Genomic DNA, 57,671 nt, shown 5'->3' with positions numbered 1-57,671 from the left:
TTTAATTTCTTCTATTAGAGATAACGACCCAGTTGTTTATCTTGAGCATATGAAGCTTTACCGTTCTTTCCGTGAAGAAGTACCTGAAGAAGAGTACACCATTGAGCTTGGAAAAGCAGATGTTAAGCGTGAAGGAAAAGACATCACGGTAGTAACTTATGGAGCAATGGTCCATACATGCTTGAAAGCTGCCGAAGAGCTTGCAGAAGAAGGGATTGAACTGGAGGTTGTTGACCTTCGTACAGTCAGTCCGATCGACTTGGATACAATTCTTGCGTCTGTAGAAAAAACAAACCGCGTGATTGTCGTTCAAGAAGCGCAAAAACAAGCTGGTATCGCAGCACAGGTAGTAGCTGACATTACTGAGCGTGCCATTTTGCACCTTGAGGCTCCTGTTATGCGAGTAACGGCTCCTGATACTACGTACCCGTTTGCAGTAGCTGAAGATATCTGGCTGCCGCACTACAAAGATGTAGTGGAAAAAGCAAAAGAAGTAATGAACTTTTAAATGAAGCTCATAGATTCCTGACTGGAAAAGGAGTCAGGGTAATCCTGATTACCTTTTTCAGTCTCTTTTTTTACCAATGCATGCACGCAGCTTGTTTAGGGATAGTAAAGAAAAATAGAGACTTTTCCTGTCCGTAAAAGGTGAAACTACAAGGAATTTTTCTATCATTTTTAGTTAGTTAAAAAGGAGGCACTATCTGTGGCATTTGAATTTAAACTACCGGATATCGGTGAAGGTATTCATGAAGGTGAAATTGTTAAGTGGTTTGTAAAAGAAGGCGATACAATTAAGGAAGACGACGTTCTTTGTGAAGTGCAGAATGACAAAGCCGTTGTAGAGATTCCTTCTCCTGTTGATGGCACTGTTAAAGAAGTGAAAGTGGACGAAGGGGTTACCACAACTGTGGGGACGACAGTATTAATTATTGATGACGGAAGTGAAGATGCTCCTTCCGGGGACGACAGCAGCGAACAAGAAGCTGAAACAGAAACACCAAAGGAAGAAAAGAAAGAAGAAGCGTCTGAAGCGGCTGCTCCAGCAGCTGAAACAGATACGGATGTTGATGAGGATCGTCGTGTCATCGCTATGCCATCTGTGCGAAAATTTGCCAGAGACAAAGGTGTAGATATCCGTAAAGTCAGTGGCAGCGGAAAAAATGGCCGAGTGCTGAAAGAAGACGTTGAGTCCTTCCTTGATGGCGGACAGGAAACAGCCGGCACTGAGGAAAAAGCTGCAGCCAGTGAACAAGAACAGAAAGAGCAAAAGCAAGAGAAGCCTGCTGCCGCATCCGCACAAGCTACAGAGCAGCTTGAAGAGCGCGTGCCACTAAAAGGTATCCGCAAAGCGATCGCAAATGCTATGGTTAATTCCAAGCAGACAGCTCCTCATGTTACGCACATGGATGAAGTAGACGTAACAAATCTCGTTGCAAACCGTAAGAAGTTCAAGCCGGTTGCTGCCGAAAAAGATATTAAGCTTACGTATCTGCCGTATGTAGTGAAAGCTTTAACTTCTGCCGTGCGTGAATTCCCTGCACTAAATGCTTCTATTGATGATGAGAACCAGGAAATCGTTTATAAAAACTACTTTAATATTGGTATCGCAGCTGATACAAAACAAGGGCTTGTCGTTCCAGTAGTAAAAGACGCTGACCGCAAATCCATCTTTATGCTTGCTAAAGAAATCAATGAGCTTGCATTGAAAGCCCGTGACGGCAAACTTTCAGCTGAAGAAATGAAAGGCGGTACTGTTACCATTTCAAACGTTGGTTCTGCTCAGGGACAATGGTTTACTCCAGTTATCAACCACCCAGAAGTAGCAATCCTTGGAATTGGCCGCATTGAAGAAAAAGCAGTAGTTCGTGATGGAGAAGTTGTCATCGCACCTGTACTTGCTTTATCATTAAGTTATGACCACCGTCTCATCGATGGCGTCACAGCGCAAAACGCATTAAACCACGTGAAGCGCTTACTTAATGATCCTGAACTAATCGTAATGGAGGGGTAAAACATGGTTGTAGGTGATTTCGCAGAAGAAGTAGACACGCTGATAATAGGTTCCGGACCAGGAGGCTATGTAGCAGCAATCCGAGCAGCTCAGCTTGGACAAAAGGTAACAGTAGTTGAAAAGGGAAGCACTGGCGGTGTGTGCTTAAACGTTGGATGTATTCCATCAAAAGCACTAATCGAAGCCGGCCACCGTTACCATAATGCAAAAGGCAGCGATGACATGGGTATCACTGCTGAAAATGTAAGCTTAGATTTTTCCAAAGTACAAGAATGGAAAAGCGGGATTGTTAATAAGCTTACAGGCGGAGTGGAAGGCCTTTTAAAAGGAAACAAAGTTAACCTTGTAAAAGGAGAGGCATATTTCTCTGATAGTGACCAAGTAAAAGTTTCTTCAGAGGATGGCTATGGCTCACAGACCTATAAGTTTAAGAATTGTATTATTGCTACGGGTTCCCGCCCAATTGAAATTCCTAATTTTAAATTCAGCGACCGTATTATTAACTCTACAGGCGCTATTAATTTAAATGAAGTTCCTGATAAGCTGGTCGTTATCGGCGGAGGCTATATCGGAATTGAGCTTGCTGGGGCTTATGCAAATCTAGGAAGCGAAGTAACGGTTCTTGAAGGTGAAAAGCGCATCTTAGGCGGGTTTGAAAAGCAAATGGCACAGCTTGTCCAGCGGAATCTTAAGAAAAAAGGCGTTACGTTTGAAACGCAAGCTTTTGCTAAGTCTGCCGAGGAAACAAAAGATGGCGTGAAGGTAACAGCAGAAGTAAAAGGTGAGGAAAAGACGTTTGAGGCAGACTATGTTCTTGTAGCGGTAGGACGCCGTCCAAATTCTGATGAGCTTGGATTAGAGCAAATCGGAGTCGAGCTGGACGAAAAAGGCTTGATTAAAGTAGATAAGCAGTGCCGTACCAGCTCTTCTAACATCTATGCAATCGGTGATGTTATTGCTGGTCCTCCACTTGCTCATAAAGCATCTTACGAAGGGAAAATCGCTGCTGAAGCCATTTCTGGTGAAGCGTCTGAAATCGATTATCTTGGAATTCCGATGGTTGTGTTCGCAGAGCCAGAGCTTGCAAGTGTTGGTTATACAGAAGCGGAGGCAAAGGAAGCTGGTTACGACGCAGTAGCTTCTAAATTCCCATTCCAGGCAAATGGTCGTGCCCTCTCACTTAATGAAACAGATGGTTTCTTAAAGCTTGTTACTCGTAAGGAAGACGGGCTGGTCATTGGAGCTCAAATTGCAGGTCAAAATGCATCTGATATGATTGCTGAAGCTGGTCTTGCCATTGAAGCAGGTATGACTGCTGAAGACTTGGCTATGACCATTCATGCTCACCCTACTCTTGGTGAGATTACTATGGAAACAGCTGAAGTAGCTCTTGGAACACCAATCCACATTAAGTAATAGTACGCGAAGGCTGGGACAAAAACCAGCTAATAAGAAGGGCCCTCACCATCCGGTGAGAGCCTTTTTTTGTTTCTAGTATTTAGTAGTTGCTTGTTAAAAATACACTTGCATGCATCTAAAGGCACAAGTGCGACATCCGTTCAGTTTCAGAAGATAATTGGAGCCTTATTTACTTAGATGAGTCTCCAGCTTATTCTAGAATCTTTCATTAGATGGTAAAATGATTTCCTGAAGGAAGGCTTCAATCTTTTCATAATTTTGAAATCCAGAAAGGCTTCCTTTTACTTCTTCACCTTTTATTATTAACAGAGTAGGAAACTCTTGTATATCAAAAGAGTTAACTAGCTTTTCTTCAGAGGAATTTATAATAATAACTTTCTGGTCATCAAAGTTATTTTGTAAGGTAAGTAAGGCATCGTAGTAGGGAGATTCTTTTTCAAGGTTGTTCTCGTCGGAAAAGAAAAGCGTGATTTTTTCATTTTCATTTAATGAATAGGGGGGAGAGGTCTCGGCTTCAGAAAAAGATACGCATGCGGATAATCCTAACAATATAACAATAATGAAAAAACGGCATAAGACCCTCAATCTCTCCACCCCCATTAGTAACAATGCCTTATTTCTATTATTGTATTACCAGAAGCTGGTTGATTAAAACGCGAAACCATAACTTGTAATCAAAAAGAAATATTAAGGTCTCTCATGTTACATGTTACGAGGTTTTTCTCACGTATAGGATTAGAATGTCAAAAGCCCCCATCACTTTCGGTGATAGGGGGCTTTTCTTATTTATCTTTGTCTTTGTCTCTTTCTCTTTCTCTTTTATAAGCGTTTCGTTCTTTTTTAAATTCTTCTCTTTCTTTTCTCATTTCTACTCTTTCTTTTTTCATTTCCTCAATATCACGGAGCAGGCGTTCTTTTTCTTCCCTGAACTTTTTGCGCTCTTCTTTAAGCCTAGGCGTCCGATCTCCTTCAGCTGCTTGTTGTTGAAGAGCGGCTTTTTCAGCTTTCAAAGCTTTCAGCATCGATATAACCATAAAGATCATAATGATGGTAAAGGGCAGGGCCGCTATAATTAGTGCAGTCTCCAGGCCTGCCAATCCACCTGATAAAAGCAGCACGGCAGCAGCAGAGGATTGAATAATACCCCATACAGCTTTAACAGATATAGGAGGGTTCATGCTGCCGTTTGTTGTCTGCATGCCGAGTACAAATGTAGCAGAGTCTGCAGATGTGATAAAGAACGACATAATGAGCAGCACAGCAAGTACAGACATAGCCGTTCCTAACGGGAATTGCTCCAATACAGAGAACAAGGCGACTTCCATTCCTTGTTCGCCCATAATGTCATAAATAAGTCCGTTTTGGTTAATGTCCAGATCAATAGCCGTTCCTCCAAAAACAGAGAACCATAAGCCGCCAAATAGCGTAGGAACAGCAAGTACACCTACAACAAACTCACGGATGGTCCTGCCTCTGGAGACACGGGCAATAAATGTACCTACAAAAGGCGACCATGCAATCCACCATGCCCAGTAGAAGACTGTCCAATCTTCTACCCAGGCCGAATCACCAGTGAATGTATTTAAGCTAAAGCTCATACTTGGCAAGTTTTGAATATAGCTTCCAAGCGTTTGTGTAAAGACATTCATGATAAACACAGTCGGCCCTACAATGAGGAGGAAGAGCATTAAGCCTATCGCAAGAAAAATATTCGTCTTACTAAGGATTCGGATCCCTTTGTTGATGCCTGTCATGGAAGAAGCCATGTAAAGCACTGTAACACCTAAGATCACCATTAATTGAGTAAACGTGTCATTAACAATAGGTTCGAATAAGTGGGCAAGCCCTGCTGTCATTTGAGCTGCACCAAACCCAAGGGAAGTAGCAACACCAAAGATCGTGGCAAATACCACAATCACATTGATTGTTGTACCGATACCGCCGTTAATGCGATCTCCTAATAAAGGTTTAAACGCTGCGCTCAATACCCCAGGAGCATCATGACGGAACTTAAAGTATGCAAGTGCCAATGCTACCACAGTATAAATTGCCCACGGGTGAAGCCCCCAGTGGAAAAATGAATATCGTAAGGCGGCAGCGGCTGCTTCATTTGATTCCGGCTCTTGATTAGGGGGTCCATAAAAGTGGTAAAGAGGCTCTGCCACTCCCCAGAATACAAGTCCAATCCCCATACCTGCTGTAAATAAAAAAGAAAACCAAGTTAAGTAATTGTACTCTGGTTCCTCATCGGGCTTACCTAGTTTAATTTTGCCGTAAGGACTGACGATAAGAAACAGGGCAAAAAGCAAAAAGCCTGAGGCCGCCAGTAAGTAAAACCAGCCTAACTGTGTAGAAATAAATCCTTGGATTTCCCCAGTGACCATTTCTACGTTATCAGGTGCAATGACTCCCCAGAGTATAAATGCGAGAGCAATCACCAGGGAAATAAGAAACACGGGTGTCAGCTTCTTCATAAAAAAGAAAAACCACCTTTCAAGTCAAATTTAGAGGGATACATCTAGTGTTAAATATGGAAATAATTTCTATTACTCAAGACCTAGAAAGCATCCTTTTTTCCATGGAACATGATAAGTGAAATTAAATTGGAAATCTTTAAAAAACCTTACCGCACATAAGCGCCGGTACACATTATAACATGAACAAAACTGTATGCAACAGTAATAAGGCTCCTACTTTTTGACTATCAGAGCCATACCCTTCCATTGCTGGAAATAAACATTTCCTTTAGTCTTTGTTATATTAATGAATTTCATGTCATAAAAAGAAGGTATCTCTTCCCACAATTTCCACAAATTTTGGTAAACTTAGGACATATCATAAATCGGTTCTGGAGGGGAATTACTTGAAAAAATACATAGGAATATTTGCTTTAGCGTTAACAGTTACGGCATGTACTGAGACTGAAACCGATGTGGAGGAAGTTGACGAAGAATTGCCGGAAGAAAACAATATCGAGGAAACGGATGATGAGACGGCTGATATTGAGGATACGGAAGAAGGCGGGGATGTGGATGAAGATCCGGGAAGTGATGCCCTGGACGAAGAAGAAGAGGAGCAGGGGGATGCAGAGGCTGCTGCTGAGCATGAAGGAAGCTATACAGTAAACAAAAATGACTGGTCTCTTGAACCTGTGAATGATGCAGATGAACAAGTCGTACTACTAACAATAGACGATGCTCCAGATAATCATGGGGTGGAAATGGCTGAGATCCTCTATGAACTTGATGCTCCTGCTATCTTTTTTGTAAATGGCCACTTTCTTCAAAGCGAAGAAGGAGAGGAACAGTTGGAAGCTATCTACGATATGGGCTTTGCCATTGGCAATCATACAATGAATCATCAAAAACTTGACGATGTGAGTGAAGAAGAACAGAAAGAGGAAATCGTGGGTTTAAACGATCTCATTGAAGATATCATTGGAGAAAGGCCAGAGTACTTTCGTGCTCCTCATGGTGTGAATACAGACCATGCCAGCGAAGTAGTGGAAGAAGAGAATATGATTCTTATGAACTGGACCTATGGTTATGATTGGGAAGCTGATTATACAGAACCAGAACCTTTAGCAGAAATAATGGTAGAAACCGAACTGTTAAGAGATGGGGCAAACCTGTTGATGCATGACAGAGAGTGGACAATGGAGGCGTTAGAGGATATTGTTCTTGGCCTTGAAGACAAAGGCTATGGTTTTGTCCATCCTGACCAAATTAAAGAGTAATGAAAACAAGCGTGATAGTTCCAGAGTGATTGTGAAAAAAGGATTGCCTTCTAAAGAATGAAGTAATGAGGCAGTTCCTTTTTTAGCGTAAATGCATATAGCTGGTAGAAAAATATATCAAAGAACGTCGAATAAAAAGAACTTTTTTATAGTATTGACGAAAGTGAAAATTTCCCTCCTCAAGGGTTTTCATTTGTGCTATTCTATCGGTAGAAATTAAGGAGAAGCATAGATATAAGCTAACGTAAGCGGGGGGAGGGGAATGATGAACAAGCCTGAAATATTAGATGAATTAAGGATGGAAATCGGTCTTTCCTTTGATTATGCTGAATCTCTGGATGATTTTTTCAGCCGTATTGTTTACAACTTTGACAGCTTGCCTGAGGATTTCTGCTGTGCAATATATGAGAATCATTGGAATGAGTTTGTGAAGAATTGCAGCGGTAAAGCGTGGCATATGCCAGCTTCTGTTCCTTTTGGCCACAAACCATTAAGCCTTTGTGCTATCAGGGGATCCATTACCGTTTATTATGAGATTGATAAGCATTACTTATTATCACCCTTTTATAAAGGCTGTCAGCTTCTTGGTATCTTTATCGTTGGAGTCCCCCATGGAAAATACAGGATAGAAGAAGAAGACTTACTGTTCATGGAAGAGGTCAGCAGATTTTTGTCATCCAAGGTACCTCGTTTTCAAGGACGAAACGCTTCCTGAGCGCTACAAAAACAGAGCAGGTCTGCTCTGTTTTATTTTATTTATGAAGAAAATAAACAAAAGGTGGTATATAAAGTGACAAACTTGTAGTTACGGTTTCAGTTTCTTCTTATAATAAAGAAAATTTATACATTCAAGGAGGGGTCTATATGAAATTTCCAAAATATTTGTATGAGGAAGAAGAACAAGCTAATGTCACTTATGTGGGGCTGGCCACGTCAGAAGGACGTTATGATTTTGGAGTTATCTACACAAATATGTTTTTTGGAAAGCCTCTCGTCGTTTGTATGCAAACGGGGCGTTCCACATTGCTTGGTGATGAAGATCTTTTGAGCTCAGGCAATATACAGCTCGCTTTTCAACTATCAAGCAGGAAGGCAGCAGTAGAAGTAGCTGCGTATTTAAAGGAAACCCTGCCGTCCACTAGACTTCAGCCCAAGTAATTCAGACAGGGCAGCCAAAGAGGTTATCTTACGGTCGTATGAAGAGTGAAAAGAGCTGAGTGGCTTTTCTAATAACAAGATATCGAGTCTAGTGGGAATTGTATGAGTAATTGGGACGTATGTAAGTGTCCTAAAGATATCAAGAATTTAAAAAAACATACTAACATTAGTAGCGCAGACCAAGGCCATGGTCTGTGCTTCTATTTTTTTATAGTAGAAGTGAAGAAAGGCCGACCAGCCTCTGGGACCACGATAAGAGTCCGTATCAAAAACCGGCCACCTTCACACCCTTATTTGAATCAGTTTAGTATGTTGGGTCCAAGAGATCGTGTATAAGAAAATGGAATCAATAAGGCCCTGTGGAGACTTCTATATTGGTTAAATTGGTTAAAAAGGAGACGATTCATTTGAAGCATGTTATTGCACTTGATATCAGTAAAGGGAAAAGTACATTTGCTATTTATGACAGGTATAAACAATGTGAAGGTGCAGGAGAATTAACTCACACGCGTATCGACTTTGAACGGCTTCATCAAAGTATTGTAGAAATGACTGCTTTGGATAAACAAGCCCCCGACATTGTGTTTGAAGCAACTGGTATTTACTCAAAATCACTGGAAAAATTCCTGGCAACGAAAGGTCATTCATACTGCCGTATGAATCCATTTGAAGCGAATATGCAAATGGCAAAGATGCGTCGTCATAAGACGGATGTCAGCGATGCCCATGAACTTGCAAAAACCAACTTTACTATGCAGCGTGCAGCGACATATCAACAGGATGACTATTATGAACAAAAGCGTGCGATTACACGTTATTATGATGAAATTGATGAAGAGATGATCTTTTTACGCAGTCGAATGCATGCGATTTTACATCTATCGTTTCCGGAATTGGAACAGATGATTACACCACGTTCCGCTTTATTTTTAAATCTCGTACAGCTCTATCCTCATCCGGCACTTTTACTAGCACATTCGAAAACGATCATTAAAAATCGTTGAAACAGAATACCCGAAAGAATTTATCTTTAGAGCGTGCAGAGAAGAAGGCCACCGTATTATTGGAAGTGGCGGAAAACTCATATCCAGCTATTGATCCTTCGGACATTCGTTGTGATCAAGTGAGGGATTATGCTCGACGTATGGCGGATTTGGTGGAAAAAAAGGACAAACTCGTCAAACAAATGACGGCTATGTCAGAGGAACGAAAAGAATATAAGGTCTTGCGTTCATTTCCAGGAATCGGAGATTCCACAGCGTGTCGACTGATTGGCGAACTCGGCGATATTCGCCGTTTTAAAAATGCCAACCAACTGAACGTCTTCGCTGGAATTGATATCATGCATTATCAATCTGGAAATATGCAATATCGTGATCGTATAAATACAAAGAGGGAATAAGAAGTTGCGGAAGATTTTATTTTTTATGATTTGTTCGATGCTTATGGCAAAAGGAAAGCCAAATCACATAGTGGATTATTATCAGAGATTAAAAAAGCAACCTCAGAGTAAGCCTCATAAGGTCGCGGTTGTGGCGTGTATAAATAAGTTCCTGAAAGTGACGTTTCAACTTATTACACACGGCGTACTGTACGATTATGAGTCCGCACTACCAGCTCAAAGATCGTAACATATATTGTTTTAACTATAGCACATTGACCTTTCGAAAAAAAGGAAATCGTAAGGTCTTTTTACCATGCAAATTTGTGGGTGTAGGCGGAAGGGGCCCCCCTTCCTCCTACACCCACAAATGAATATAACAAAATACCCTTGACTAAAGACAAACATCATTTTAAAAAGCATAACAGGATCAATCGGCGGACGACCGTTGTCTTCACTGTAGTAGGGCTTGACTTTGTCATATATAAAGGAAAAATCAATTGTGGCTTCAATTTTCCGGAGTAAGTGGTCTTCAGGAACCAGTTGATCAATCGATACCATTTCCAATTCAACTTGCTTCTCTCGGATTGGACGTAACATGTGTTATCCTCCTTTTTTGAGTAGCGAAAGACGGCGACTCCGGCGGGAAGAGCAGGAGCTGAAGACCCCGCAGGGTGATTTTGCCGAGGAGGCTGAGGCCCTGCCCGCGGCATAGAAGACACCGTTCATGCGAATGAAATGTAGCTTGAACGGATGACACACTTGTACCTTTAGGTAAAAGCGTCCGTCTGTAGCGATTTCTTACTATATATTATACTACAGGTATCTGAATAATCAGATTATTAAAGGCGAAAAACAGGTTGTTGAGACGACTTTCTCAACAACCTGAAGAGGGACTTCCTTTTGGAAGTCCCTCTTTTTTAAACCTATTGTTAAAAATAAATTTATTAATTAGGTACTTTACTATAAATGTGTTATACAATTTATTATTGACATTTTTAATGTGACATAATAATATAATAGTAACAAAACATTAAACGCTTTCAAAAAAAGGAGATGGGTTCAATGGGAATCATCGTTTGCCAAACTTGTAATCGTACAATTGAGCACTTTGATGGAGAAAAGGTGGCCACTCTCTACGCGGTGAGCAGTGACTGTGAGAAATGTGAAACAAAGAAAGCCACAAAAAAATAACACATATATAAAAAGAAGGCTTTTACGTAGCCTTCTTTTTTTATTTATATGATTGGTTTGTGCTCTTTAATAACTTTAATTTTTTGCAGGCTTGGATCCTCGGGTCCTTGGACAGGGAGTCCTGCTTTCATGTTTTTTTCAATGTAGATAAGGTTTTCTTCTGTGATAATTTCGCCGGGCAGAAGAATTGGAATCCCAGGCGGATAAACCATAATAAACTCAGCAATAATTCTTCCTGCGGTTTCATAAAAAGGGATCAATTCTGTATCTGTGTAAAAAGCATCCCTAGGAAGCATGGACAGCGTTGGGATATCAGGGAGAGAAAGAGAAGTTACTTCTGTTTCTTTATGGACTGCTTCCTTTTCAAGGGACATACGCTGTATTGCTTTAACGAGCAAGGATGTCTCTTTCTCGCTGTCACCAAAAGACACAATACATAAAATGTTATACAGATCTGAAAGCTCAACCTCGATATTATAATGAGTGCGAAGCCATAATTCTGCTTCGTATCCGGTTATTCCTAGATCATAAACAGAGATTAACAGCTTTGTTGGATCAAATGAATAGACAGCCTTGCTGTTGTTAGTGGAAAAATCAGTACAGGAAATCCCTTTAATCTTATTTAAAGAGCTGCGAGCTTGATTCGCCAGTCTCATTGTCTTTTCAAGCAAATCTCTCCCTTGTGTGGCTAAATGCTTTCTTGCTGCATCAAGAGAAGCAAGGAGAAGATAAGATGTTGAGGTAGTTGTCAGCATGCTCATAATGGATTGGACTCTTTGAGGAGAGACCAGACCTTCTCTCACGTTAAGGACGGAGCTTTGGGTCATTGAGCCTCCCAGTTTATGGACACTCGTTGCTGCCATATCGGCTCCTGCCTCCATGGCGGATAAAGGGAGGGATTCATGGAAATGGATATGCACACCGTGAGCTTCATCTACGAGAACAGGAACTTCGTAGGAATGGGCAATCTTAACGATAGATGCCAAATCTGCTGCTACCCCAAAATAAGTGGGATTAATGACTAAGAGCCCTTTCGCATCGGGATGATGACTAAGAGCCTTTTCCACTGCCACGGTTGTAATTCCATGAGAAATCCCTAGCTGGTCGTCAAGCTCTGGATGGATAAAAATCGGCACAGCCCCGGAAAAAATGATTGCAGACATAATTGATTTATGAACATTTCGAGGAATGATGATTTTATCGCCTGGAGAACACACGGACAAGATCATAGTCATAATGGCGCCGCTTGTCCCTTGTATAGAAAAAAATGTGTAATCGGCACCAAAGGCTTCTGCAGCAAGCTGCTGTGCATCATCAATGATCCCGTGGGGATGGTGCAGGTCATCAAGCGGCTCAATATTAATTAAATCTAAAGATAAAGCATTTTTCCCTATATAAGAACTGAACTCTTCGTCCATTCCTTTTCCTTTCTTGTGACCCGGGATGTGAAATTGAACGGGTTCTTTTTCGGCATGGTCTTTCAGTGCAGTAAATAAAGGTGTTTTCCATTGCGAACTCATCGTTAACCCCCTGAAGATAGTAAAAACATGACTTAAAACAAGGAGATTATATCAAAAAACGTCAGGTATTGAAAATTAAAAAAGGATATAAGAAGGTATGAATCGAAAAAAGACATATTGTATGCTCTAGATTCAACAAAAACAACGGAACTTGAGGGAGAAGGGAGTAAGATAAAATGGAATGGAAAACGAGAGTGTCTGAACTTCTTAATATTAAGTATCCTATTGTACAAGGAGGGCTGGCTTACTTAGCTTATTCTGATTTAGCGGCAGCAGTGTCAAATGCGGGAGGACTGGGACAAATTACGGCAATGTCTCTTTCATCTCCCAAGGAACTTCGAGAGGAGATCAAGAAAGTACGAGAAAAAACGGACGGTTCTTTTGGTGTCAACTTTGCCATTGGCCAGCATGGTCGCCCATTTGAACATATGCTTGAAGCCGCCGTTGAGGAGGGAGTAGAGACTATTACAATGACAGGGGGAAACCCGGCTCCGATTTTTTCTTTCCTGGAAGGTGTGAAGGTAAACAAACTGGTGCTTGTGGCAGCCAGAAGACAGGCGGAAAAAGCAGAAGAACTTGGTGCCGATGCCGTTATGGTTGTAGGGCAGGAAGGAGGAGGTCACTTAGGAAAGCACGATACAGGAACGATGGTACTTATTCCTCAAGTAGTTGACAGTGTGTCCATTCCAGTTATTGCTTCAGGTGGCATTGGCGATGGCAGGGGATTAATGGCCTCTTTAGCGCTTGGAGCGGAAGGCATTGAGATGGGGACCAGATTTATAGCTACGAAAGAATGTGTTCATGCCCACCCAGCCTATAAACAAGCCTTGATGACCGGAACGGAAAGTGATACCGTGGTGATTAAGCGCTCAATAGGTGCGCCAGCCCGGGCATTAAAAAGCTTATGGACGGATAAAATACTAGAAACCGAAAAGGTATCGCCTTCCTATGAAGCCTTAAAAGATCTAATAAGCGGAGAAGCTAATAAGCATTTTATTTATGAGGGTAAGGAAAAAGAAGGCTTTGGCTGGGCAGGCCAGGTTATGGGAAGAATAAATGACTGTCCCAGTGTAAAGGAGCTCTTTGACCGCATCATAAATGAAGCATCCGATATAAGGCTGAAATGGGGGAAGGACTAAGGAGGTTTTTTGGATATGGAAACAAACATCCCCATGCCGGTCTCAATGGACTGGTCAAAGGAAGAGGTAGCTGATGTAGTTAATTTTTTTCATATTATTGAAAAAGCTCACTTCAATGCCGTTTATAGAGAAGATATTTTAGCGTTATACAATCGATTTAAAGAGATTGTGCCTTCTAAAAGTGAGGAAAAACAGCTTTTTCGTCAATTTGACCAGGAGGCAGGAGTTTCCTGCTGGAAAGCGGTTCAGACTGCGAGAAAGACTGAGCCAGGTATGAAAGTGAAAGTAAGATAAGAAAAAGGCAAGGGATCGTACTTCTCCCTTGCCTTAGGTTTGTCAGCTATTTGCATGTACTTCCTTAGCGGTTCTGTAAAGAGGCAGAACGGTTTCGAATGTCTCCTCGATCACTTGTGTTAGTTTTTCCCCGTCCTGCACTCTTTCATCATCCCGATTTAAATGAATACCGCACAAAAGCTCAGACTTTTTTACACTTTTCAGCCTGTCAATCATGGTTAGCCTATCTTGGGCGGAAAGATTTTTTTGAAGTTCCGCGTCTGGTTTTGTATGATCCATTGACCACACATAATGGTCTGGAATATTATGTAGTATCTCTTCCTTTTGAAACAACTGGTCTGCCAAAGCACCTTTAATTGGCGATTCATAAATTACAGCGAACCACACAAAAAGATGACTTTCAAATAAGCCTATTTGAAAATGAGGAAGCTTTTTATAGCCTCTTTTATTATCAGCAAAAGCAACCCATGTGTCATCAGGAGGATTAACTTTTCTTCTGGCGTGCTTTGCCACATGGTAGAACATTTCGTCGCCAGTCATGGAAGAAATAGCCGGAGCAAAATATTCTCCTGCAGCTTCAAGTTTAGGGCGCACCGTGCTTTTGATTGCTTCCATTCTTTCATCCAGCCCATCAATGGTAAAAACATCAAAGTCTTTTTTTGTAAAGCCTTGAATAGTCATCATTCAAAACCTCCTTACAAGTATTCTATTCTTTTTTATAATAGCTTTTTAGCAGCAGCTAAAGCAAATAAATAGGGACAGGAGTCGAAATGAAGGAGCTGGAGTCCGCTTCTAAAAGGAAAGAGAGAAAATATTTATTGAGAGATTCGTTTGAATTTTTAGAAAAGTATGATACAATGATAACAATAAATATTTCAGAATATTTAGTTAAATGATCAGTAATATAATTTTTTCAGCTTTCTAGAGATTATATTACGAAAAAAGGGGTGTGGATGACCATGGAACAAGTGATTCAAACATTCAAAAGAACTGATGCTGAAGAACGTATTCCTGTTCTGCGTCTAGAAATTGATTATGAACTCGCAACTTTACATGATGCCATGCTCGAAGAAGATCTTGACGCGATGAAAGAGTGCAAGAACCGGCTTGAGATTCTTCGTAAAGAACTAATCAGACTAGAAGTGTGAAAATAAAATTAAAAGATACAAAGCGGGCAGAGAGCCTGCTTTTTTTTGGTTTAAAGGTTTCTGACAGGACAAAAAAGCCTTTCTCTATTACGTTACATAAATTTATGGCATAATAAGGAACAATACATACTAGAAAGAGAATAGAGGGGAGACCATGAAATCTATGGAGTGGAAAAAGGTAAAAGAAGAAGCTGAAATGTGGATTAAAGAAAGCGGAGACATATTAAGGAGCTCTTTAAACAACCCTCTTGATGTACAGGCTAAATCCAACCCCAATGATTTAGTCACACAGATGGACCATGAAATTGAACAGTTTTTGACTGATAAAATAAAAAATTATTACCCTGCTCACCTTGTTCTTGGGGAAGAGGGAAGAGGTGATGAGCTAACATCCACGGAAGGAATAATCTGGATCATTGATCCGATTGACGGAACAACAAATTTTGTCCACCAAAAGTATAATTTTTCAATTTCCCTGGGAATTTTTGAAAATGGACAGGAACGTGTTGGCATTATTTATAATGTGATGGATGATGAATGCTTCACTGCTGTAAACGGTGAGGGAGCTTACCTGAATGATTCTCCTCTTCAATCGTTAACAAAAGGCAACATAAATGAATCGATTGTGGGCTTAAACGCAAGGTGGCTGTTAAAGGAAACGAGCGTTGAAGATGGGTCCCTTCACAGGCTGGTAAAAGATGTACGGGGAATTCGTTCGTACGGCTCTGCGGCGATAGAACTCGCTTATGTGGCAGCAGGAAGGCTGGATGCCTATGTCAGTTTCCGTTTATCTCCTTGGGATTATGCAGGGGGAGCAGTCATATTAAAAGAAGTGGGAGCCCTGCTTACTTCCTTCGACGGAGAAGAGCTTCCTCTTTTAGGTACAAGTTCACTCATAGCTGCGCGCCCTGGTATACATGAAGACCTGATTTCCTATGTGTCGGCACAATAATATAAAAAGTGGAGAGCCTCACGGCTACTCCACTTTTTTTGCAGCTTCTTCTTCCATAGAGTTATCATCTTCCAAGCTGTTTCTGACCACACGAGCGTATTTAAAAGAAAAATAAAGACCGACAAAGGAAACAAGAGCAATAAGAAAACTTCTTTCTGCCACTGCTACTCCAAAACCCATAATGGCTACAGTAGCAAGAACAGCTAAGGATAAGAAAATCCATTTTGACTTTGTCATTTTTTCACCTGCTTGAATTTTTTATTCATTAATTCAAAGGTCTGGTAAAAAAGGTGCCCGGCCAATGAGGAGTAAAATATGTACCCGGGTTGCATAACAGTCAGACCATAGAAGAATGTTTATGTGTTTAGTGTAACGTGTTTTGAAAAAAAATAAAAGCGGTGTGAAGAAATAAGAGGTCATGCATGTACCGGGGAGAGGGAGGTCCTATGCCGGCTTTTTAGGTGAATCTTATAAAAGGCCCGGCAGCAGATAAGGAAAAACATTCATCATTTGCTGAATACATTTCAACCGTATGCTATAATGATACAGTTGAGGAATTTTGTACGAATGAGGAGCGATTAATAACTAATGGATGTACGAACAGATTTACGCAATATAGCGATTATTGCCCATGTAGACCATGGGAAAACTACACTTGTTGATGAATTGTTGAAACAGTCCGGCACGTTCAGAGAAAATGAGCAGGTAGACGAACGGGCCATGGACAACAATGATATAGAAAGAGAACGGGGTATTACAATTCTGGCAAAAAATACAGCAGTCCGGTACCAGGATACAAGAATCAATATTATGGATACACCTGGACACGCTGATTTTGGCGGGGAAGTAGAACGCATATTAAAAATGGTTGATGGCGTTCTCCTTGTTGTTGATGCTTATGAGGGCTGTATGCCTCAGACACGTTTTGTATTGAAAAAAGCTCTGGAGCAAAAGCTGACTCCACTGGTAGTTCTAAACAAAATCGACAGAGATGCAGCTCGACCAGAAGAAGTAGTAGATGAAGTCCTGGACTTATTTATTGAGCTAGGTGCTGATGAAGAGCAGCTTGATTTTCCAGTAGTATATGCCTCTGCGATAAACGGAACAGCGAGTGCTGATCCGGCAAAGCAGGATGATGATATGACGGTTTTGTTTGAGACCATTGTCGAAAACGTTCCTGCTCCAGAAGATAACAGCAGTGAGCCGTTCCAGTTCCAGGTCACAATGCTTGATTATAATGACTATCTTGGAAGAATCGGGGTAGGAAGGGTTTTTCGCGGAACAATCAAAACAGGAGATCAGGCAACACTTATTAAGCGTGATGGCAGCACGAAAAACTTCCGTGTCACCAAGCTGTTTGGCTTTATGGGCCTAAAACGTATGGAAATTGATGAAGCTAAAGCTGGAGACTTAATTGCCATTGCAGGTGTGGAAGATATTAATGTTGGTGAAACCATTACACCTGTAGAGCACCAGGAACCATTAGAGCCGGTGAGAATTGACGAGCCGACTCTGCAAATGACCTTCCTTGTAAACAACAGCCCATTTGCCGGGCGCGAGGGCAGCTATGTAACAAGCCGAAAGCTTGAGGAGAGATTAAAAACTCAGCTAGAAACAGATGTCAGCCTTCGTGTGGAAAATACAGAATCACCTGAAGTCTGGAAAGTTTCCGGGAGAGGTGAGCTGCACTTATCCATCCTTATTGAAAATATGAGACGGGAAGGCTATGAGCTGCAAGTTTCAAAGCCTGAAGTAATTATCAAGGAAGTGGATGGAGTACTTTGTGAACCTGTAGAAAGAGCTCAAGTTGACGTTCCTGAAGATTATACCGGAGCAGTCATGGAGTCGTTAGGTGAGCGTAAAGGTGAAATGATTGATATGGTCAACAAAGGTGATGGACAAGTACGCATGGACTTTATTATTCCATCTCGTGGATTGATTGGCTATACTACTGAGTTTATGGCACAGACAAAAGGATATGGAATTTTAAATCATGCCTTCGATGGTTATCAGCCGGTTGCCCAGGGGCAAGTCGGAGGACGGCGCCAGGGCGTTCTTGTTTCTATGGAAACAGGAAAAGCAACTCCGTATGGCATGCTGCAAGTAGAAGACCGTGGAACTCTGTTTTTAGAGCCCGGAACAGAGATCTACGAAGGCATGATTGTAGGGGAGCATAACCGGGATAATGATTTAACGGTAAACATTACGAAATTAAAGCAGCAGACCAACATTCGTTCTGCTACTAAAGAAAGCACCGTTACAATGAAGCGCCCAAGAATTCTGACATTAGAAGAAGCTCTTGAATATTTGAATGAAGATGAGTATTGTGAGGTTACACCAGAATCGATCCGTCTTCGTAAAAAAATATTAGATAAAAGCATGAGAGAACGTGAAGAAAAAAGAAAAAAGCTTGCAAAGAAAAATTCTTAACCTAAGAATGTTTGCAGCCGTATTGTGTCGCTGTGAGGTGAATGGAAGATGAATGAAGAGGTTAATGTGACCAGAGATGACCTCTCTTGGTTTGCCGGGTTATTACAAGTGCACGAAAATCCAGTGTTTGGTTTCTGGGCCTTATATGCAGCCGTAGTGATTACTTGTATCCTTGTGTTTAATTTGGGATTTGCACGCAAACTTCCTATCCTGAAAAATGTGATTGTTTATGCTGCTTTATTAGCAGGTGCCTTACCTTTAACGATCTTTGCAATTGGTATGCCGATTGTAGAGTCACTCTTAATTGCAGCAGCTGTTTTGGGAACATATAAGATCAGGCTTCGAGCCCACAAGAAAGAACAAGAAACTGAAGGATAAGACTATAGAAACTGTCTTCTTGTAACGTATAGCGTTGCAGAAGACAGTTTTTTGTTTTCTGCAGCCTACATCCACCGGCCAGAACAAAATGATGGGGGAGTAAATGCAATAATTGTAGCGATGACGTACGTTTTCTGGTGGGCGGACCTTTGACTGAGTATCTTTTTGTGCCTTTGAAGCATTTTCAATGAAGTCTTTTTTTAATTTAAGAAGAAAACAGGTTTGTCAACTCATAAGATGGGAATGGAATTTTAGTGTCAACTTATCGACCAGAAAAAAAGGTGAAACAATGCATACTGATGTAAGGAATAGTTTAGCAGGAAAAAGGGTAATTAATAAGTACGATGGTTAAAGAGTGCGAGGTGTTTTTCCTATGCATAATCAAATAAAGCCTATGCTTGCGGAAATTAAGACGTTTTCCGAGCTAAAAGAAAATGGATTCAGCTGTTTAACCCATTTTGATAAAGAAGACAATAAAGCTCACGAAGGATCTTGCTGCTGGATATGGACTAACGGTTCACTGCGCATTATTGTTGAAGATAAAAAGGACGGCAGATGTGAAATTGTCGGAGAATTTACTGAAAATACCTTACAGAGAATGATTAAGTCACAGTGGGTGGAAGCAGATAAACACAGAAAAGCAGCTGAGAAGGAAATTACCGAAGAAAATAAGGGTTGTGAAAAAAAAGAAGTAACCTTTTTCCTGGGAGGCTCTTATAACCTTAGTGTCGAAGTAGAGGTTACCCCTTTTGATGATGAAAGGGTGGCAATAGATTTAGCAAAAGTAATGCTCGCTTCAGATCTCGGTATTTCTATAGATCTTATTTGTGAAGCTTTAAATATTAGCTCTTATGATCAAAAATGGGTAAAGGTAAAAACGATAGCGTAAGCACGGCCGGCAGAAAGCAAAAAGGGACGGCGTAACAGCCGCCCTTTTCATTATGCAGTAAAGGTGTGTGGAGTATGGCGGCAGATGTAGAGTTTAAATTTGTAAAGGTGAACGGAATTTCTCTCCATGTAGCTTTGGCGGGTCCGGCAGATGGACCTCTCGTGATCCTGCTTCATGGTTTTCCGGAATTTTGGTATGGGTGGAGAAACCAGATTGAGCCTTTGGCCAAGCAAGGCTACCGGGTAGTAGTGCCTGACCAGCGTGGTTACAATTTAAGCGACAAGCCACCTGAAGTAGATCATTATTCTATAGATCTATTAAGAGATGATATTATTGGTCTCATAAACTATTTCGAAAAAACAAACGCGGTCATTATTGGTCATGATTGGGGAGGAGCTGTAGGGTGGTACCTTGCTGCAACAAAACCAGAATACGTGGAAAAGTTTATACCTATTAATATCCCTCACCCAAGTGTTATGCCAGCTGTGATGGCCTGCCACCCATCCCAGCTGGCAAAAAGCAGTTATATGCTGTTTTTTCAGCTTCCTTCATGGCCGGAAAAATTACTTCAGGCAAACGATTATAAAACACTGGAGAAAACAATGTATTCCTCAAGTAAAGCTGGAACGTTTTCCTCTGGGGATATGGACTACTACAAAGATGCATGGTCCCCTCCAGGAGCGATTACTTCCATGCTAAACTGGTATCGGGCAATATTTAGTAAGGGAATGACTATCCCATCTCCGGATGTTACAGTCCCTACGAGAATGATTTGGGGCGTCGAAGATCACTTTTTGACTGTGAAATCAGCAAAGAAAAGCATGAATTACTGCTTGGATGGTGAGTTAATTCTAGTGGGAGATTCTACTCACTGGATCCTTCATGAACAGCCAGAGCTTATTAATAAACTGATAACAAAGTTTTTATAATGGAGAACAATTAGGAGAAAGGTTGTTGAGAAATACTTCTCAACAGCCTTTTTATTAGGTTATAACATGGATAAGTAGAGAGTGTTGCTGTTTATTAATAAGAGCAAGCAAGCTGATGAGAAAATTAATAGTTAGAAAATTTAAATAATATATTGATTTTTTTACAACCAGACATTATATTTAAAGAGAACCTAATTGTTAAAATTTGAAAGGTTAATTTCATAGGTTTATTTTTTATGGTTGTAACATACTGACCGGTTAGTATGAAGGGAGGAAGAAAATGAATTTTACCTATAGCGAAAAAGTAGAATATCTTCAAAAAGAAGTCCAGGATTTTATGGAACGTTATGTTTATCCAAATGAACAAACCTACAAAGAACAGTTAAATAATCAAGGCGGCCGTTTTTCCTCGATTCCTCCAATTATGGAAGAATTAAAGAAAAAAGCAAGAGAAAAAGGGCTTTGGAATTTATTTTTACCTGAAAGTGACCTTGGGTCTGGGCTTACAAACCTTGAATACGCTCCTTTATGTGAAATCATGGGAAGATCAGCTATCGCTCCTGAAGTCTTTAACTGCAATGCGCCGGATACCGGTAATATGGAAGTGCTGGTCAGATACGGAAGTGAAGAACACAAAAAAAGGTGGCTGAAGCCGCTATTAGAGGGGGAAATAAGATCTGCATTTTGCATGACAGAACCTGATATCGCCTCTTCAGACGCCACCAATATTCAAGCTGATATCCGGGAGGACGGAAATGAATATATAATTAACGGGAGAAAATGGTGGTCTTCCGGAGCGGGAGATCCACGTTGCGAGATTCTCATATTTATGGGGAAAACAAACCCGGATGCACCGAAGCATGAACAGCAATCCATGGTACTGGTGCCAATGAATACACCAGGAATTCAAGTGGAACGAATGCTTCCGGTATTTGGTTATGATGATGCTCCTCATGGTCATGCAGAAATCACCTTTGAAAATGTCCGGGTACCTAAAGAAAACATTCTTCTTGGGGAAGGGAAAGGATTTGCTATAGCTCAAGGCAGACTGGGCCCTGGCAGGATTCACCATTGCATGAGAACAATCGGTGCTGCAGAGAGAGCATTAGAAATACTTTGCGAGAGAGTGGACAGCAGAGTTACCTTTGGAAAGACACTTGCTGAGCAAGGGGTCATTCAAGAATGGATTGCAGATTCCAGGATAGAAATTGAACAGGCGAGGCTTCTTGTGCTGAAAGCCGCTGACATGATGGACAAAGTCGGAAATAAAGTAGCCAAAAAAGAAATCGCCATGATCAAGGTTGTAGCTCCAAACATTGCTTTAAAGGTTCTTGACCGGGCAATTCAAGGATTAGGTGCAGCAGGCGTCAGCGAAGATTTTCCATTAGCTAATTCTTTTGCAGGCATTAGAACATTACGGTTGGCTGATGGCCCCGATGAGGTCCATAGAAGGTCAATCGCCAGGCTGGAGTTAAAAGAACAACGCATGAAACGAAAGCAGGAAGTTTTGTGAAGAGAAATGTAACCGTTTACTTTTAAAAATTTCATCCTAAGGGTGGTTGATTATGGATAGCAAAATAGAAAGCTTATTTGGGTTACAGGGCCAGACAGCCATTGTCACCGGGGGAGGAAGAGGTCTTGGCAGACAAATGGCGCTTGCCTTTGCAGATGCTGGAGCTAATATTGTCGTTTGTTCCAGAAAGGTGGACGCGTGCGAAGAAGTGGCTGAACTTTGCAAAGAGAAAGGGGTAAAAACTCTTGCATTAGCTTGTGATGTCACCAATGAAGAGCAAGTCAACCATGTGGTGGAAGAAACGATGAAGGAATTTGGTTCGATCGATATTCTGGTGAATAATAGTGGCGCAACCTGGGGAGCTCCTTTCCTTGAGATGCCACTCGAAGCCTTTCAAAAAGTAATGAATGTAAATGTCACAGGTGCATTTCTCATGTCAAAGGCTGCAGCCGGACATATGACTGAGCGCAAAAGAGGGAAAATCATAAATATTGCTTCTGTGGCAGGGTTAAACGGATCTGATCCTAGGTTTATGGACACGATCGGCTACAATGCAAGCAAAGGTGCAGTGATCACTTTCACGAAAGATCTGGCTGCCAAGTTAGGCCCGGATAATATTAATGTGAATGCCATTGCTCCTGGTTTTTTTCCAACAAAAATGTCAAAAGGTCTTCTTGAGCAAGGGGAAGAGATGATTATTGAACGAACACCTCTGAAACGCTTAGGAGGAGATGAGGATTTAATGGGAGCAGCATTGTTTTTAGCTTCCAGAGCCTCAGATTACGTGACAGGGGAAACGATTGCTGTAGACGGGGGAATGAACGCCCTTTAATCAGATCAGAAAATGGCGCCTTTATTTAACTCCGGACAGTGGCTAAAATCTCATGGAGGTGGTTGATATGCCAAACGTATGGCTGAAGCATTATGCCGAAGATATCCCGCATGAAGTTGATATACCTGAGATTTCACTTCCAGACATGCTGAAGGACACTGTAAGAAAGTATGGGGAAAAGGAAGCATTGTCGTTTTATGGGCAGACAATGACTTATAAAGAGCTTCAGTACAGAACATCTGCCTTTGCTTCCGCCCTTCAGAAAAAAGGTATAAGAAAAGGGGACCGAGTGGCGATTATGCTTCCTAACTGTCCTCAATATGTTATCAGCTATTATGGCATCCTTACCGCCGGTGCTGTAGTCACGCAGGTTAATCCGATGCTGGTAGGCCGGGAGCTGACTCACATTTTAAATGATTCTGGTGCAAGAGTACTTGTCATATATAAGGATCTTCTTCCTGTACTTGAAAAGGTTCAAGACAGTCTATCATTAGAGAATGTTGTAACTGTGGACCTGAAGGGGAAGGAAGGATCAGAAGAAGAGAATTATATTCCCTTTTCCCACTTTCTGGCTTCTGGAACAGATAAGGTTGAGCCTCCAAAGATCAACCCTGGAGAAGACACAGCAGTTTTACAATATACTGGAGGCACAACAGGGCGTTCAAAAGGAGCGATGCTTACTCACAGGAATCTTATCGCGAACCTGACACAAACCTATGAGTTCTTTAAGCATGATTTAAAGAAGGGAGAAGAAAGGTATTTAACTGTAATTCCTCTGTTTCACGTATTCGGCATGACGGCATGTATGAATCTATCGGTCTATTCTGGATCACTCAGCGTTATGCTCCCTCGTTTTGAATTGGAAGAAGTGCTGGAGACGATCAAAAGAGAGCAGCCCACTTCCTTTCCTGGAGTTCCAACGATGTACGTAGCCCTTAACAGTCATCCTGAGGCAGAGAGCTATGGTATCGACAGCGTTAAAGTATGCAACAGCGGGAGTGCTCCGATGCCTTTAGAATTGATGAGGTCTTTTGAAAATAAAACGAGTTCCACCATACTTGAAGGGTATGGTCTGTCAGAAACCTCTCCCACAACCCATGTTAATCCGTCCTTTGGCGAAAGAAAACCAGGAAGTGTAGGAATTCCTCTTCCTTCTACTGAATGTAAAATTGTAGATTTGGGAGAAGGGATAAAGGAATTGAAGGCTGGTGAGACAGGGGAAGTCATCATTAAGGGCCCCCAGGTGATGAAAGGGTACTGGAACATGCCTGAAGAAACTGCCATAGCTCTTCGGAACGGCTGGCTGTATACGGGAGATATTGGGAAGATGGATGAAGATGGTTATCTTTATATTGTTGATCGGAAAAAGGATTTAATTATCGCAAGCGGGTACAATATCTACCCGAGAGACATCGAAGAAGTCCTGTATGAGCATGAAGCGGTACAGGAAGCTGTGGCCGTTGGGATTCCGGACAAATATAAGGGAGAAGCCGTGAAAGCCGTGGTTGTTTTTAAAGATGGCAAAAGTGCCACAGAAGAAGAACTGATCTCATTTTGCAGACATAATATGGCGGCCTATAAGGTCCCAAGCTACATTGAGAGCAGACAGCAGCTGCCAAAAACCAATGTAGGAAAGATACTGCGCCGAGCGATTAAAGAAGAAGCGAGAAAACAAGCAGCAGAAAAACAAAGCCCCCTGTAGTGCCCGGTGAGTGTGCTATACTACGTGTAAAAAAGAATAAGAGGCAGGGGTTCTTTATGAAGCAGAAAATCTATGAAACAAGCATTGCTCTCTTTGAAAAGGCTGGCTTTTCGAATACGTCGATTCAGGATATTGTAAACTGTCTCGGAGTGACAAAAGGGACATTTTATTATTATTTTCAAAGCAAAGAACAGCTCCTCATGAACATTCATTTGGATTACATGGAAAGGCTCTTAACCCAGCAGCATGAAATCCTTCGCAATGAGACGCTGGATAACCGGGCCAAGGTCTATGAGCTTGTATATATGCTTTTACGAAACATAGAAACGCAAGGAACGAACGCTAGAGTCTTTTTTCGGGAAATGCGTCATTTGAACAAAGAAAACCTAGAATTCATTAAAGGAAAACGTGACCAAATCAGAACAGGAATGACCGATGTTATTAAAGCCGGTATTAAAGAAGGCGAGTTCCGAAAAGACCTCAATCCTGAAATAGTCGCTCTTGGTATCTTGGGAGCGTGCAATTGGAGCTATAACTGGTTTAATCCTGAAGGGGAGTTTTCAGATCAAGAAGTAGCACGTATCTACATTGATATGATTCTTCATGGAATCGAAACGTAAAGGACATTAGTCCTTTCTGCCACAAACATACTAACTGGTCAGTATACGAAGGGAAGGTGTGGAGGAAATGAAAGCAGAGGATGTAAAGAACATTGCTGTACTGGGTGCTGGGTCAATGGGGCATCAAATTTCCATGTTGTTTGCCTTAGCCGGGTACAAAACTCACTTGCAGGATGTAAAAGAAGAAGCTCTTGTCAAAGCCGAAGCTGAATTACAGCGCATTATGGCTAAGTGGTTGACGAAAGGAAAGATAACCGAAGAAGGGAAGAACCGGGCGTTTTCGAATCTTCATTTTACTACCAGTCTGGAAACAGCAGCCGGACAAGCTGACGTGGTAATAGAAGCAGTGGTTGAGAAGCTGGATGTTAAGCGTGAGGTGTTTGCGGACGTGGATCGGATTGCCCCTTCCCATGCCATACTTGCGACAAATAGTTCAACAATCGTTAGTTCCAAGGTGGCTGAGGTAACTGCAAGGCCTGACAAGGTCTGCAATATGCATTTTTTCTTTCCTCCTCTTGTGATGGACTGTGTGGAAGTGGTCAAAAGTGAACAAACATCCGAGGAAACAGCGGCGCTTGCAATGGAGCTTTGCCAGAAAATCGGACGGACAGGGGTTTTGCTTCACAAAGAGATTTATGGATTTATTGCAAACCGCCTGTTATTTGCTTTATCTAAGGAAGCCATAACTCTATATGAGGAAGGCTACGCTGATTACAAGGATATTGATCTTATTTGTAAGAAGGCGTTAAGTCATCCATTAGGGCCCTTTGAGATTGCAGATCTGTCAGGGATAGACGTAGGTTACTACGCAAATTTGCAGCTTTTCGAAGAAACGGGAGACCCAAAAGATAAACCGGCAAAAACAGTTGAGGAAAAAGTAAAAGCTGGAGAGCTGGGAAGAAAGACTGGAAAAGGCTGGTATGATTATTCAAAAACCGAGGTGAAGCAATAATGGGTGAAACTGTAAGTCTTAGAAAAGAACAAGGAATAGGCATTGTCACAATTGACAACCCTCCATTAAATGTTATGAATCAACAGGTCACCAAAGAGCTTGGGGAAGTATTTACTGATGTGGAAAGTGACAAGGAGATCATTGCTGTGATTCTTACAGGCGCAGGACAGAAAGCCTTTATGGCAGGAGCTGATATTAAGGAGTTTCCTGAATCCATCGGTAAACAAGGCATGAAGGAAGACGTAATGAAAACCCACCAAATGCTGAACCAGATCGATTTCCTTCCTAAGCCTACCATAGCCGTTTTAAACGGCCTGACTTTTGGAGGCGGCTGCGAATTAGCTTTGACCTGCGACATAAGAATTGCAGAGTCTCATGCGCAAATCGGCCTTCCTGAAGTGAAGCTTGGGCTGTTTCCAGGAGGTGGAGGCACACAGCGCCTTCCAAGACTGATTGGAGAAGCTAAAGCAAAGGAACTCATGTTCACAGGAGAGCCGGTAACAGCTGAGGAAGGGGTAAAGCTTGGACTCGTAAACCATGTGGTACCAGAAGGAGAGGGAATAAAGAAAGCAACAGAAATGGCTTCAAAGATCGCCGGCTATTCCCTTGAATCGCTTTCACGGATTAAAGAAGCGGTGGACAGAGGAGTGGAAACAGGGTTATACAATGGATTAGAAAAGGAAGCAGAACTGTTTGAAGAAGTGTTCCAGACAGAAGACATTAAAGAAGGAGTACAGGCCTTTATTGAAAAAAGGAAGCCGGTATTTGAGCATCGATAATAGAAAACAAAAGGAGGCTCTCGAAGATGGTCCACAGACTCCCTGTAAAAATCAGAGTCAGTGAAACAGATGCTCTTGGTCATGTAAGTAATATTAGCTATTTTATTTATTTAGAAGAAGCCAGGGTGGAGCTTTTTCGAGATCTAGGAATAATGGAGGAAATTGGCCGGTGGCCGTTTATTTTAGCCTCTACCACCTGTGATTACATCCAGCAGTCGTATTTTGGGCAGCATCTTGAGGTTGAATCCTCAGTCAGCCGCATCGGTAATTCAAGCTTTCACATCGATCATGAAATATATGGTGAGCAGGGACTGACAGCTAAAGGAAAAGCAGTCATTGTGCACTTTGATTTTGACGAACAAAAAACAAAGCCGCTGACACCGGATATGATTGAAACCTTAAAAAGCTACAGAAGTGGATCAGCTGTAACTCCCCAGGAGTAAGGAGTGATGTACATGAGTTCTTTTACTTTTCAAGATACCATCCCGGTCAGGGAAGGTGAAGAGGTAAACATAGAGCGTCTAGAGGAATTTCTGCGCAAGACAATTGAAGATTTTCCTGACGAGCCCCTGCAAATGAATCAGTTTCCCTCAGGTCATTCGAATTTAACCTATGAGGTAAAAGCCGGGGATTGGGAGGGGGTGCTGAGGAGGCCGCCGTTAGGACCTGTCGCTCCAAAAGCTCATGATATGGAAAGAGAGTATCAGGTTTTGAAAGCGCTTCATCCTTCTTTTCCACTTGCTCCTCGTCCCTATGTGTTCTCTGATGATCATGGAATTATTGGAAGCCCCTTTTTCGTCATGGAAAGGCGAAGAGGAGTGGTGATAGATACAGACCTTCCAGAAAGCCTGAAGTCTACTCCGGAAGCAGGAAAAATGCTGTCTTCGGTCATGGTTAAGACGCAGGCAGAACTTCACAGTCTGGACTACAAAGATACCCCCCTTGTGCAAATGACAAAGCCAGATGGGTTTATGCAGAGGCAAGTTCAGGGCTGGATTAAACGATATGAGCGTGCGAAGACACATGATGTACCAGGCGAAAATGAACTGAAAAAGCAGCTGGTTGAAAAAATACCGGAAACAAAGGAAGCTTCCGTTATACATTACGATTTTAAATTCAACAACGCGATGTTTGATGCTGCTGATCCTTCTAAGATCATTGGATTATTTGATTGGGAAATGGCCACAGTGGGGGATCCTTTAGCTGATTTGGGTGTAACCCTTAGCTATTGGATTGAAAGCGGCGACCCTGAGCTTTTGCAAAAGGGCTTTGGAAAGCCTCCTGCCACTGTTCAGCCTGGGTTTTATACAAGGCGTGATGTGGTTGAACAGTATGCCAAAGAGACGGGCAGAGATGTAGAAAATATTGATTTTTATCTAACCTTTGCTTATTTCAAACTGGCTGTTATCGCCCAGCAGATTTATTACCGGTATAAGAAAGGGCAGACAAACGACCAGCGCTTTTCAAAATTTTATCAGACAACAGCAGCCTTAATTCAGCACGCAGACTACATTTCACGTAAAGGGATAATGTAAATGAGTAACAAAGAGCAAAAGAAGGTACACCTTCTTTTTAAAAAAGAAGACATTGATGAAAGAAAGCTGGAAGGAAAAACAGTAGTGGTGTTTGACATCCTGCTTGCCACCTCCACGATTACGTCAGTATTGGAGTGCGGCGCAGCAGAAGTCATTCCTGTGTTAACGGGAGAGGAAGCCCTTACTCGAAAAAAAGACTTCGAAGAAAATGCGTGCTCAGTGGCCGGGGAAAATAATGGCATTACAATAGAAGGTTTTCATCTGCCGGCCCCTCTTTCTCTTAAAAACAAGGTGCGAGGAAAATCGGTTATTCTTTGTACGACCAACGGGACAGTGGCGATCAGGAAGTCAAGTTCAGCCAGGCGGGTGTTCGCCTCCTCTCTATTAAACAACCAGGCTGTGGCTGATGAGACAGTAAAAGAGATGAGTTCGGGAATCGTTATTATTTGTGCCGGTTCAGCCGGGGAGTTTTGTATAGAGGATTTCTACGGTGCCGGGCATTACCTGCACTGCCTGTTACAGGCAGATCCTAAGCTGACATTGACAGATGCTGCCCGCTCTGCTCACCTTTTTTACGAAGGTCACAAAGATGAAGCTCTCCCTATTCTCGGAGGCTCCTCTGTCGGCATCATGCTTGAAAGCTTTGGTCTTCATGAGGATCTGGAGTTTATCGCTAACAAAAATACAATGAATATCGTCCCTTGTATGCAGGCAGACGGGTCGATTATTGATGAAGGAGGACAATTGCGTGAAGGAAGTGAGCACACAGACCAAAGGAGGCTCTTACCTCGTCCATCAACAAGGCCATGAAGAAATATTTACCCCGGAGGATTTCACCGAAGAACAGAAAATGATTGCGAAAACTGCCCGGCAGTTTGTTGAAAAAGAAGTGGAGCCTCAAAGAGAGGCAATAGAAAATCAAGATTTTGATTTGACCGTCCGCCTATTAAAAGAAGCTGGAAACCTGGGTTTATTAGCTCACAGTGTCTCAGAATCTTACGGGGGACTGGGGCTGGATAAAATAAGCAAAGCACTGGTTGGAGAGACGATTGGAGGAACAGGCAGCTACGGGGTTGCTCATTCCAATCATACGTGCATTGCAACGCTTCCCATTACTTACTATGGAACAGCATATCAAAAAGAAAAGTATCTTCCAAAGCTTGCAAGTGGTGAATATCTCGGAGCTTACTGCTTAACAGAACCCTCTGCCGGCTCGGATGCCATGTCTGGTAAAACAACAGCAGTCCTTAATGACGAGAAAACTCATTATTTATTAAACGGAACAAAGATTTATATCACGAATGCGGTTTTTTCCGATACTTTTATTGTTTACGCCAAAATTGATGGTCAGTTTTCTGCCTTTATTGTAGAGAAAGATTTTCCTGGCTTAAGCCTTGGACCCGAGGAGAAAAAAATGGGAATCAGCGGTTCATCAACGAGGTCAGTAATCATGGAAGACTGCCAGGTTCCTGTGGAAAATCTTCTCGGGGAAACAGGGAAAGGTCATCTTATCGCATTTAACGTTTTAAACCTTGGACGCTTTAATTTGGGAGCAGCCTGTACTGGTGCATCCAAACAGGCATTTGAGCTTGCATTAACTCATACTGGGGAAAGGAAGCAATTCAGAAGAAAGCTCGCTGATTTTGGAGCGACGAAAGAAAAGATAGCTTTGATGGCTGCAAGACTATATGCCTCTGAATCTCTTCAATACCGGACAGCTTTTTTACTTGAAGAAGCTTTAGGTGAGCTGTATGAAGAAAATGACTCATCTATCGTTACAAGGAAATTAGCTGAATTCTCTCTTGAATGCGCGATCTGTAAAGTATATGGATCTGAAACGCTCGATCAGGTCACTGACGAGGCTGTGCAGCTTCATGGAGGAGCAGGTTTTATAAAAGAATACAGAATCGAACAAATGTACAGGGATTCGAGAATTAATCGGATCTTTGAAGGAACGAATGAAATTAATCGTCTTCTTGTATCTGGGCAGTTTATGAAAAAATCGTTAAAAGGGGAACTGGCATTTCAGGCAGCCCACAGTGGAGCCAAAGAAATATTATCACAAAAAGGTCAAAGCTGGGAGGATTTTCTCAATACTGTCAGAGCTTCCTTTCTCATTCTCATCGCCAAGGCTCAGGATGTATATGGGGAGAAGTTAGAAGATAAACAAGAGGTCGTGATGAAGCTTTCAGAGATAGCCATTCTTCTATATGCTGCAGAATCAGCTGTCCTTCGTACTAAAAAGGCTGCAGCTGCCAATTCTGAACAACAAGAAAAGATCAAGCATCTCCTTACAGAAACGATTTTAGAGGACACGGCTTGCTCTGTTATTTCCCTTATCCGCCAGCTGGAGCCTTCCTTGCTGCTGGAAGAAAGCTCAGGGGAGGTTAGAGAAGCCATTTACAACCGACTCTTATCCTTTCATTTCCCTGGTAGTTTACAAGGGAAAAGAGAAATCGCTGATTGGATGTACAGTCAATATGCTTATTCTGTCTAACAGGGAGGAAAGCAATGGGGAAATTCAATGACTATTTTGTACTTGTTACCGGAGGAGGAAGCGGCATTGGAGCTTCCACAGCAAAGAAATTTGCCAGAGAGGGAGGGGAAGTCATCCTCACTGGCCGTACGAAAGAAAAGCTGATGAAGGTACAGAGTGAAATAAAAGAGGAAGGGGGCAAAGCTGACGTCTTTCAAGCAGATGTTACTGTGGAAAAGGAGGTGCATGAACTGGCCGGCTTTATTGAAGACAAGTACGGCCATCTGGATATTCTTATCAATAATGCAGGTGGATCAGGAATGAAGGGCAGCTTATTCTCTCTTTCCTTGGATGAATGGGAAAGTGTCCAGCGTTTAAATCTAAACAGTGTCTTTCTTGTCGCTAAAGAACTGCTCCCTTTATTAAAGAAAGATACTGACAGACAGCCTCACGTAAGACCGTCCATCGTGAATGTATCATCTTTATCCGGCCATAAGCCAGGAAATAATATTCCTCACTATAGTGCTTCGAAAGCAGGAGTTCTAAATCTTACAAAAACAATGGCTAGTGAATGTGCTCCTTTTGGAATCCGGGTTAATTCTGTGTCTCCTGGTTTTATTGATACGCCGCTCACAGAAAAAAGTCTGGAAAACGAAAAATTTCAAAAAGCCGTCAGGCGTCACACGCTTCTTGAACGAACAGGAAGGGCTGAAGAGATAGCCAATGTGATTGCCTTTGCTGCCTCAGAGGAAGCGTCTTATATGACTGGAAGCGACCTTCTCGCAGATGGGGGATGGCTGGCAAAATAATAGGCTTTAAAGATTGATCAAGGTGACTTCCTTCTTCGCAAGAAGGGATCTAAAAAAGGAGGAGAAACGATGAGTAATCACTTACTGGTTGAAGAGAGACAAGGAGTTATGCATGTAACCTTAAACAGGCCTGAACGTCTAAATGCTTTCAGTCCCGATATGATGGAAGGATTACTTCAAGCCTTGTCCGAGGCAGAAGAAAAGAGTGCCGTGAAAGCGGTTGTCCTTTCAGGCGCGGGTCGTTCCTTTAGTGCTGGAGGAGACGTGAAAAGCATGGGAGAGGCCACACCGGCAAAGGTGTATAGCCATATTGAACGCTTAAATGAAGTTATTAAAAAAATTAAAAGAGTTGAAAAGCCTATCATTGCAGCGGTTCACGGTTTTGCCGCCGGAGCGGGCTTCAACCTGGCGTTAGCGTGTGACCTGATCGTGTCATCCAAAGACAGTAAGTTTGCGATGAGTTTTGGACAAGTGGGATTAATTTCTGATGGAGGCGGCTCATACTTCCTTCCAAAACTAGTGGGAATTCACCGTGCGAAAGAAATTATGTTTAGCGGAGAAGCGATTGAAGCTGAGCGTGCCTATGAAATGGGCATAGTAAATCAGCTTTTTGATCCTGATGAAATGAAAGAAAAGACAGAGTCCTACGCCGCCCGGATTGCCAGAGGGCCAATAAGGGCTTACGGCATGATGAAAAAGGTAATGGATCATTCATTGAATGCTTCCCTTGAAGAAATACTTCAGGAGGAGCGAATCTCACAAACATTGATGGTGGCAAGTGAAGACCATCAAGAAGGCGTACAAGCCTTTGTGGAAAAGAGAGCACCATCCTTTTCAGGAAGATAAAACTATTTGTATACAAGGAGGAATTAAGGATGAAAGCAGTACAGTTAGAGAAATTTGGCGGTCCTGACGTACTACGTCTTGTAGATTTAGAGAAACCGAGCCCAAAAGAAAATGAAATACTCATCGAAATTAAGGCAATAGGTGTTAATTATGCAGATACGGCAAGAAGAGAAGGTCAGTATGTTGTTGACACTCCTCTGCCGTATGTCCCTGGTTCTGAGGTAGCCGGGGTTATTATTGAAACAGGGGCGGGTGTGAAAAGATTTAAAGCTGGAGACAGGGTTGTGACCTTATTGGGAAGCAGACGTGCGACAGGCTATGCGGAGTACACAGTAGCTGACGAAAGAGCACTTATCCCCCTTCCGGAAAATCTTGATGAACAGACGGCTGCTTCCATCCCACTGCAAGGGTTAAGTGCTTACCATGTTTTAAAAACTATGGGGAGAATGGAGAAGGGGGAAACCGTTCTGGTTCATGCGGCTGCCGGGGGAGTTGGGATATTTGCGGTTCAGCTTGCCAGAATTTTTGGAGCGGGAAAGATCATCGGTACAGCCAGTACGGAAGAAAAGAGACAATTTGCCAAAGAGCTTGGAGCCGATCACACCATTGATTATACAAACGAGCTATGGGAAGAAGAGACCATGGAAATAACAAAAGGAAAAGGCGTGGATGTGGCTTTGGAAATGGCTGGCGGAAGAGTCTTTAACCAGACTCTGAATTGTTTAGCTCCCTTTGGGAGGCTGGTCATTTATGGAGTAGCAAGCGGGGAGCAAAGCAGATTTTATCCTTCTTCATTAATGGAAAAAAATCAAAGTGTCATCGGTTTTTTCCTGCCGCAGATCATGAGTAAGCCTCACTTGCTGGAAAGCAGCTTAAAAGATATCTTTACCTACATTCAAAAAGGAGAGGTTAAGCTCAAAATCGGCGGCGTCTTCCCCCTCGAAGAAGCAGCTGATGTTCACCGAAAGCTTCAAGGAAGAGAAACGTCAGGGAAACTTATTCTTGTACCATAACAGTAAGCAGCCACTTTAATACCAGAATTTTCTGCAAAAAAATTCTGTAAGGAGGAATACAATGGAATTTCTCTTTCAGCAAGTGTTTAACGGTATTACGATTGGAAGCGTTTACAGTCTGGTTGCTTTAGGTTTAACTCTTATATTTGGCATTTTGCATGTTCCGAATTTTGCCCATGGAGCAATGTACATGATTGGAGCTTATCTTACTTTGACTGTCATGACAGCAATGGGGGTACACTACTGGCTTGCCGTAGGTATATCAGTTTTAATGGTGGCCCTGCTTGCGATAATAACTGAACGTCTGGTGTTCAGCCGTCTTGATCAAAATAATCCTCTTCCCATGATGATTGCAGCCATTGGTATTCTCTTTTTTCTGGAAGCCTTTGCTCATTTGGTCTGGGGAAGTCAGTACCAACGCATGGTTACTCCGTATGGAGAATCCATTAATTTTCTTGGGATGACCGTTACTTTGCAGCGATTGATTATCATTGGAGCGGCTTTGTTTTTGATGCTTATCCTACATCTTTTTTTAACAAGAACGATGACAGGTTCTTCTATAGTCGCGATGGCTCAAAACAGGGAAGGAGCCTTTCTGGTTGGGATCAATGCAAACAAAGTGGCTATGCTGACCTTTGCTATTGCCGGCGGCCTGGCTGCTGCTGCTGCTTCACTGGCAGCTCCCATCAACCTGGTTTATCCGAGTATGGGGAATCTCGTTATAATGAAAGCTTTCGTCATTATCATTCTTGGAGGGATGGGAAGCATACCCGGGGCAATTGTAGGAGGCTATATCCTGGGAATTTCAGAGAGCCTGGGAGCAACTTATATTTCAGCCGAATACAGTGATTTAATTGCTTTTGTTCTGCTTGTTCTTATTTTGACCGTTAAGCCTACGGGGCTGTTTGTCAGGGGGGTGCAAGGATGACTTTTTTTAAAAAACATGGATGGCTCATTACTTTGGCTGTCATTGCTTTATTATTTCCCCTCATCCTGCCGAACCAGTATTTTATCCAAATTGGTATATTGATAGGGATTTGGTCAATTGCGGTGTACGGTCTTAATTTGATCACCGGCTATATTGGCCAGCTATCACTGGCCCACGCAGGATTCTTCGCAATAGGTGCCTACTCGCTGGGCCTGCTTACGTTAAATGCAGGAATTCCTTTTTGGGCAGCTTTTTTTCTCTCACTCGCTATAACGGCTGTGTTTGGCCTTTTGATTGGGCTTGTCGCTTTGCGGACTAAATCACATTTTTTTGCGATTTACACCATGTCTGTAGGTTTCTTAATTTATCTTGTCATTTATAAATGGGATGAACTGACGGGAGGAGTCAGGGGATTGATAGGAATTTCCGCACCCGATGGCATCGGTCCCGTGACGTTTCAGTCAATCACCAGCCAGTATTATTTTGTGATCTTTTTTCTTCTCGTAACGATTTTTCTTATGAGAAGAATCGTTCATTCTCTGCTGGGAAGAACCTTTACCGCTATTCGCAACAGTGAGGACCTTGCAAAAACAATCGGGATTTCAGTGATGAAAAACAAACTCCTTGCTTTTGTGCTCTCCTCCATATTTGCAGGTCTCGCCGGGATTCTTTACGCCTCGTATATAAGATTTCTGGGACCAGAAATCGCTTATATAGAAGTTGCGTTTGAAATTCTATTGTACTTGCTGGTAGGTGGAATCGGGACGTTGGCAGGACCTCTTGTGGGGACAATTATTGTTGTGACCCTTACCCAGTCCCTTCAATTTTTAGAGGAATACCGCATGCTCATTTTCGGACCTATCGTAGTCCTGTTAATTCTTTTCTATCCTCAAGGAATTGTAGGGCAGTATTATATGTGGAAAATGAAAAGGAATTTTAAGAAAAAGCCGTCTATTCATACAGGGAAAGAGAACAGCGTAAAGGAGGCCCGGTCCTGATGCTTACGATTAATGGCTTAACAAAATCCTTCGGCGGACTTACGGCAGTAAATGAAGTGGATGCTGTAATTGAAAAAGGGACCATTACAGCTGTCATAGGACCGAATGGTGCCGGCAAATCCACGTTCTTTCACTTAATAAGCGGTTTTCATCAGCCGACAAAAGGGTCCATTCAATACAACGGCAGAGATATTACCAAAACACCGCCGCATAAGACAGCTGCTCTGGGAATCAGCCGTACCTTTCAAACAACTCATTTATTTGAGCAGTCCACAGTTATTGATAACGTGTTAATCGGCCATCGGGTTCGTACCAAAGCAACAATCATTGATGCTATTTTTCGGACGAAACGTGAAAAAAATGAAGAAAAAAAGTGTTATGAAAAAGCTAGAGAGATGCTCGATTTTGTAGGACTGTCACATTTGGAAAACAACCCTGTTCACTCCATTACTCAGGAGGAACAAAAAAGAACTGCGATTGCACTTGCTCTTGCAACAGACCCTGAGCTGCTCCTTCTGGATGAACCGGCGGCTGGTATAAATCCTGATGAAACAGTAGAACTTGCCTCCTTAATCAAAAAAATTGTTAGAAATGGAGTCACTGTCTGTTTAATTGAACACAAAATGCCAATGATTATGTCGTTAGCTGACCATATCATCGTCTTAAATCATGGAAGCAAGATAGCAGAAGGGACACCCGAGGAAATAAAAAATAACCCTGAAGTGATCAAAGCTTATCTTGGAGGTGAGGAAAATGTTGAAACTGGATAATGTCTCTGTTTCCTATGGAAGTTTTAAAGCGTTGGAAAATGTATCTTTACACGCTGAACAAGGAGAGTTAGTCGTTCTTTTAGGCTCCAATGGAGCCGGCAAGTCAACTTTATTTAAGGCAGTCAGCGGCCTGGTAAAGGTTCAGGAAGGCAGTATGGAGGCCGCAGGGGCCTCTATCCTTGGTAAACCCCCCAGCTTTATGGTGAAAAAAGGGATTGTCCAGTGTGCAGAAGGAAGGATGCTCTTTCCTGCCATGACAGTCCTTGAAAATCTGAAAATGGGAAGCTATGTTCACCGGAGAGAAAAGAAAGTCCAGGAGGAACAGCTTCGAAGTGTTTATGATTTGTTTCCTATTTTACAAGAAAAAAGGAAGGATCCCGCCGGGTCTTTAAGCGGTGGGCAGCAGCAAATGGTTGCCATTGGACGGGCTCTCATGGCAAAGCCTTCTGTGTTACTCCTCGATGAGCCTTCTTTAGGGCTTGCTCCTCTTATTGTTGAGCAGATGTTTGAAACAATCAGTGAGATTAACAAGACTGGAGTCACTGTGTTGTTAGCTGAGCAAAATGCACATGCTGCGTTGAAAATTTCAAACAGAGGTTATGTACTTGAAAACGGCAGTGTGGTCATGGAGGGCACTCAGAAAGAACTGATGAACAATGAAGATATTCGCAAGGCGTACATTGGGGCATAGCTTTCTTTATTAATAAAAAGGGGGATGACTATGAAAAATTCGGCTTGGTGGTTCATTGGTTTAGGTGGAATGCTTATGGTGACAGCTGGGTGCGCAGAGGAAACAGGAACGGATGCAGACGGACAAAACGGCGGGGAGGCAGAAGTAGAAACTGAAGTGGATGTGGAAGGAGATGAAGAGGTAGTTAATATCGGATATACTGGCCCATTAAGCGGCCCGGCTGCTTACTACGGTGAAAATACGTTAAATGGCATGAGAATGGCAGCGGAGGAAATTAATGAAGAAGGATTTGAAATAGATGGTGTGACCTATAAAGTAAACGTTATTGCCTATGATGATATGTATCTTCCTAATGAAGCAGGTACAAACGCAAGACGCCTCGTTCAGGAAAATGATACAGCTGTCGTTTTCGTTCCTCACAGCGGAGGAGTGTTTGCCACGCAAGTATTTAATGAAGAGGAAGAGTTTTTAATTGCAGCATATACAAGTGAACCGGATGTGTTAGAGCAGGGGAATGAGCTAACACTTAGAATCCCGCCGGCTTACACGATGTACCCTGATTTCTTTATTGATTACCAGATGGAGAACTTTGGAGAGCGCCTTGCCCTGCTTCCAACAGCCACGCAATATGGGAAGGACTGGACGGAAACCATTGTACCAGAGTGGGAGGAAGCTGGCGGAGAAATAGTGTTTGATGGGGAAATTGATTTTAGTCAGGACACTGATTTTTATAACATTGTATCCAATGCCTTAAATTCTGACCCTGATGTTTTATTTGTCGGCGGTGCCTCAGAACCTACAGCGTTAGTTATTGATCAAGCAAAAGAGCTTGGCTTTGAGGGAGGATTTATGGTTATGGACCAAGCGAAGCTTGAAGAAATGGAAGCGGTTCTCGGAGGTTATGAAAGATTAGAAGGAGCCGTGGGCGTATTGCCTCAGCTTAAAAGTGATGCTGCCGGCGCAGAAGCATTTAACACTGGCTACCAGGAACAGTATGACAGAATTCCAACCTCTGAAAGTGCTTTTAACTACCAGGCGATGTATGTACTCGTAGAGGCTATGAAAGCATCTGGTTCAGTAGATGATGCCCAGGCTATTATGGCGGCCATGGACGAAGGAGTAAAAGCACTGGATGAAGAGGACATCGTGTGGTATTTAGAAGGAGTAGAGGATCAAGGGTTTGATTGGCTGGGCGGAGCAGCCGCTGTAGAAAACGGTGAAATTGTTGTTTTAGAGGAATAATGCAACATGCAGTTTCTTCATAGGAACAATGTAGAGGAGGATCTGGATGAAAGAGTGGTTAAAATACTGGCCCAAAAGGCTTCCATCATCGTTAAGCGTTCCAAAAACTACCATTGTTGATAATTTAAACGTATCTGCAAAGCGTTATCCGGATAAGGTTGCTGTATATTATTATGGTTCAACTTTTACCTATGAAACTATTTATAAGGAAGTAAACAGGCTTGCAGCGTTTTTGCAAAAGGAATGGCATATGAAAAAAGGCGACCGTGTTATTTTATACATGCAAAACTCTCCTTCCTTTCTTATTTCATATTACGGGATCTTACAAGCAGGTGGCGTAGTGGTCCCGGTAAATCCTATGAACAAGGAACAGGAAATCGCGTTTTATATTGAAGACAGTGAAGCTGAAATCGCGATCGCAGGGCAGGAGCTCCTTGGAAACGTCCAAGGACACCTGGGCCAAACAACATTGAAAAATATATTAGCTGCATCTTACGGCGACTTTGTATCAACTCCAACGTATCAGAAGAATCTCCCGGATGAAGCAATGCTTCGGTCTGAGGATAGTCAATCAAATGAAGGAATTCATACTTGGGAGGACATGAGGGAAAGCAAGTATGAATTATCTCCTGTCATTGTTAATAGTGAAGATCTTGCCTGTCTGCCCTACACATCAGGGACAACCGGAAGGCCGAAAGGGTGCATGCATACTCATTATTCCATACAGGCCAATCTTGTAGGAGCTAAGGACTGGATGAGCATGACGCCAAATAGTGTCTCCTTTGCTTCTTTGCCCTGGTTCCATGTGACCGGAATGCAGCACAGTATGAATGCGCCTCTTTTTGCAGGAGGGGCCATCGTGATTATGACCCGCTGGAACCGAGAAACAGCTGTGAGATTGATTGAGGATTATGGGTGCACAAATTGGATCAATATCAGCACCATGGTAGTAGATTTTCTTTCACACCCAGAGATCGAAAAGAAGAATTTATCGTCATTACAAGTCATAGGCGGCGGAGGTGCTCCTTTGCCAGAGGCGGTAGGGAAAAAGCTGCAGCGGCTTACGGGGATCACGTACTGTGAAGGGTACGGGTTAAGTGAAACGATGTCACAAACTCATTTCAATCCTCCAGATCGTCCTAAACTTCAATGCTTAGGGATTCCCTCATTTGATGTAGATGTAATTATGCTCGATCCATCAGCTGGTGAAGAGATTCCACTTGGCCAGCAGGGAGAGATTGCCGTATCAGGTCCTCAGGTTTTTAAAGGGTACTGGCGAAGGCCTGAAGAAACTGCTGAATCGTATATTCAAAAGGACGGAACTACTTATTTCCGTACCGGAGATATAGGATATATGGATCCTGAGGGCTACTTTTTTATGGTTGATCGAAAAAAACGCATGATTAACACAGCAGGTTTTAAAGTATGGCCTTCAGAAATAGAATCGGTTCTTTATCAGCATGAGTCTGTCCATCAGGCATGTGTGGTAGGGGCTCCTGATCCAAGGACAGGGGAAGTGGTTAAAGGCTATGTGGTCCTTCAAGAGGGATACGAACCTAGTGAAGAACTGGCACAAAATATAATAGATTGGAGCCGGAACCAAATGGCTGTTTATAAAACGCCAAAAGAAATCAATTTTCTCGAAGAGCTTCCCAAGACTGCAAGCGGTAAAATACTTTGGCGTACTCTTCAGGATAGGGAATGGAACCGGGCGCGAGAGGAGGAGGAGGCTTGAATCAACGTGTAGAAACAGTGACAGGTCCGGTTGATGCAAGTAAGCTTGGAAAAACGCTCGTCCATGAACATTTCTTTTTTGGCTATCCAGGATTCCACGGAGACTTTACAAGAGGAAGGTTTGACTGGAATGAAAAACGTAATCAAGGTATTGAAGTAGCAGAGCAGATAATGAAGCATGGAGTTGAAACAGTAATTGATCCAACTCCAAATGATTGTGGCAGGAATCCCTTATTGCTGCGAGAAATTTCTGAGGCCACGGGTCTTCAGATTATATGTTCGACTGGTTACTATTACGAAGGGGAAGGAGCCACACCTTACTTTACATTTCGTCAAAGCCTTGGAACGGCAGAAGATGAAATATACGAATTATTTCTCACAGAGGTAACGGAAGGAATTGAGGGAACAGGTATTAAGCCAGGCATAATTAAGCTTGCATCCAGCAAAGGTGAAATCACTCCATATGAGAAGATGTTTTTTCGGGCTGGAGCGAAAGTTCAGGCGCAGACAGGAATTCCCATTCTCACTCATACACAAGAAGGTACCATGGGGCCTGAACAAGTAAAACTCTTACTTGAGCATGGAGCTGATCCATCAAAATTAGTGATTGGGCATATGTGCGGGACAACAGATATTCATGAACATTTAGAAGTATTAAAGCAGGGAGTGTATGTAGCGTTTGATCGTTTTGGCCTGCAAGGAATAGTGGGGGCTCCTGCCGATGAAGAAAGGATGGCAGTTTTTTTAGGGCTGGCTGCCCTGGGATATGAAAAACAGCTTCTTTTATCTCAAGACACGGTTAATATCTGGCTTGGAAAAGAGCCGATTCTTCCTGAATCAATCGCCCATTTGTTAAGTAATTGGACTCCTGTTCACTTATTTGAAAGAATAATTCCTATGATGAAGGAAAAAGGCTGTCCGGAAGAAAAGCTGAATAAGATTTTAAACGAGAATCCGATGCACATATTTACAGGCAGAAAGGAGGAAGCAGAAAAAAACAATCAGGCGGGAAAAGCAGGCTTATCATAAATTGGTCATAAAATAAAAAAAGAGTGTCTAGGTGAGCATATATCACAAAGACACTCTTACTTATTTCCAGTTATCCTCTTTTGTTTTGCTTTGATACATAGTAAAATTCCCGCTAGCCCAACGTTCATTAGTTTTTTCACTTATACGTTCATGACAGGGATCACACATATAGGTATGGATCGGCCTGTTTCTAAGTCGTTTGGCTAAAGGGGAATCATCTTTTAAGTCATTAATTGTATCACAAATGACACATTTCACTTTCATGATTCCACCTCAGTTCATCTCAATCGTTAATTGTATTGCCTTTTCTTAGTATAACATGGGAAAGAACAGCCGACTACTTGCCTATGACCTGGAAAAGCGTGTGATTGGCCATTTATTATAAAGAAGAGAAATAATATAGAGTACAAGGATTTTACAGGGGTTGCGTCGTATAACATATATAAGGTAGTTTTAGGGCAGTGTGATCCAGGTAAAGATAAAGTAAATGCATACAAAAATGTAGAAAGCTTTTAAGTAAGGGCGACTATTGATGGGAGGTTTGTTCTAATGGCAAACAAAGTTGAACAACAGTTAACTGAGGATTTATTACCACTATTACAAAAAGAAAGATATGTCACGATAGCTACGGTAGATTACGAAACGAACATACCTAACGTAAATGCTATTTCCTGGGTGTTTGCCCCGGACAGCAAACGTGTTTGTTTCGCTATTGATAACCGCTCCCGAATTGTGGAAAATATCAAAAAGAACCATGGTATGACAATGACTGTCATTGGCAGCGGCTCCACGTATTCAATTTCGGGAAAGGCAAGCATTAAAGCAGAGAAGCTGGATGGTGTCCCTCTTAAACTTGCTCTGATTGAATTATCCATTGATGAAATTCGAGATGTGATGTTTTATGGTGCACGCATTTCTACAGAACCAAGCTATGAAAAAACATATGATGCAGAAGCAGCAGCTAAGCTTGACAAACAAGTAATGGATGCGATGAAAAAGGCTTAAGCCGGGAGGTCTCCTGGTTTGGCTTTTTTTATTCTTTTAATGAAAGAGTAGCCAGGTAATTTGTTAAAGAATACATGAGGGAAAGTTTTATGGACAAATCCTCAAACGCCGTCAATATTATAGCCATTCATGCATAGTAAGTAATAAGAATCTTTTTTAACTACTCACTCCTAGAGTTAGATGATAACAGAAAGGTTTAGGTATGAGACTCGTTAGTCGGGAGGAAGCCTATTGAAAAAAATCTATGTATTAGACACAAATGTCCTATTGCAGGACCCACGTGCTATATTTCAATTTGAAGAGCATGAAGTAGTGATTCCAGCTGTCGTGTTAGAAGAAGTGGATTCAAAAAAACGGTATATGGATGAGATTGGCCGTAATGCTCGTCATGTTTCGAAAATATTAGATGGCTTGCGAGGCAAAGGGAAACTACATGAAGGAGTAGGAACGCAAGGCGGAGGCAGAGTCAGGGTAGAACTTAATCACCGCTCTTTTAAATGCTTAAAAGAAACGTTCGCAGAAATGACGAATGATAATCGCATTTTAGCTGTAGCTAAAAATCTGCAAAATGAAGTAGAAGGGCAAAAAACTGTAGTGATTGTAAGCAAAGATGCGTTAGTAAGAGTCAAAGCTGATGCACTTGGTATTATAGCTGAGGATTTTCTAAGTGACAGGGTTGTAGAATACGATAATATTTACAGTGGTCATTTACGCACGAAAGTACCCGCTGAAGTCCTGAATAAGTATTATAAAGATCAATCGTTGGCGGTTTCAGAAATAGGAAAAGATGTACTGCGGCCCCATGAATTTGTTGTACTGAAGGATATTCTCGGCGGTTCTGCTTCAGCTGTTGGAAAAGTAGATGAAACTGGAAAAGTGATCAGGCCTTTTTTAACAGAGCTTGATCAAGTCTGGGGAATTAAACCAAGAAATGTTGAACAAAAAATGGCTTTAGAGCTTTTGTTAAGACAAGATATACCACTTGTCACTTTAACGGGAAAAGCAGGAACAGGAAAGACGTTATTATCTCTTGCGGCAGGCTTGCTGCAGACGGAAGATCTAGGCCGCTATAACAAGCTGTTAGTGGCTAGGCCGGTTGTACCGGTAGGGAAAGACATCGGCTTTCTTCCTGGAGAAAAAGAGGAAAAACTCAGGCCTTGGATGCAGCCCGTTTACGATAATCTGGAATTTTTGTTTAACACAAAAAAGCCCGGGGAAATTGACCAGATACTAGCCGGAATGGGTTCAATACAGGTTGAGGCGTTGACGTACATCAGGGGTCGAAGCATTCCTGATCAATTTATCATCATAGATGAAGCTCAAAATTTGACCAAGCACGAAGTGAAAACCATTCTTACAAGGGTTGGAGAAGGAAGTAAAATTGTACTAATGGGCGATCCTGCCCAAATTGACCACCCGTACCTTGATGAGTTGAACAATGGTCTTGCCTACGTCGTGGAAACCTTTAAGTCACAAAGGGAAAGTGGACACGTGAAGCTTGAAAAAGGTGAGCGTTCCGGACTCGCCCAGCTGGCAGCTGACCTGTTATAAGTCACTGAATTAAAAGAAGGGAGAAAGAGGCAGCTCTATCTCCCTTTTCTTATTTGACAATAAATTTCACAACATGTTTGATAGGGTTGTCTTTGTTGCAGCCGTTTTTCTCATAAACGTGGATTGGCCCGGTTTCTTTTAACGGCTTTCCTTCATGAGAAAAACCGATAATAAAGTTTTTTCCTTCTTGAAGGGAGTATGGAAACTGTTCGCCAGATTTTGTTTCCACAACAACCTGGGACGCATCAGCTGAAGGCTCTGCGTTCTCTAAAAATGGAGCGAAAGGGATGCCAAATGTTCCATTAATAAGAGCTTCTTTTTTTGTGCGGATCGTATTTGTCGAAGATCTCTTAGGAACCTGGGCTCCTTCAGAAATTTCTTTATCCCATTGTTTTGACACAGCCTTCTTATAATCTTCAAGGTGATCGTTTTCATCATGAAGCTCATCGAAGTATGTGGTAAGGTCAACCTTTCTATCATCAAAAATCCAAACTGTAGGATCGATTGTGATCGTATGTTTTATTCGCCCTTCAATCATTACTATAAAGTCCATACATATCCTCCCTTTCGAATCTAAAACTGCAATAATTCTATCCTATCATAGATTGTTCATTTCTGAAGCAGGGTAAAGGAATGAATACATTATTTTATACAAAACATAAGGAAAAGGAAAACGGAGGAGGAGAGTATGGCCACATCCATTTGCAGCAAGGAAGATTTAGAAAGAATGATTGACGATGTCAGACTATATACTAAGGATGGAAAGGTTGCAGATTATATCCCTGCCCTGGGAAAAGCAGATCCTGGAGCAGTCGCATGTTCTCTGTTTTTTGAAGACGGCAATGTGCTGACAGCAGGGGATAAAGAACAAAGGTTTACGCTGCAGAGTGTATCCAAAATTATAACATTGGCTCTTGCGTTAATGGACAGAGGAGAGGAGGAGGTTTTTTCAAGAGTAGGGATGGAGCCGACAGGAGATCCTTTTAACTCTATAAGTAAGCTCGAAACAATGATTCCTTCAAAGCCCTTGAATCCAATGATTAACGCTGGAGCGCTGGCGGTAACCAATATGCTTCATGGAAATACGAGTCAAGAAAAATTAGGCAGGCTTTTGGCATTCATACATGATTTAACAGATAACACAGACATCACTTACTCAGAGGAAGTAGCAAAATCAGAGTACGAAACAGCAGATCTTAATCGGTCTCTATGTTATTTTATGAAACAGCACGGCGTTATTAAAGGAGACGTTGAGGAGCTGCTGGATTTATACACAAAGCAGTGCGCCATTGAGGTAAACTGCCTTGATTTGGCGAAAATTGGCTACGTTATTGGGAATCAGGGAAAGGACCCTTGTACAGGAAGACAAATTGTCCCCCTTCATATTGCAAGGATAGTCAAAACCTTTATGGTCACGTGCGGAATGTATAATGCCTCTGGAGAGTTTGCAATTAGAGTAGGGATACCAGCTAAAAGCGGGGTATCCGGTGCTGTGCTTGGCGCGGTCCCTTTTGGAGTAGGGATAGGAATATATAGTCCTTCCCTTGATGAAAAAGGAAATAGTATGGCAGGGATGAAGCTTCTTGAAACAATTTCCAAGCGATTTGATTTAAGTATATTTTAACCATGGATGGTGTACAGGAAAGTGAGCGCTGATCTCTGCAGGCAAGGACCAGTCTCTCCTTGCAGTATGGTTTTGGGTCATGTAATAAAAGGAAAGAAATTGGGACAATTAGCTGCCGCATCTTGCTTTTTTTGTCTTTACCTTATATGATAGCACTACAACGAGTTCATAGTAGGAGGGATCACCCTTGAGCATAAAGGCAATGACTGAACATAGCGAGAAAGCTTATGCCCTTCTGAAAGCCGATGCAGAAAAAATCCGCAAACTCATTGAAGTTCAAATGGACAATTTAACAATGCCCCAATGTCCTCTTTATGAAGAGGTCCTAGATACTCAGATGTTTGGCCTATCTCGGGAAATTGATTTTGCTATCCGTTTAAGCCTGATTGATGAAGAAACGGGAAAACATATTCTTGCAGAGCTGGAAAGAAAGTTAGCGGCTCTTCATGAAGCTACCGTAGGTAAATAAAAATCCAAGCTATCCACAGATGATAGCTTGGATTTTTTTATGTACAAAGAGACGCAGAGCTAAGAAAAATATAGTAAAAAAGAAAACAAAAACACATAGTAATGTTAGGTTTTTTTTTGACAGATCAATTTGAGATGGTATGATAAGTTGATAAGTGTATTTAGAATAATCAGACATCTAAGCGAACTATAAAAAGAAAAAGGTTTGCAGGCAAGGCAGATGGAGAGAAAACATAACAAGGAGGATGTTCATGAGCAGGTTACAAAACATCAAAAAGGTATTGGTAGCAAACAGGGGTGAAATTGCAATACGTATATTCCGTGCTTGCACAGAATTACATATTCGCACAGTAGCGGTCTATTCTAAAGAAGACACAGGGGCATATCACCGCTACAAAGCTGATGAAGCATACTTAGTAGGAGAAGGAAAGAAGCCGATCGATGCTTATTTGGACATTGAAGGCATCATTGAAATTGCCAAGGCAAACGGCGTCGATGCCATTCATCCAGGCTACGGTTTTTTGTCTGAAAACCTGGAGTTTGCTAAACGATGCAAGGAAGAAGGCCTTATTTTTATAGGTCCGGAAACGGAACACCTGGAAATGTTTGGAGATAAAGTGAAAGCAAGAGAAACTGCTATAAAGGCAGAGATTCCTGTTATTCCAGGCAGTGACGGTCCTGTGGGAAGTTTTGAGGAAGTAAAGAAATTTTCTGATGAGCACGGCTTTCCTTTTATTATCAAAGCTTCTCTTGGCGGAGGCGGACGGGGCATGCGTATTGTCCGCAGTCCTGAGGCCCTTAAAGACGCCTTTGAAAGGGCAAAATCTGAAGCGAAATCCTCCTTTGGAAATGATGAGGTATACGTAGAAAAGTTTATTGAAAACCCTAAACATATAGAAGTTCAGATTTTAGGAGACAAAGACGGCAATATCGTTCATTTATATGAACGAGACTGTTCTGTTCAAAGGCGGCATCAAAAAGTAGTGGAAGTGGCCCCAAGTGTTTCTTTGTCTGAAAATGTACGTGAAAAAATTTGTGAAGCTGCGGTTAAACTGTCCAAAGATATTGACTATGTTAATGCAGGGACTGTAGAATTCCTGGTTAATCCAGATGGTGAGTTTTTCTTTATTGAAGTGAACCCTAGAATCCAAGTGGAGCATACGATTACAGAAATGATCACCGGCATTGATATCGTCCAGAGCCAACTCCACATTGCGGATGGGAAATCTCTTCATGGAAAAGAGCTGGGAATCCCTAAGCAGGAGGATATATATACCCATGGATATGCCATTCAATCTCGCGTAACAACAGAGGATCCAAGCAATAACTTTTTCCCGGATACAGGGAAAATCATGGCGTACCGTTCTGGTGGCGGCTTTGGAGTCCGTCTGGATGCCGGGAACGGTTTTCAAGGGTCAATCATTACGCCACACTATGATTCCCTGCTGGTTAAAGTCTCTACATGGGCCCTTTCCTTTGACGGGGCAGCCGTGAAGATGCTCAGGAATCTAAGAGAATTTCGAATTCGGGGTATAAAGACCAACATTGAATTTCTTGAAAATGTTGTCCAGCATGAAGCTTTTTTAACTGGAGAGTATGATACTTCCTTTATTGATACTACCCCGGAACTATTTGTCTTTCCGAAAAGAAAAGACCGGGGAACGAAAATGCTTACCTTTATTGGGGAAACCATTGTAAATGGCTATCCAGGGCTGGAAAAAGAAAAGAAACCAATCTTTGATAAGCCCCAGATTCCTAAGGTGAAGTACAGTGAACCTGTTCCACCGGGCACAAAGCAGATTCTTGATGAGCGCGGTCCAGAGGGACTGGCAGACTGGGTCAAAGAGCAAAAAGAAGTTCTGTTAACAGATACAACGTTTAGAGACGCTCACCAGTCGTTGCTTGCCACAAGAATCAGGACCCAGGATTTAAAACAAATTGCAGAGCCTACAGCACGTATGCTTCCGAATCTTTTTTCCTCAGAAATGTGGGGGGGAGCTACTTTTGATGTGGCAATGCGTTTTCTTCACGAAGATCCATGGGAAAGACTCATTATGCTGCGCGAGAAAATGCCTAATGTACTGATGCAAATGCTCCTGCGAGCATCCAATGCTGTCGGTTACAAGAACTATCCTGATAACGTCATTAAAGAATTTGTTGATAAATCAGCAAGTGCCGGAATAGATGTCTTCCGAATATTTGATTCGTTAAACTGGATTGAAGGAATGCAGCTGACCATAGATGCTGTACGGGAAAGCAACAAAATCGCGGAAGCTTCAATTTGTTATACAGGGGATATTCTTGATTCTTCAAGAACAAAATACGATCTTGGCTATTACAAAAACCTTGCTGGAGAGCTTGAAAAATCAGGTGCTCATATCCTTGGCATTAAAGATATGGCAGGCCTTCTTAAACCGGAAGCAGCCTACCAGCTTATCAGCGAGCTTAAGGAAACCATTGATATTCCTATTCATCTTCATACACATGATACTAGTGGAAATGGTATTTTTACGTACTCCAAAGCTATTGAAGCCGGAGTCGATATTGTAGATGTAGCGGTAAGCTCCATGGCAGGACTGACGTCGCAGCCAAGTGGAAACAGCTTGTACTATGCGTTAGCGGGAAATGAACGACAACCGAACATTGACGTAAAAGCCGTTGAAGAATTGAGTGAGTTCTGGGATGATACTCGAAAATATTATCAAGGCTTTGAAAGTGGAATGAATTCACCTCACACGGAAGTATACGAACATGAAATGCCTGGGGGACAGTACAGCAACCTTCAGCAGCAGGCAAAGGCCGTAGGGTTAAAGAACCGCTGGAATGAAGTGAAAAAGATGTATCGCCAAGTAAATGATATGTTTGGGGACGTTGTGAAGGTGACCCCTTCATCCAAAGTAGTAGGTGATATGGCTCTTTATATGGTCCAAAACGATTTGACCGTAGATGATATATATGAAAAAGGTGAATCATTGGACTTTCCTGACTCGGTAATTGAATTTTTCCAGGGATTTTTGGGACAGCCTTATCAGGGTTTTCCAAAAGAACTGCAAAATATTATCCTTAAAGGCAGAACAGCTATTACCAACCGTCCAGGTGAAAACATGGACCCGGTAAGCTTCCATGAAATGAAGGAAGAGCTGTACCATAAGCTAGAACGCCAGGTAACAAGCCATGACATGCTGTCTTATGCTTTATATCCGAAAGTGTTTATGGATTTTGAGCGGTTCCGCCAGCAATTTGGTGATGTAACAGTCCTTGATACTCCTACTTTCTTTTACGGTCTTCGTCTTGGTGAAGAGATAGAAGTGGAAATTGAACAAGGAAAAACATTAATTGTAAAACTTGTCTCCATTTCAAAACCCCAGGACAATGGAAACCGGATCGTTTATTTTGAATTAAATGGTCAGCCGCGAGAAGTAGTGATAAAAGACCAAAATGTAAAAACGGCAGCTTCAGTACGCCCAAAAGCAGATAAGAGCAGTGAAAATCAAATCGGAGCTTCCATGCCTGGCACTGTGATTAAGGCTCTCGTAGCAAAGGGAGAAAAGGTCAAAAAAGGCGACCATCTAATGATTACAGAAGCAATGAAAATGGAAACAACAATCCAGGCTCCGTTTGATGGTGAAGTAAAGGAAATCTATGTTGAAAATGGAGATGCCATAGAATCTGGAGACCTGTTAATTGAGTTAAAAAATTAAACACTGTGAGAAAGGCAGCAGATGATTGCTGCCTTTTTGCTTACGGTGAACGAGAAGATTCAGGAGTGTGACGGAGTGTGGAAATACGAAAAATGAAAACAAGTGAAATAGATCAAGTAATGGAGCTTGGCCAATTTGCCTTTCAAGTAGAAATGAACAGTGAAGAGCTGGCGGAACGCAAAAAAATTATTAACCCAGAAAACGTGTGGGTGGCAGCAGGAGAAGATGAAATCTACAGTAAACTAACCATTCTTCCTATGGAAGTATATATCGGGCCACATAAACTTTCTGCCGGTGGAGTGTCCGGGGTAGCGACCTGGCCTGAAAAAAGAAGAAGCGGGCTTGTCAGTCAGCTTCTTACAGCTTCATTAAAAGACATGAAGGACAGAGGGCATATTTTATCTTTTTTGTACCCTTTTTCTATTCCTTTCTATAGAAGATATGGCTGGGAGCTCTCTGCTGACACAAAAAAATGGACGATTACCAAAGATAAACTGCCAATTCCTGATAGGAAATCCACAGGTACAATAAAGAGGGTAGCAAAAGAAGACTGGAAGGAACTGAACACCATCTACTAATCTTTTGTCCAACAATATGCAGGGGCTATTGAGAGGACAGAAGATTGGTGGAACCAATTTGTGTTCAAAAGAAAAAAAGGGCAGATAGCGGTCTTTACAAACTCACAGGGGAAAGAGGAAGGGTATCTTATCTATCAGGTTAAAGAAAGAACCCTTACCGTACATGAGTTTGTGCATACTACGAATGAGTCCAGGGAAGGTTTATGGAATTTCCTTGCAAACCATGATTCCATGATTGAAGAAATGGTAATGAAGCCTTCCATAGATGATCCGTCACGTCTTCTTCTAGTAAACCCTCACATAAAGGAGGAGCGGGAATCTTATTTTATGGGAAGAATTGTGAATGTGTTTTCGTTGCTTCAAACGTACCCGTTTATAAAGAAAGGGGAAGCTGTTATCCATGTAACTGATAATTTCTGCTCTTGGAATGACGGTTCTTTTAAGGTTGAGGTGCATGATCCGGGAGACAACCTCGTAAGGAGAGTGGAAAAAGCCAAAGGGGTAACATGTACGATTAATACCCTCTCTTCCGTTCTGATGGGCTATACATCTGTGGAAGATGCAGTAAATGCCGGTTTACTAACAGGAGACGAAGCAGAGATCAAAGGATTCAAAGCCATGCTTCCTCCTCTTACACCTTTTTTATATGATTTCTTTTAAATAATGAAGTATTTGGAAATAATATCACTAGGCATGAAATTCTTACAAAAAACCCCCTCAAGGAGGGGGTTCAGCTTATTTTAGGAGACATTTAGTCATATACTCGGCTTTCTGGTTGAAATCATAACCATATAGCTTAGAACTGTAAATAAAAGTGAAATGATCATAGCGTGGAAAAGAGCGGGTGTCAAATAACTGTCAGCAAATAAAATGGAAACACCTGCAGTAATTTGCCCGATCACCAGAATAAATGCCAGAATACTTGACCATAAAATAGCTTTTGAGACGCTGTAGTGCTTAATGGCAAGAATCATTAATATAAGCAGGAAGACAAATAGAAGCATCCCAAAAATTCTATGAGCAAAATGAATGCCGATCTCATACCCAATCGAACCGCTCATATCCGGTATGACCTGGCCATTACACAGCGGAAACCCCTGACAAGCATATGTAGCTTCGGAATGCTTAACGTAGGCCCCGGTGTAAATGGCTGCATAACAATACGCCAAAACGAAAATTAAATAATTACGGAATCCTTTTGTGACCTGGGGAGCAGGTGAACTGCGTCCGTCTTCAAAGGCAAGTACGGTTAACAAGACAACAGTAGCAAATGAAATGGCAGAAATTCCAAAATGAAGGGCCAGGACGATATCAGAATGTCCCCATACTACAGCAGCAGCGCCCATAAGACCCTGGAAAATAATGAATAAAACAGCCATAATTGCCATGAATTTTGTTTCCCTAATGTGCGGGATTTTTTTCCATGCCCAGAAGGCTAATATAATTACCATGATTCCTAAAAGGCCCGATACAAGCCGGTGGCTGTATTCTATGATGGTTTCAACAGCAGGAGAGGTCGGCACAACTTCCCCAAAGCAAAGGGGCCAGGTTGAACCGCACCCATCGCCTGACTCTGTTTTTGTCACCAGGGCACCTTGTAAAAGGACAATTAACATCCCGATTGATGTAATGACCCCGTAGATTTTTAACCCTTTATTCAAGGTATTCACCCCTAAATCTGTATTTATAACAACACGAAAACTACCATTCTAATGGTATGAATATTGCAGGGAAAAGTCAATTTCCTAAAAATGAACTTTGTTTGGAATTTAAGAAATGTGAAGAAACTGTGAAACTTAGGAAAGTAATGAAACAAAAAAGATTTTAAGCTATAATGTCTGTAGTGCACAGACAATGTGCCTTTTTATGCAAGGCAGCTGTTGTTCACAATAATGCTGGTTTCCTTAGGTGAAATAAAATTTTCATTTTCCTGCACCTTAGTTACTGATAAACTAGGTAAGGGCTTACTTCCTGCTTCATTTAGTTAACTACAACTGCAGGTTATAAGGAACTGATCGTAATTTTTAAGGGGGGTGAACGGATTTGAGCAAGACAAACACGGTACTTGAGTCAACAAAGGTGCTGGAGCACCCGAAGGAGATAGTGGCTGAAGATGCACCGGTGAAATCGTGGAAAAGTTATGTTACCCTTGCCAAAATGGGAATTGTCTCTTCTAATTTAATAACTGCTTTCGCAGGTATTTTCCTAGCTTCAGTGTATACAGGGTTTAGTTTGACTCAGAATCTACATATTCTGATACTTACGTTACTAGGGGCAGGACTTGTTATGGCAGGAGGTTGTACTCTTAATAACTATATTGACAGAGATATTGACCATTTAATGGAACGTACCAAAGATCGTCCAACTGTAAACGGTATGCCCGCAAGGAATGTTCTATGGGCCGGTATTACCCAGTCGAGTCTTGGTATACTATTTCTGTTATTGGTAGAACCTGTAGCTGCCATTATTGGTATGATTGGTCTTTTTGTTTATGTTGTCCTTTATACAATGTGGACAAAGCGAACTCATTCTATTAACACGATTGTGGGTAGTGTCTCAGGAGCTGTGCCTCCTTTAATTGGGTGGGCCGCTGTAGATCCAAGCCTTCATCATTACGCGTGGGTTCTATTTGCAATTATGTTTATCTGGCAGCCGCCTCACTTCTTAGCATTGGCTATGAAGAGGGTGGAAGAATATAGAAATGCAGGTATTCCTATGCTTCCAGTGGTAGCCGGTTTTAAAGTAACAAAAAGACAAATGGTAGTTTACGTAGCAGCCCTCATTCCAATCTCTTTGCTTCTTTATCCATTTGGCTGGGTGTATACTACTGTTGCTGCTATACTAAGCATTGGGTGGTTCGCGTTAGGCATTTATGGGTTTAAGATGAAAGATGACGTTAAATGGGCACGTCTGATGTTTGTATATTCATTAAACTATCTAACAATCTTGTTTGTGCTTATGGTCATTGTTCATATCTAAGGATGATGACCATAATACAAAGATAAATGTATGAAAACTAAAAAAGAAAGCGAGGTCTGATGATTCCATGATGTGGAAATACTTATCAAGGTTTCTGCCTTTAACGGCACTGCTTTTGTTCCTAGCAGGCTGTGGTGAGCAGAGAATGACTGCCTTGGATCCAATGGGACCCCAGTCTCAATGGATTTTTGACAACATGATTTTGAGCTTGTATGTAATGGCTCTTGTTATTATTGTTGTATTTGCCTTGTTCTTCATAGCTGTAGTGAAATTCAGAAAAAAACCTGGAGATAATGAAATACCTGAGCAGGTAGAAGGAAGCCATAAACTGGAGATTACTTGGACAGTTATCCCTATTTTATTACTAGTTGTTTTGGCTATTCCTACATTAACAGGTACGTTTCTTTTGGCAGATACTGAGCCTGAAGAAGGAGATGAAGATGCAGTAGTTATTGATGTGACTGGTCATCAGTACTGGTGGCAGTTTGATTATGAGGAAGGCTTTACTGCTTCTAATGATGTGTACATACCAGTTGGTGAAAAAGTAACGTTTAATCTTCATGCCAGTGATGTAATTCACTCATTCTGGGTGCCGGCACTTGGCGGTAAGGTGGACAACCTTCCAGGAGTAGAGAACGCCTTATGGCTTGAAGCAGATGAACCAGGAGTATACATGGGGAAATGTGCTGAGCTTTGTGGTCCTTCTCATGCTCTGATGGACTTTAAGCTTATTGCTCTTGAAAGAGATGATTATGATGCTTGGGTAGAGAGCATGCAGGAAGATCCTGAAGAGGAACTTGAAGAAACAGTTGCTAACCAGGGAAGAGAAGTTTTTGAGGACCAAGGATGTATTGGATGTCACGCGATCGGCGGTTCTGGCTCTGCAGCAGGTCCGACATTAACGAACTTTGGTGACCGTGAAACGATTGCCAACTACCTTGAAATGAATGAGGAAAACCTTGAGGCATGGATTCGTGAACCTCAAGCGTTAAAACAAGGAAACAACATGCCAGAATATCCAGATATGCCACAGGAAGAAATGGATGCGCTTGTAGATTACCTTATGGAACTAAGCGTAATGGATGAAGAAGAATAAAATAATATATAAAGGAGGTAAACCCAGTGGCTAGTACAACTGCTGACACTCAGTCCAAAAGCGTTCTTTGGGACTGGCTGACCACGGTTGACCATAAGAAATTGGGTATTTTATACCTGATTGCCGGTACATTGTTTTTTGTACAAGCTGGTGTCATGGCGCTATTTATGCGTATTCAGCTTATGTATCCGGAAATGCAGTTTATTAGTGGTCAAACCTTTAACGAATTTATAACGATGCATGGTACCATCATGCTGTTTTTAGCAGCAACACCCTTACTTTTTGCTTTTATGAACTTTGTCATCCCGCTGCAAATTGGTGCTCGGGATGTGGCATTTCCATTTGTAAATGCCCTCGGTTTCTGGATCTTCTTCTTTGGTGGCTTGCTTTTAAGCTTGTCATGGTTCTTTGGAGGAGCTCCTGACGCAGGGTGGACGGCATATGTTCCCCTGTCAACGAATGAATACGGCCATTTAGGTCTTGATTTCTACGTACTCGGACTTCAAGTAAGTGGTATCGGTACATTAGTATCCGGTATTAACTTTGTAGTTACAATCATTAATATGAGAGCACCTGGTATGACAATGATGAGAATGCCATTGTTCTGCTGGACGTCTCTTATTACATCTATCTTAATTGTATTTGCATTTACACCGCTTGCAGCTGGATTGGCCATGCTGATGCTTGAACGCTTGTTTGGCGGCCAGTTCTTTGCACCTGACATGGGTGGTAACGTACTGATCTGGCAGCATATATTCTGGATCTTCGGTCATCCGGAAGTATATATTCTTGTTTTGCCGGCTTTTGGTATCATTTCAGAAGTTATTCCAGCATTTTCTGGGAAACGACTATTTGGTTACACAGCAATGGTATTTGCAACATTAATCATTGCGTTCTACGGTTTCATGGTTTGGGCTCACCACATGTTTACCGTTGGTCTTGGACCAATTGCAAACTCTATTTTCGCGATTGCAACAATGGCGATTGCCGTACCTACAGGTATCAAAATCTTTAACTGGCTCTTTACGATGTGGGGCGGGAAGATTCGTTTTACAACAGCCATGCTTTGTGCGGCTTCCTTTGTACCGACATTTGTTCTTGGCGGTGTAACAGGAATTATGCTTGCCATGGCGCCTGTTGACCATTTATATCATGATACTTACTTTGTTGTAGCTCACTTCCACTACATTGTTGTAGGTGGTATCGTTCTTGGTATATTTGCTGGTTTGTTCTACTGGTATCCAAAAATGTTTGGACATATGCTGAATGAAACGTTAGGAAAGCTCTTTTTCTGGGTATTCTATGTTGGTTTCCATTTAACATTCTTTGTTCAGCACATTCTCGGTCTTATCGGTATGCCGCGTCGTGTTTATACATTCTTAGAAGGACAAGGAATGGATTTTTATAACCTGATCTCTTCCATCGGAGCTTTCATGATGGGTGCTGGTGTAATTATCCTTGTCATTAATGTGATTTACTCAGCACTTAAATCTGAGCGTGTTACTGTGGCAGATCCATGGGATGCCAGGTCTCTTGAGTGGGCAACTAACACTCCGGTACCTGAGTATAACTTTGCACAAACTCCGCAAGTGCGTTCTTTAGATCCGTTGTTTTATGAGAAAATTCATGGTGATGGAAAGATGAAACCAGCAGAACCTCTGCAGGATATTCATATGCCTAACGGCTCAATCCTTCCATTTATCATAAGTGTAGGTCTCTTTATCATGGGATTCGGCTTTATCATGTTTAATATGGACGTTCCAAATGCAGCAGCCATCGCTGTTACTATAGCTGGCGGTGTAGTCACTTTTGGTGCTATGTTTGTCCGTTCCATCAAAGAGGATCATGGTTACCATATCCCAGTCGAGCGCGTGAAAGAGATAGAAAAGGAGGTAAGCTAATATGGCAGATGCAATTGATGTGTCAAAAGGTCTACCCTCCAACCCTGAGAAAGCGACTCTCGAGGGAAAGAATAAGTTTCTAGGCTTCTGGGTATTCCTGGGCGGAGAAACAGCAATGTTTGCAACATTTTTTGGCGCTTATCTCGGACTTCGGGGCGGTGTAGGTGACGGGCCTGCTTCTGCAGACCTGTTTCATCTTCCCCTGGTCTTTATTATGACCATGCTCCTTTTAACAAGTTCTTTAACGAGTGTGCTTGCTATGTTTGCAATGAAGAAGAATAACTTTAAAGCCATGATGATTTGGCTATGGGTAACTGTTCTTCTTGGTCTAGGGTTCATTGGTTTAGAAATCTACGAATTTGTGGAATATTATCATTACGGACTTGGTTTTTCAACGAGTGCCTTCGCTTCTGCTTTCTACTCATTGGTAGGTCTGCATGGAGCTCACGTTGCCTTCGGTCTCCTCTGGATTATTACGTTGTTAATCCGCTACCGTAAGGCTGGCATTACATTGACAAATGCACCTAAGTTTTACTTGTTTAGTTTATACTGGCACTTTATTGATGTAGTGTGGGTATTTATCTTTACAGTTGTTTATCTTATGGGAATAGGAGGTTAATGCGATGGCAGAACACTTATCTCAGTCTTTTGAAAAAAGTGCAATGACAAAACAGGAAAGAAAGAAGATTGATCGCGAAAGAAACATTCAAGTTATCGCTTTTGCTTTCATGATTTTTATCACATTGCTTGCGTTTCTTGCAGTAGGAAGTGATATCTTCCCTCAGAACTTTGTTATTCCTTTTATTCTGTTGCTGGCTGCAGTGCAGTTTTTCTTGCAGCTATTCTACTTCATGCATTTGAAGGATAAAAACCATGCATGGCCAAATGCCTTTATGGTGGCAGGGATTTTTGTAGCTACTCCTACATTAATTGCCTTATCCCTATTGCTTGGTGTCGTGAAATATTAAGTTAAGATGAAGGAAACCCCCTTCTGCTTTAGCAGGAGGGGGTTTTTTTATGCCGTGGGTACTGTTAAAGGCGTAAGTTTATGTATAAGTCATTTGATTGTAGATAATGGCGCTAGACCCTTAGGGAATAGCATGTGATGAAGACCATGCACCGAGGAAGCGGCCTCCATGCCCGAGGCATAGAAGATCTCGGGTATGCGACGAAAAGGAAGCATGAATGGTTGTTGACGTGTACCTTTATGTGCAAGGGAGCGTTTTTAACATAAATCAACAATAAACGGGCAAAAGACATGTCAAAAAGGATTAGGCATAAAGGAAGCAGCAGAGTAAATATCTTGTTTTGATGTTCACTTATTTGTTATAGAATACCCTAGGTGAAGGTTTCCTTCTTAGTGTATAATAGGATGTGGAAATATGAAAAAGTGAGGGATAGTCGATGAATCAGTTTGAAAATAAAGGAGCAGAAGGTGCCCTTGCTAAAGAACGCAATTATACTCCTCTTATTGTGTTTTTAACAGTCGCCATTAATGGTTTGGTTGCTGTGTTGTTTTTTATGGAAGGGTACAGCGGTGATGTTGGTTTCGATATTACGATTTTACCAATGATGAATGCCATCTTTAATAGCTTTACCACTGTCTTTTTATTTACTGCTCTCTATTTTATTTTGAAAAAGAATATTACAATGCATAAAAGATTTATCTATGCTGCATTCGGTTCTACTTCCTTGTTTTTAGTAACCTATGTAACCTA

56 protein-coding genes and 2 pseudogenes (2 of these 58 only partly in view) are annotated in these 57,671 nt (G+C 41.9%); 49 read left to right on the top strand and 9 right to left on the bottom strand.

What is annotated here, in order from left to right; translation table 11 throughout:
* The 3 genes from CEF17_RS10680 to lpdA form a co-directional block, all read left to right on the top strand.
* Window positions 1-508, top strand: the 3' portion of a protein-coding gene (locus CEF17_RS10680) for an alpha-ketoacid dehydrogenase subunit beta (RefSeq protein ID WP_100399509.1). 470 nt of this gene lie to the left of the window's left edge; only the last 508 of its 978 coding nucleotides appear in the window; its start codon lies beyond the left edge, outside the window; its stop codon occupies window positions 506-508.
* 198 nt (window positions 509-706) lie between these two features.
* Window positions 707-2,014, top strand: coding sequence for a dihydrolipoamide acetyltransferase family protein (locus tag CEF17_RS10675; RefSeq protein ID WP_100399508.1), 1,308 nt, complete (start codon window positions 707-709; stop codon window positions 2,012-2,014).
* 3 nt (window positions 2,015-2,017) lie between these two features.
* On the top strand, window positions 2,018-3,430 hold the full coding sequence (gene lpdA / locus CEF17_RS10670) for a dihydrolipoyl dehydrogenase (RefSeq protein WP_100399507.1): 1,413 nt from the start codon (window positions 2,018-2,020) through the stop codon (window positions 3,428-3,430).
* Between the two features lie 198 nt (window positions 3,431-3,628).
* On the opposite strand, the gene CEF17_RS10665 is transcribed toward lpdA, so the two are convergent.
* Together CEF17_RS10665 and CEF17_RS10660 are read right to left on the bottom strand one after the other, a co-directional pair.
* Entirely contained in the window at window positions 3,629-4,018 is a 390-nt protein-coding gene (locus CEF17_RS10665; protein WP_100399506.1) for a thioredoxin family protein, read from the bottom strand.
* Between the two features lie 197 nt (window positions 4,019-4,215).
* Window positions 4,216-5,907 (bottom strand): glycine betaine uptake BCCT transporter, encoded by a 1,692-nt coding sequence (locus CEF17_RS10660; protein WP_100399505.1) that lies wholly within the window; start codon window positions 5,905-5,907, stop codon window positions 4,216-4,218.
* Between the two features lie 389 nt (window positions 5,908-6,296).
* Here CEF17_RS10660 and CEF17_RS10655 point away from each other — a divergent pair, with 389 nt between their 5' ends.
* The 4 genes and pseudogenes from CEF17_RS10655 to CEF17_RS21045 all read left to right on the top strand — a co-directional run bounded on the left by CEF17_RS10655 (window position 6,297) and on the right by CEF17_RS21045 (window position 9,958).
* On the top strand, window positions 6,297-7,169 hold the full coding sequence (locus CEF17_RS10655; protein WP_100399504.1) for a polysaccharide deacetylase family protein: 873 nt from the start codon (window positions 6,297-6,299) through the stop codon (window positions 7,167-7,169).
* 265 nt (window positions 7,170-7,434) lie between these two features.
* Window positions 7,435-7,884, top strand: a complete 450-nt coding sequence (locus tag CEF17_RS10650) for a hypothetical protein (protein ID WP_100399503.1) — start codon at window positions 7,435-7,437, stop codon at window positions 7,882-7,884.
* A gap of 149 nt (window positions 7,885-8,033) precedes the next feature.
* The gene (locus CEF17_RS10645) at window positions 8,034-8,327 is read left to right on the top strand and encodes a DUF3055 domain-containing protein (protein ID WP_100399502.1); all 294 of its coding nucleotides are present in this window, start codon (window positions 8,034-8,036) and stop codon (window positions 8,325-8,327) included.
* Window positions 8,328-8,734: 407 nt separating this feature from the next.
* A pseudogene (locus tag CEF17_RS21045) lies at window positions 8,735-9,958 on the top strand (IS110 family transposase).
* Between the two features lie 149 nt (window positions 9,959-10,107).
* Here CEF17_RS21045 and CEF17_RS10635 read toward each other — a convergent pair.
* Window positions 10,108-10,308 (bottom strand): annotated as a pseudogene (locus CEF17_RS10635) (IS5/IS1182 family transposase); the annotation flags it as partial.
* Window positions 10,309-10,773: 465 nt separating this feature from the next.
* Between CEF17_RS10635 and CEF17_RS10630 the strand changes: the two are divergent.
* Window positions 10,774-10,902, top strand: a complete 129-nt coding sequence (locus CEF17_RS10630) for a GapA-binding peptide SR1P (RefSeq protein ID WP_100399501.1) — start codon at window positions 10,774-10,776, stop codon at window positions 10,900-10,902.
* 44 nt (window positions 10,903-10,946) lie between these two features.
* On the opposite strand, the gene CEF17_RS10625 is transcribed toward CEF17_RS10630, so the two are convergent.
* A complete protein-coding gene (locus CEF17_RS10625; protein WP_100399500.1) occupies window positions 10,947-12,422 on the bottom strand; it encodes an aminotransferase class I/II-fold pyridoxal phosphate-dependent enzyme in 1,476 nt (491 codons plus the stop codon).
* 176 nt (window positions 12,423-12,598) lie between these two features.
* On the opposite strand from CEF17_RS10625, the gene CEF17_RS10620 reads away from it, so the two are divergent.
* Both CEF17_RS10620 and CEF17_RS10615 read left to right on the top strand, forming a co-directional pair.
* Complete coding sequence (locus CEF17_RS10620; protein WP_100399499.1) at window positions 12,599-13,561, top strand: NAD(P)H-dependent flavin oxidoreductase; 963 nt, start codon at window positions 12,599-12,601, stop codon at window positions 13,559-13,561.
* 15 nt (window positions 13,562-13,576) lie between these two features.
* On the top strand, window positions 13,577-13,855 hold the full coding sequence (locus CEF17_RS10615; RefSeq protein WP_100399498.1) for a UPF0223 family protein: 279 nt from the start codon (window positions 13,577-13,579) through the stop codon (window positions 13,853-13,855).
* Window positions 13,856-13,897: 42 nt separating this feature from the next.
* On the opposite strand, the gene CEF17_RS10610 is transcribed toward CEF17_RS10615, so the two are convergent.
* The gene (locus CEF17_RS10610) at window positions 13,898-14,536 is read right to left on the bottom strand and encodes a YktB family protein (protein ID WP_100400877.1); all 639 of its coding nucleotides are present in this window, start codon (window positions 14,534-14,536) and stop codon (window positions 13,898-13,900) included.
* A 278-nt stretch (window positions 14,537-14,814) separates the two neighbouring features.
* Between CEF17_RS10610 and CEF17_RS10605 the strand changes: the two genes are divergently transcribed.
* Window positions 14,815-15,003 (top strand): hypothetical protein, encoded by a 189-nt coding sequence (locus tag CEF17_RS10605; protein ID WP_054635197.1) that lies wholly within the window; start codon window positions 14,815-14,817, stop codon window positions 15,001-15,003.
* Between the two features lie 163 nt (window positions 15,004-15,166).
* Complete coding sequence (locus tag CEF17_RS10600; RefSeq protein WP_442857436.1) at window positions 15,167-15,955, top strand: inositol monophosphatase family protein; 789 nt, start codon at window positions 15,167-15,169, stop codon at window positions 15,953-15,955.
* 24 nt (window positions 15,956-15,979) lie between these two features.
* Here the strand turns inward: CEF17_RS10600 and CEF17_RS10595 are convergent, their stop codons facing one another.
* Window positions 15,980-16,192 (bottom strand): DUF5325 family protein, encoded by a 213-nt coding sequence (locus tag CEF17_RS10595; RefSeq protein ID WP_100399496.1) that lies wholly within the window; start codon window positions 16,190-16,192, stop codon window positions 15,980-15,982.
* A 351-nt stretch (window positions 16,193-16,543) separates the two neighbouring features.
* Between CEF17_RS10595 and typA the strand changes: the two genes are divergently transcribed.
* From typA to CEF17_RS10475, 24 genes are all read left to right on the top strand, one after another.
* Complete coding sequence (gene typA, locus CEF17_RS10590) at window positions 16,544-18,385, top strand: translational GTPase TypA (RefSeq protein WP_100399495.1); 1,842 nt, start codon at window positions 16,544-16,546, stop codon at window positions 18,383-18,385.
* A 48-nt stretch (window positions 18,386-18,433) separates the two neighbouring features.
* On the top strand, window positions 18,434-18,763 hold the full coding sequence (locus tag CEF17_RS10585) for a YlaH-like family protein (protein WP_100399494.1): 330 nt from the start codon (window positions 18,434-18,436) through the stop codon (window positions 18,761-18,763).
* Window positions 18,764-19,136: 373 nt separating this feature from the next.
* The gene (locus CEF17_RS10580) at window positions 19,137-19,652 is read left to right on the top strand and encodes a hypothetical protein (protein WP_100399493.1); all 516 of its coding nucleotides are present in this window, start codon (window positions 19,137-19,139) and stop codon (window positions 19,650-19,652) included.
* 74 nt (window positions 19,653-19,726) lie between these two features.
* Window positions 19,727-20,581, top strand: a complete 855-nt coding sequence (locus CEF17_RS10575) for an alpha/beta fold hydrolase (RefSeq protein WP_100399492.1) — start codon at window positions 19,727-19,729, stop codon at window positions 20,579-20,581.
* A 280-nt stretch (window positions 20,582-20,861) separates the two neighbouring features.
* The gene (locus tag CEF17_RS10570) at window positions 20,862-22,094 is read left to right on the top strand and encodes an acyl-CoA dehydrogenase (RefSeq protein WP_100399491.1); all 1,233 of its coding nucleotides are present in this window, start codon (window positions 20,862-20,864) and stop codon (window positions 22,092-22,094) included.
* 52 nt (window positions 22,095-22,146) lie between these two features.
* A complete protein-coding gene (locus tag CEF17_RS10565; protein WP_100399490.1) occupies window positions 22,147-22,926 on the top strand; it encodes an SDR family oxidoreductase in 780 nt (259 codons plus the stop codon).
* Window positions 22,927-22,993: 67 nt separating this feature from the next.
* Window positions 22,994-24,628 carry a long-chain-fatty-acid--CoA ligase gene (locus CEF17_RS10560; protein WP_100399489.1) on the top strand — a complete coding sequence of 545 codons (1,635 nt, stop codon included), beginning with the start codon at window positions 22,994-22,996 and terminating at the stop codon, window positions 24,626-24,628.
* A 56-nt stretch (window positions 24,629-24,684) separates the two neighbouring features.
* Entirely contained in the window at window positions 24,685-25,248 is a 564-nt protein-coding gene (locus tag CEF17_RS10555) for a TetR/AcrR family transcriptional regulator (protein ID WP_054635203.1), read from the top strand.
* A 67-nt stretch (window positions 25,249-25,315) separates the two neighbouring features.
* Window positions 25,316-26,200, top strand: coding sequence for a 3-hydroxyacyl-CoA dehydrogenase family protein (locus CEF17_RS10550; protein WP_100399488.1), 885 nt, complete (start codon window positions 25,316-25,318; stop codon window positions 26,198-26,200).
* On the top strand, window positions 26,200-26,979 hold the full coding sequence (locus CEF17_RS10545; protein WP_100399487.1) for an enoyl-CoA hydratase: 780 nt from the start codon (window positions 26,200-26,202) through the stop codon (window positions 26,977-26,979). The genes CEF17_RS10550 and CEF17_RS10545 overlap by 1 nt, the downstream gene beginning before the upstream one ends.
* Before the next feature lie 26 nt (window positions 26,980-27,005).
* Window positions 27,006-27,422, top strand: a complete 417-nt coding sequence (locus tag CEF17_RS10540) for an acyl-CoA thioesterase (RefSeq protein WP_100399486.1) — start codon at window positions 27,006-27,008, stop codon at window positions 27,420-27,422.
* A 12-nt stretch (window positions 27,423-27,434) separates the two neighbouring features.
* Complete coding sequence (locus tag CEF17_RS10535) at window positions 27,435-28,514, top strand: phosphotransferase family protein (RefSeq protein WP_100399485.1); 1,080 nt, start codon at window positions 27,435-27,437, stop codon at window positions 28,512-28,514.
* Entirely contained in the window at window positions 28,515-29,324 is an 810-nt protein-coding gene (locus tag CEF17_RS10530) for a 2-phosphosulfolactate phosphatase (RefSeq protein ID WP_100399484.1), read from the top strand.
* Entirely contained in the window at window positions 29,263-31,011 is a 1,749-nt protein-coding gene (locus CEF17_RS10525) for an acyl-CoA dehydrogenase family protein (RefSeq protein ID WP_100399483.1), read from the top strand. The genes CEF17_RS10530 and CEF17_RS10525 overlap by 62 nt, the downstream gene beginning before the upstream one ends.
* Before the next feature lie 14 nt (window positions 31,012-31,025).
* Complete coding sequence (locus tag CEF17_RS10520; RefSeq protein WP_100399482.1) at window positions 31,026-31,799, top strand: SDR family NAD(P)-dependent oxidoreductase; 774 nt, start codon at window positions 31,026-31,028, stop codon at window positions 31,797-31,799.
* A 69-nt stretch (window positions 31,800-31,868) separates the two neighbouring features.
* Window positions 31,869-32,645, top strand: coding sequence for an enoyl-CoA hydratase/isomerase family protein (locus tag CEF17_RS10515; RefSeq protein ID WP_100399481.1), 777 nt, complete (start codon window positions 31,869-31,871; stop codon window positions 32,643-32,645).
* Between the two features lie 29 nt (window positions 32,646-32,674).
* Window positions 32,675-33,658 (top strand): quinone oxidoreductase family protein, encoded by a 984-nt coding sequence (locus CEF17_RS10510; RefSeq protein WP_100399480.1) that lies wholly within the window; start codon window positions 32,675-32,677, stop codon window positions 33,656-33,658.
* A gap of 61 nt (window positions 33,659-33,719) precedes the next feature.
* On the top strand, window positions 33,720-34,586 hold the full coding sequence (locus CEF17_RS10505) for a branched-chain amino acid ABC transporter permease (RefSeq protein WP_100399479.1): 867 nt from the start codon (window positions 33,720-33,722) through the stop codon (window positions 34,584-34,586).
* The gene (locus CEF17_RS10500; RefSeq protein WP_100399478.1) at window positions 34,583-35,584 is read left to right on the top strand and encodes a branched-chain amino acid ABC transporter permease; all 1,002 of its coding nucleotides are present in this window, start codon (window positions 34,583-34,585) and stop codon (window positions 35,582-35,584) included. Before CEF17_RS10505 ends, CEF17_RS10500 begins: the two co-directional genes overlap by 4 nt.
* A complete protein-coding gene (locus CEF17_RS10495; protein ID WP_198509020.1) occupies window positions 35,581-36,354 on the top strand; it encodes an ABC transporter ATP-binding protein in 774 nt (257 codons plus the stop codon). The genes CEF17_RS10500 and CEF17_RS10495 overlap by 4 nt, the downstream gene beginning before the upstream one ends.
* A complete protein-coding gene (locus CEF17_RS10490; protein WP_100399476.1) occupies window positions 36,338-37,045 on the top strand; it encodes an ABC transporter ATP-binding protein in 708 nt (235 codons plus the stop codon). The genes CEF17_RS10495 and CEF17_RS10490 overlap by 17 nt, the downstream gene beginning before the upstream one ends.
* Before the next feature lie 30 nt (window positions 37,046-37,075).
* Window positions 37,076-38,287, top strand: a complete 1,212-nt coding sequence (locus CEF17_RS10485; protein WP_232725487.1) for an ABC transporter substrate-binding protein — start codon at window positions 37,076-37,078, stop codon at window positions 38,285-38,287.
* A 46-nt stretch (window positions 38,288-38,333) separates the two neighbouring features.
* Entirely contained in the window at window positions 38,334-40,022 is a 1,689-nt protein-coding gene (locus tag CEF17_RS10480) for a long-chain-fatty-acid--CoA ligase (protein ID WP_100399475.1), read from the top strand.
* Window positions 40,019-41,050: a phosphotriesterase family protein gene (locus tag CEF17_RS10475; protein WP_100399474.1), complete on the top strand. Its 1,032-nt coding sequence runs from the start codon at window positions 40,019-40,021 to the stop codon at window positions 41,048-41,050. Before CEF17_RS10480 ends, CEF17_RS10475 begins: the two co-directional genes overlap by 4 nt.
* 60 nt (window positions 41,051-41,110) lie before the next feature.
* Here the strand turns inward: CEF17_RS10475 and CEF17_RS10470 are convergent, their stop codons facing one another.
* Complete coding sequence (locus CEF17_RS10470; protein ID WP_054635212.1) at window positions 41,111-41,314, bottom strand: YlaI family protein; 204 nt, start codon at window positions 41,312-41,314, stop codon at window positions 41,111-41,113.
* A gap of 285 nt (window positions 41,315-41,599) precedes the next feature.
* Here CEF17_RS10470 and CEF17_RS10465 point away from each other — a divergent pair, with 285 nt between their 5' ends.
* On the top strand, window positions 41,600-42,055 hold the full coding sequence (locus CEF17_RS10465) for a pyridoxamine 5'-phosphate oxidase family protein (protein ID WP_100399473.1): 456 nt from the start codon (window positions 41,600-41,602) through the stop codon (window positions 42,053-42,055).
* A gap of 231 nt (window positions 42,056-42,286) precedes the next feature.
* On the top strand, window positions 42,287-43,606 hold the full coding sequence (locus CEF17_RS10460; RefSeq protein WP_100399472.1) for a PhoH family protein: 1,320 nt from the start codon (window positions 42,287-42,289) through the stop codon (window positions 43,604-43,606).
* A gap of 49 nt (window positions 43,607-43,655) precedes the next feature.
* Here CEF17_RS10460 and CEF17_RS10455 read toward each other — a convergent pair whose 3' ends face one another.
* Window positions 43,656-44,159, bottom strand: a complete 504-nt coding sequence (locus CEF17_RS10455) for a hypothetical protein (RefSeq protein ID WP_100399471.1) — start codon at window positions 44,157-44,159, stop codon at window positions 43,656-43,658.
* A gap of 135 nt (window positions 44,160-44,294) precedes the next feature.
* Here CEF17_RS10455 and glsA point away from each other — a divergent pair, with 135 nt between their 5' ends.
* The 5 genes from glsA (at window position 44,295) to CEF17_RS10430 (ending at window position 50,637) form a co-directional block, all read left to right on the top strand.
* On the top strand, window positions 44,295-45,230 hold the full coding sequence (gene glsA / locus CEF17_RS10450) for a glutaminase A (protein WP_198153396.1): 936 nt from the start codon (window positions 44,295-44,297) through the stop codon (window positions 45,228-45,230).
* Between the two features lie 202 nt (window positions 45,231-45,432).
* Entirely contained in the window at window positions 45,433-45,699 is a 267-nt protein-coding gene (locus CEF17_RS10445) for an Fpa/YlaN family protein (protein WP_374701192.1), read from the top strand.
* 250 nt (window positions 45,700-45,949) lie between these two features.
* Entirely contained in the window at window positions 45,950-49,399 is a 3,450-nt protein-coding gene (gene pyc / locus CEF17_RS10440; RefSeq protein ID WP_100399470.1) for a pyruvate carboxylase, read from the top strand.
* 77 nt (window positions 49,400-49,476) lie between these two features.
* Window positions 49,477-49,977 (top strand): GNAT family N-acetyltransferase, encoded by a 501-nt coding sequence (locus tag CEF17_RS10435; protein ID WP_100399469.1) that lies wholly within the window; start codon window positions 49,477-49,479, stop codon window positions 49,975-49,977.
* A 27-nt stretch (window positions 49,978-50,004) separates the two neighbouring features.
* Entirely contained in the window at window positions 50,005-50,637 is a 633-nt protein-coding gene (locus CEF17_RS10430; RefSeq protein ID WP_100399468.1) for a GNAT family N-acetyltransferase, read from the top strand.
* A 95-nt stretch (window positions 50,638-50,732) separates the two neighbouring features.
* Here CEF17_RS10430 and CEF17_RS10425 read toward each other — a convergent pair whose 3' ends face one another.
* Entirely contained in the window at window positions 50,733-51,638 is a 906-nt protein-coding gene (locus CEF17_RS10425) for a COX15/CtaA family protein (RefSeq protein WP_100399467.1), read from the bottom strand.
* A gap of 418 nt (window positions 51,639-52,056) precedes the next feature.
* Between CEF17_RS10425 and cyoE the strand changes: the two genes are divergently transcribed.
* From cyoE to CEF17_RS10395, 6 genes are all read left to right on the top strand, one after another.
* A complete protein-coding gene (gene cyoE / locus CEF17_RS10420; RefSeq protein ID WP_442857453.1) occupies window positions 52,057-52,956 on the top strand; it encodes a heme o synthase in 900 nt (299 codons plus the stop codon).
* Window positions 52,957-53,023: 67 nt separating this feature from the next.
* Complete coding sequence (gene coxB / locus CEF17_RS10415; RefSeq protein ID WP_100399465.1) at window positions 53,024-54,052, top strand: cytochrome c oxidase subunit II; 1,029 nt, start codon at window positions 53,024-53,026, stop codon at window positions 54,050-54,052.
* Between the two features lie 26 nt (window positions 54,053-54,078).
* Window positions 54,079-55,953, top strand: a complete 1,875-nt coding sequence (gene ctaD, locus CEF17_RS10410) for a cytochrome c oxidase subunit I (RefSeq protein WP_100399464.1) — start codon at window positions 54,079-54,081, stop codon at window positions 55,951-55,953.
* Between the two features lies 1 nt (window position 55,954).
* Complete coding sequence (locus CEF17_RS10405; RefSeq protein ID WP_100399463.1) at window positions 55,955-56,572, top strand: cytochrome (ubi)quinol oxidase subunit III; 618 nt, start codon at window positions 55,955-55,957, stop codon at window positions 56,570-56,572.
* A 4-nt stretch (window positions 56,573-56,576) separates the two neighbouring features.
* Window positions 56,577-56,921, top strand: a complete 345-nt coding sequence (locus CEF17_RS10400) for a cytochrome C oxidase subunit IV family protein (RefSeq protein WP_100399462.1) — start codon at window positions 56,577-56,579, stop codon at window positions 56,919-56,921.
* A gap of 436 nt (window positions 56,922-57,357) precedes the next feature.
* Window positions 57,358-57,671 carry the 5' portion of a DUF420 domain-containing protein gene (locus CEF17_RS10395; protein WP_054635219.1) on the top strand. Its footprint extends 247 nt past the window's final position, so the window shows 314 of its 561 coding nt (coding positions 1-314); its start codon is at window positions 57,358-57,360; its stop codon lies off the right edge, out of view.

Source organism: Bacillus sp. FJAT-44742, assembly GCF_002797315.1.
Classification (GTDB): domain Bacteria; phylum Bacillota; class Bacilli; order Bacillales; family Marinococcaceae; genus Thalassorhabdus; species Thalassorhabdus alkalitolerans.
Note: the sequence above shows the minus strand (reverse complement) of the source record. Positions and strands in the feature narration are given on the sequence as shown.

Excerpts from the sequence above, each read along its gene's own strand:
- CEF17_RS10550 (WP_100399488.1), top strand. The coding sequence starts at position 25,316 with ATGAAAGCAGAGGATGTAAAGAACATTGCTGTACTGGGTGCTGGGTCA.
- CEF17_RS10585 (WP_100399494.1), top strand. The coding sequence starts at position 18,434 with ATGAATGAAGAGGTTAATGTGACCAGAGATGACCTCTCTTGGTTTGCC.
- CEF17_RS10520 (WP_100399482.1), top strand. The coding sequence starts at position 31,026 with ATGGGGAAATTCAATGACTATTTTGTACTTGTTACCGGAGGAGGAAGC.
- CEF17_RS10615 (WP_100399498.1), top strand. The coding sequence starts at position 13,577 with ATGGAAACAAACATCCCCATGCCGGTCTCAATGGACTGGTCAAAGGAA.
- CEF17_RS10500 (WP_100399478.1), top strand. The coding sequence starts at position 34,583 with ATGACTTTTTTTAAAAAACATGGATGGCTCATTACTTTGGCTGTCATT.
- CEF17_RS10505 (WP_100399479.1), top strand. The coding sequence starts at position 33,720 with ATGGAATTTCTCTTTCAGCAAGTGTTTAACGGTATTACGATTGGAAGC.
- CEF17_RS10560 (WP_100399489.1), top strand. The coding sequence starts at position 22,994 with ATGCCAAACGTATGGCTGAAGCATTATGCCGAAGATATCCCGCATGAA.
- CEF17_RS10570 (WP_100399491.1), top strand. The coding sequence starts at position 20,862 with ATGAATTTTACCTATAGCGAAAAAGTAGAATATCTTCAAAAAGAAGTC.
- CEF17_RS10470 (WP_054635212.1), bottom strand. The coding sequence starts at position 41,314 with ATGAAAGTGAAATGTGTCATTTGTGATACAATTAATGACTTAAAAGAT.
- CEF17_RS10515 (WP_100399481.1), top strand. The coding sequence starts at position 31,869 with ATGAGTAATCACTTACTGGTTGAAGAGAGACAAGGAGTTATGCATGTA.
- CEF17_RS10660 (WP_100399505.1), bottom strand. The coding sequence starts at position 5,907 with ATGAAGAAGCTGACACCCGTGTTTCTTATTTCCCTGGTGATTGCTCTC.
- CEF17_RS10625 (WP_100399500.1), bottom strand. The coding sequence starts at position 12,422 with ATGAGTTCGCAATGGAAAACACCTTTATTTACTGCACTGAAAGACCAT.
- glsA (WP_198153396.1), top strand. The coding sequence starts at position 44,295 with ATGGCCACATCCATTTGCAGCAAGGAAGATTTAGAAAGAATGATTGAC.
- CEF17_RS10540 (WP_100399486.1), top strand. The coding sequence starts at position 27,006 with ATGGTCCACAGACTCCCTGTAAAAATCAGAGTCAGTGAAACAGATGCT.
- CEF17_RS10620 (WP_100399499.1), top strand. The coding sequence starts at position 12,599 with ATGGAATGGAAAACGAGAGTGTCTGAACTTCTTAATATTAAGTATCCT.
- CEF17_RS10455 (WP_100399471.1), bottom strand. The coding sequence starts at position 44,159 with ATGGACTTTATAGTAATGATTGAAGGGCGAATAAAACATACGATCACA.
- CEF17_RS10575 (WP_100399492.1), top strand. The coding sequence starts at position 19,727 with ATGGCGGCAGATGTAGAGTTTAAATTTGTAAAGGTGAACGGAATTTCT.
- CEF17_RS10580 (WP_100399493.1), top strand. The coding sequence starts at position 19,137 with ATGCATAATCAAATAAAGCCTATGCTTGCGGAAATTAAGACGTTTTCC.
- CEF17_RS10400 (WP_100399462.1), top strand. The coding sequence starts at position 56,577 with ATGGCAGAACACTTATCTCAGTCTTTTGAAAAAAGTGCAATGACAAAA.
- CEF17_RS10565 (WP_100399490.1), top strand. The coding sequence starts at position 22,147 with ATGGATAGCAAAATAGAAAGCTTATTTGGGTTACAGGGCCAGACAGCC.
- CEF17_RS10535 (WP_100399485.1), top strand. The coding sequence starts at position 27,435 with ATGAGTTCTTTTACTTTTCAAGATACCATCCCGGTCAGGGAAGGTGAA.
- CEF17_RS10555 (WP_054635203.1), top strand. The coding sequence starts at position 24,685 with ATGAAGCAGAAAATCTATGAAACAAGCATTGCTCTCTTTGAAAAGGCT.
- CEF17_RS10595 (WP_100399496.1), bottom strand. The coding sequence starts at position 16,192 with ATGACAAAGTCAAAATGGATTTTCTTATCCTTAGCTGTTCTTGCTACT.
- CEF17_RS10445 (WP_374701192.1), top strand. The coding sequence starts at position 45,433 with ATGACTGAACATAGCGAGAAAGCTTATGCCCTTCTGAAAGCCGATGCA.
- CEF17_RS10465 (WP_100399473.1), top strand. The coding sequence starts at position 41,600 with ATGGCAAACAAAGTTGAACAACAGTTAACTGAGGATTTATTACCACTA.
- CEF17_RS10485 (WP_232725487.1), top strand. The coding sequence starts at position 37,076 with ATGAAAAATTCGGCTTGGTGGTTCATTGGTTTAGGTGGAATGCTTATG.
- CEF17_RS10510 (WP_100399480.1), top strand. The coding sequence starts at position 32,675 with ATGAAAGCAGTACAGTTAGAGAAATTTGGCGGTCCTGACGTACTACGT.
- CEF17_RS10480 (WP_100399475.1), top strand. The coding sequence starts at position 38,334 with ATGAAAGAGTGGTTAAAATACTGGCCCAAAAGGCTTCCATCATCGTTA.
- CEF17_RS10645 (WP_100399502.1), top strand. The coding sequence starts at position 8,034 with ATGAAATTTCCAAAATATTTGTATGAGGAAGAAGAACAAGCTAATGTC.
- typA (WP_100399495.1), top strand. The coding sequence starts at position 16,544 with ATGGATGTACGAACAGATTTACGCAATATAGCGATTATTGCCCATGTA.
- CEF17_RS10545 (WP_100399487.1), top strand. The coding sequence starts at position 26,200 with ATGGGTGAAACTGTAAGTCTTAGAAAAGAACAAGGAATAGGCATTGTC.
- CEF17_RS10405 (WP_100399463.1), top strand. The coding sequence starts at position 55,955 with ATGGCAGATGCAATTGATGTGTCAAAAGGTCTACCCTCCAACCCTGAG.
- pyc (WP_100399470.1), top strand. The coding sequence starts at position 45,950 with ATGAGCAGGTTACAAAACATCAAAAAGGTATTGGTAGCAAACAGGGGT.
- coxB (WP_100399465.1), top strand. The coding sequence starts at position 53,024 with ATGATGTGGAAATACTTATCAAGGTTTCTGCCTTTAACGGCACTGCTT.
- CEF17_RS10610 (WP_100400877.1), bottom strand. The coding sequence starts at position 14,536 with ATGACTATTCAAGGCTTTACAAAAAAAGACTTTGATGTTTTTACCATT.
- CEF17_RS10650 (WP_100399503.1), top strand. The coding sequence starts at position 7,435 with ATGAACAAGCCTGAAATATTAGATGAATTAAGGATGGAAATCGGTCTT.
- CEF17_RS10530 (WP_100399484.1), top strand. The coding sequence starts at position 28,515 with ATGAGTAACAAAGAGCAAAAGAAGGTACACCTTCTTTTTAAAAAAGAA.
- lpdA (WP_100399507.1), top strand. The coding sequence starts at position 2,018 with ATGGTTGTAGGTGATTTCGCAGAAGAAGTAGACACGCTGATAATAGGT.
- CEF17_RS10490 (WP_100399476.1), top strand. The coding sequence starts at position 36,338 with ATGTTGAAACTGGATAATGTCTCTGTTTCCTATGGAAGTTTTAAAGCG.
- CEF17_RS10605 (WP_054635197.1), top strand. The coding sequence starts at position 14,815 with ATGGAACAAGTGATTCAAACATTCAAAAGAACTGATGCTGAAGAACGT.
- CEF17_RS10600 (WP_442857436.1), top strand. The coding sequence starts at position 15,167 with ATGGAGTGGAAAAAGGTAAAAGAAGAAGCTGAAATGTGGATTAAAGAA.
- CEF17_RS10630 (WP_100399501.1), top strand. The coding sequence starts at position 10,774 with ATGGGAATCATCGTTTGCCAAACTTGTAATCGTACAATTGAGCACTTT.